At 70.5% G+C, this 42,077-nt stretch carries 37 protein-coding genes, 1 tRNA gene, 2 pseudogenes and 1 riboswitch; of the genes and pseudogenes, 18 read left to right on the forward strand and 22 right to left on the reverse strand.

Translation table 11 applies throughout. The annotated features are described in order from the left end of the window. Positions 1 to 271: 271 nt before the first annotated feature. Entirely contained in the window at positions 272 to 2,011 is a 1,740-nt protein-coding gene (locus J7I97_RS27255) for an amidohydrolase family protein (RefSeq protein WP_214939708.1), read from the forward strand. Continuing rightward, on the forward strand, positions 2,008 to 3,480 hold the full coding sequence (locus J7I97_RS27260; protein WP_214939711.1) for an aldehyde dehydrogenase family protein: 1,473 nt from the start codon (positions 2,008 to 2,010) through the stop codon (positions 3,478 to 3,480). Before J7I97_RS27255 ends, J7I97_RS27260 begins: the two co-directional genes overlap by 4 nt. A gap of 64 nt (positions 3,481 to 3,544) precedes the next feature. Here the strand turns inward: J7I97_RS27260 and J7I97_RS27265 are convergent, their stop codons facing one another. Next, positions 3,545 to 4,291, reverse strand: a complete 747-nt coding sequence (locus tag J7I97_RS27265) for a hypothetical protein (protein ID WP_214939714.1) — start codon at positions 4,289 to 4,291, stop codon at positions 3,545 to 3,547. Positions 4,292 to 4,433: 142 nt separating this feature from the next. On the opposite strand from J7I97_RS27265, the pseudogene J7I97_RS27270 reads away from it, so the two are divergent. After that, positions 4,434 to 4,619: pseudogene (locus tag J7I97_RS27270) on the forward strand (amino acid transporter); the annotation flags it as partial. A 50-nt stretch (positions 4,620 to 4,669) separates the two neighbouring features. Further along, a complete protein-coding gene (locus J7I97_RS27275) occupies positions 4,670 to 4,951 on the forward strand; it encodes a hypothetical protein (RefSeq protein WP_251049655.1) in 282 nt (93 codons plus the stop codon). 15 nt (positions 4,952 to 4,966) lie between these two features. Here J7I97_RS27275 and J7I97_RS27280 read toward each other — a convergent pair whose 3' ends face one another. Further along, entirely contained in the window at positions 4,967 to 5,584 is a 618-nt protein-coding gene (locus tag J7I97_RS27280) for a nitroreductase family deazaflavin-dependent oxidoreductase (protein WP_251059218.1), read from the reverse strand. Beyond that, positions 5,581 to 6,189 carry an NAD(P)-dependent oxidoreductase gene (locus tag J7I97_RS27285; protein WP_214939719.1) on the reverse strand — a complete coding sequence of 203 codons (609 nt, stop codon included), beginning with the start codon at positions 6,187 to 6,189 and terminating at the stop codon, positions 5,581 to 5,583. Before J7I97_RS27285 ends, J7I97_RS27280 begins: the two co-directional genes overlap by 4 nt. 59 nt (positions 6,190 to 6,248) lie before the next feature. Here J7I97_RS27285 and J7I97_RS27290 point away from each other — a divergent pair, with 59 nt between their 5' ends. Continuing rightward, positions 6,249 to 6,641: a helix-turn-helix domain-containing protein gene (locus J7I97_RS27290; protein WP_214939722.1), complete on the forward strand. Its 393-nt coding sequence runs from the start codon at positions 6,249 to 6,251 to the stop codon at positions 6,639 to 6,641. A gap of 165 nt (positions 6,642 to 6,806) precedes the next feature. Here the strand turns inward: J7I97_RS27290 and J7I97_RS27295 are convergent, their stop codons facing one another. Further along, on the reverse strand, positions 6,807 to 7,205 hold the full coding sequence (locus tag J7I97_RS27295; RefSeq protein ID WP_214939725.1) for a VOC family protein: 399 nt from the start codon (positions 7,203 to 7,205) through the stop codon (positions 6,807 to 6,809). A gap of 175 nt (positions 7,206 to 7,380) precedes the next feature. Here J7I97_RS27295 and J7I97_RS27300 point away from each other — a divergent pair, with 175 nt between their 5' ends. Next, entirely contained in the window at positions 7,381 to 7,950 is a 570-nt protein-coding gene (locus J7I97_RS27300; protein ID WP_214939729.1) for a hypothetical protein, read from the forward strand. Positions 7,951 to 8,010: 60 nt separating this feature from the next. Then, on the forward strand, positions 8,011 to 8,346 hold the full coding sequence (locus J7I97_RS27305) for a hypothetical protein (RefSeq protein ID WP_214939732.1): 336 nt from the start codon (positions 8,011 to 8,013) through the stop codon (positions 8,344 to 8,346). Positions 8,347 to 8,486: 140 nt separating this feature from the next. Here the strand turns inward: J7I97_RS27305 and J7I97_RS27310 are convergent, their stop codons facing one another. The 6 genes and pseudogenes from J7I97_RS27310 to J7I97_RS27335 all read right to left on the reverse strand — a co-directional run. After that, positions 8,487 to 8,945 (reverse strand): hypothetical protein, encoded by a 459-nt coding sequence (locus J7I97_RS27310; protein ID WP_308369148.1) that lies wholly within the window; start codon positions 8,943 to 8,945, stop codon positions 8,487 to 8,489. A gap of 79 nt (positions 8,946 to 9,024) precedes the next feature. Continuing rightward, a complete protein-coding gene (locus J7I97_RS27315; protein WP_214939735.1) occupies positions 9,025 to 9,885 on the reverse strand; it encodes a TIGR03619 family F420-dependent LLM class oxidoreductase in 861 nt (286 codons plus the stop codon). Positions 9,886 to 9,957: 72 nt separating this feature from the next. Then, positions 9,958 to 11,139 (reverse strand): ADP-ribosylglycohydrolase family protein, encoded by a 1,182-nt coding sequence (locus tag J7I97_RS27320; protein ID WP_214939738.1) that lies wholly within the window; start codon positions 11,137 to 11,139, stop codon positions 9,958 to 9,960. 578 nt (positions 11,140 to 11,717) lie between these two features. Further along, positions 11,718 to 14,297: a bifunctional FO biosynthesis protein CofGH gene (locus J7I97_RS27325; protein ID WP_214939741.1), complete on the reverse strand. Its 2,580-nt coding sequence runs from the start codon at positions 14,295 to 14,297 to the stop codon at positions 11,718 to 11,720. 40 nt (positions 14,298 to 14,337) lie between these two features. Further along, positions 14,338 to 15,123, reverse strand: coding sequence for an SDR family oxidoreductase (locus J7I97_RS27330; protein WP_214939744.1), 786 nt, complete (start codon positions 15,121 to 15,123; stop codon positions 14,338 to 14,340). A gap of 159 nt (positions 15,124 to 15,282) precedes the next feature. Then, positions 15,283 to 16,131 (reverse strand): annotated as a pseudogene (locus J7I97_RS27335) (PLP-dependent aminotransferase family protein); the annotation flags it as partial. A gap of 130 nt (positions 16,132 to 16,261) precedes the next feature. On the opposite strand from J7I97_RS27335, the gene J7I97_RS27340 reads away from it, so the two are divergent. After that, on the forward strand, positions 16,262 to 17,125 hold the full coding sequence (locus tag J7I97_RS27340; protein ID WP_214939747.1) for a hypothetical protein: 864 nt from the start codon (positions 16,262 to 16,264) through the stop codon (positions 17,123 to 17,125). Between the two features lie 228 nt (positions 17,126 to 17,353). On the opposite strand, the gene J7I97_RS27345 is transcribed toward J7I97_RS27340, so the two are convergent. From J7I97_RS27345 to J7I97_RS27355, 3 genes are all read right to left on the reverse strand, one after another. Then, on the reverse strand, positions 17,354 to 17,563 hold the full coding sequence (locus J7I97_RS27345) for a DUF397 domain-containing protein (RefSeq protein ID WP_214939750.1): 210 nt from the start codon (positions 17,561 to 17,563) through the stop codon (positions 17,354 to 17,356). A gap of 203 nt (positions 17,564 to 17,766) precedes the next feature. Further along, on the reverse strand, positions 17,767 to 18,651 hold the full coding sequence (locus tag J7I97_RS27350; protein ID WP_214939753.1) for a helix-turn-helix transcriptional regulator: 885 nt from the start codon (positions 18,649 to 18,651) through the stop codon (positions 17,767 to 17,769). 340 nt (positions 18,652 to 18,991) lie between these two features. Then, positions 18,992 to 19,726: a GPP34 family phosphoprotein gene (locus J7I97_RS27355; RefSeq protein WP_214939756.1), complete on the reverse strand. Its 735-nt coding sequence runs from the start codon at positions 19,724 to 19,726 to the stop codon at positions 18,992 to 18,994. Between the two features lie 163 nt (positions 19,727 to 19,889). Between J7I97_RS27355 and J7I97_RS38950 the strand changes: the two genes are divergently transcribed. The 3 genes from J7I97_RS38950 to J7I97_RS27370 all read left to right on the forward strand — a co-directional run bounded on the left by J7I97_RS38950 (position 19,890) and on the right by J7I97_RS27370 (position 25,258). Then, the gene (locus J7I97_RS38950) at positions 19,890 to 22,928 is read left to right on the forward strand and encodes a hypothetical protein (protein ID WP_308369147.1); all 3,039 of its coding nucleotides are present in this window, start codon (positions 19,890 to 19,892) and stop codon (positions 22,926 to 22,928) included. Positions 22,929 to 23,057: 129 nt separating this feature from the next. Continuing rightward, entirely contained in the window at positions 23,058 to 24,956 is a 1,899-nt protein-coding gene (locus J7I97_RS27365) for an MFS transporter (RefSeq protein WP_374195518.1), read from the forward strand. 98 nt (positions 24,957 to 25,054) lie between these two features. Then, entirely contained in the window at positions 25,055 to 25,258 is a 204-nt protein-coding gene (locus J7I97_RS27370) for a hypothetical protein (RefSeq protein ID WP_251051012.1), read from the forward strand. 782 nt (positions 25,259 to 26,040) lie between these two features. On the opposite strand, the gene J7I97_RS27375 is transcribed toward J7I97_RS27370, so the two are convergent. Then, on the reverse strand, positions 26,041 to 27,492 hold the full coding sequence (locus J7I97_RS27375) for an ATP-binding protein (protein WP_214939819.1): 1,452 nt from the start codon (positions 27,490 to 27,492) through the stop codon (positions 26,041 to 26,043). 505 nt (positions 27,493 to 27,997) lie between these two features. On the opposite strand from J7I97_RS27375, the gene J7I97_RS27380 reads away from it, so the two are divergent. Beyond that, positions 27,998 to 28,819 carry a hypothetical protein gene (locus tag J7I97_RS27380; RefSeq protein WP_214939763.1) on the forward strand — a complete coding sequence of 274 codons (822 nt, stop codon included), beginning with the start codon at positions 27,998 to 28,000 and terminating at the stop codon, positions 28,817 to 28,819. A 55-nt stretch (positions 28,820 to 28,874) separates the two neighbouring features. Beyond that, a riboswitch (cobalamin riboswitch) is annotated at positions 28,875 to 29,054 on the forward strand. Positions 29,055 to 29,919: 865 nt separating this feature from the next. Further along, positions 29,920 to 30,552: a hypothetical protein gene (locus J7I97_RS27385; RefSeq protein ID WP_214939766.1), complete on the forward strand. Its 633-nt coding sequence runs from the start codon at positions 29,920 to 29,922 to the stop codon at positions 30,550 to 30,552. A 399-nt stretch (positions 30,553 to 30,951) separates the two neighbouring features. Here J7I97_RS27385 and J7I97_RS27390 read toward each other — a convergent pair whose 3' ends face one another. From J7I97_RS27390 to J7I97_RS27420, 7 genes are all read right to left on the reverse strand, one after another. Next, positions 30,952 to 33,081 (reverse strand): AAA family ATPase, encoded by a 2,130-nt coding sequence (locus J7I97_RS27390; protein WP_214939769.1) that lies wholly within the window; start codon positions 33,079 to 33,081, stop codon positions 30,952 to 30,954. 582 nt (positions 33,082 to 33,663) lie between these two features. Next, a tRNA-Arg gene (locus J7I97_RS27395) sits at positions 33,664 to 33,736 on the reverse strand. A 399-nt stretch (positions 33,737 to 34,135) separates the two neighbouring features. After that, a complete protein-coding gene (locus J7I97_RS27400; protein WP_214939772.1) occupies positions 34,136 to 34,951 on the reverse strand; it encodes a hypothetical protein in 816 nt (271 codons plus the stop codon). A 75-nt stretch (positions 34,952 to 35,026) separates the two neighbouring features. Next, the gene (locus tag J7I97_RS27405) at positions 35,027 to 36,163 is read right to left on the reverse strand and encodes an adenosylhomocysteinase (RefSeq protein WP_214939775.1); all 1,137 of its coding nucleotides are present in this window, start codon (positions 36,161 to 36,163) and stop codon (positions 35,027 to 35,029) included. A gap of 51 nt (positions 36,164 to 36,214) precedes the next feature. After that, positions 36,215 to 36,685, reverse strand: coding sequence for a DUF5949 family protein (locus J7I97_RS27410; protein WP_214939778.1), 471 nt, complete (start codon positions 36,683 to 36,685; stop codon positions 36,215 to 36,217). Beyond that, positions 36,679 to 37,101 (reverse strand): ATP-binding protein, encoded by a 423-nt coding sequence (locus J7I97_RS27415; RefSeq protein WP_214939781.1) that lies wholly within the window; start codon positions 37,099 to 37,101, stop codon positions 36,679 to 36,681. Before J7I97_RS27415 ends, J7I97_RS27410 begins: the two co-directional genes overlap by 7 nt. A 7-nt stretch (positions 37,102 to 37,108) precedes the next feature. Beyond that, positions 37,109 to 37,564, reverse strand: a complete 456-nt coding sequence (locus J7I97_RS27420; RefSeq protein WP_214939784.1) for a hypothetical protein — start codon at positions 37,562 to 37,564, stop codon at positions 37,109 to 37,111. A 143-nt stretch (positions 37,565 to 37,707) separates the two neighbouring features. Between J7I97_RS27420 and J7I97_RS27425 the strand changes: the two genes are divergently transcribed. The 3 genes from J7I97_RS27425 to J7I97_RS27435 are packed head-to-tail and all read left to right on the forward strand — an operon-like array spanning position 37,708 to position 40,229. Further along, on the forward strand, positions 37,708 to 38,811 hold the full coding sequence (locus J7I97_RS27425; RefSeq protein ID WP_214939787.1) for a DNA-binding transcriptional regulator: 1,104 nt from the start codon (positions 37,708 to 37,710) through the stop codon (positions 38,809 to 38,811). Between the two features lie 16 nt (positions 38,812 to 38,827). Further along, complete coding sequence (locus J7I97_RS27430; protein ID WP_214939790.1) at positions 38,828 to 39,493, forward strand: YdcF family protein; 666 nt, start codon at positions 38,828 to 38,830, stop codon at positions 39,491 to 39,493. Beyond that, on the forward strand, positions 39,438 to 40,229 hold the full coding sequence (locus J7I97_RS27435) for a WbqC family protein (RefSeq protein WP_214939793.1): 792 nt from the start codon (positions 39,438 to 39,440) through the stop codon (positions 40,227 to 40,229). The genes J7I97_RS27430 and J7I97_RS27435 overlap by 56 nt, the downstream gene beginning before the upstream one ends. Before the next feature lie 56 nt (positions 40,230 to 40,285). Here J7I97_RS27435 and J7I97_RS27440 read toward each other — a convergent pair whose 3' ends face one another. Then, positions 40,286 to 41,056, reverse strand: a complete 771-nt coding sequence (locus J7I97_RS27440; RefSeq protein ID WP_214939796.1) for a transposase — start codon at positions 41,054 to 41,056, stop codon at positions 40,286 to 40,288. A gap of 99 nt (positions 41,057 to 41,155) precedes the next feature. On the opposite strand from J7I97_RS27440, the gene J7I97_RS39670 reads away from it, so the two are divergent. Both J7I97_RS39670 and J7I97_RS27445 read left to right on the forward strand, forming a co-directional pair. Next, positions 41,156 to 41,287 (forward strand): hypothetical protein, encoded by a 132-nt coding sequence (locus tag J7I97_RS39670; RefSeq protein WP_267824546.1) that lies wholly within the window; start codon positions 41,156 to 41,158, stop codon positions 41,285 to 41,287. Between the two features lie 74 nt (positions 41,288 to 41,361). Then, a complete protein-coding gene (locus tag J7I97_RS27445) occupies positions 41,362 to 41,997 on the forward strand; it encodes a VOC family protein (RefSeq protein ID WP_214939799.1) in 636 nt (211 codons plus the stop codon). Positions 41,998 to 42,077: the final 80 nt, after the last annotated feature.

A 42,077-nucleotide genomic window follows, 5' to 3' on the forward strand; every position in this document is an offset into this window, starting at 1 on the left:
AACCTTTCCGGCCACGGCACTGCCGGCGGAGGAACCCGGGGCGGCGTCTTCCCGGACCGCCGCCCCCGCGGGGCCGGCCGGAGCGCGCAAGGCAGCGGCTGCCACCCGCCTCCGACCGCCCCCGCACCACCCGCCCGGCCGGCCCCGCGGGCCGTTCGCTGGGGCTCCGCCCCAGACCCCGCGCCTCAAACGCCGGCGGGGCTGGATCTGCCGGCCCACGACCCGGGCTCCGCGACGGCGACCGACCACCGCAACGCGAAGAAGGGACGTCATGCTCGACCACCTGATCAAGGGAGCCACCGTCGTGGACGGGACCGGCGCCCCCGCGTACGTCGCCGACGTCGGGATACGCGACGCCCGCATCGCCGTCATCGGCGCGCCCGGAACCGTCACCGAGCCCGCACGCACCAGCGAGGACGCCGCCGGGCTCGTCCTGACACCGGGGTTCATCGACCCACACACGCACTACGACGCCCAGCTGTTCTGGGACCCCTACGCGACCCCCTCCATGAACCACGGCGTCACCACCGTCGCCGGCGGCAACTGCGGTTTCACCCTCGCCCCCCTCAACCCGGCCCGTCCGCAGGACGCCGACTACACGCGCCGCATGATGAGCAAGGTCGAGGGCATGGCGCTCGCCGCCCTCGAAGAGGGTGTCGACTGGACCTGGTCGACCTTCGGCGAGTACCTCGACGCGCTCGAAGGCCGGATCGCCGTCAACGCCGGGTTCATGGTCGGCCACTGCGCCCTGCGCCGGTACGTGATGGGTGAGGAGGCCGTGGGCGGCCGGCCCAGCGAGACGCAACTCCGGCAGATGCTCGACCTCTTCCACGACGCCATGAACGCCGGCGCCTGGGGCCTGTCCACCACCCAGTCCTCCACCCACTCCGACGGTGCGGGCGACCCCGTCGCCTCCCGCCACGCCGAGCCGGCCGAACTCCTCGCCCTCTCCCGAGCCGTCGGCGAACACGAGGGTACCCAGCTCGAAGCCATCGTCGCCGGCTGCCTCGACCAGTTCTCCGACGAGGAGATCGACCTCTTCGTCGAGATGAGCGCGACCGCCGGGCGCCCCCTGAACTGGAACGTCCTCACCATCGACGCCTCCGTCCCGGAACGGGTACCGCGCCAGCTCGTACCGAGCGAACGCGCCCGCAAGGCCGGCGGCCGCATCGTCGCGCTGACCATGCCGATCCTGACCCCCATGAACATGTCCCTCGGCACCTTCTGCGCCCTCAACCTCATCCCCGGCTGGGGCGAGATCCTCGGCCTGCCCGTCCCCGAGCGGATCGCGAAGCTGCGCGACCCCGTCGTACGGGCGGAGATGCTGCGCCGCGCCGACAGCAAGGAGGCCGGGGTCTTCCGGCGCCTCGCCAACTTCGGCCGGTACGTCATCGGTGACACGTACAGCAAGGAGAACGAGGGGCTCTCAGGGCGGGTCGTCAACGACATCGCCGCCGAGCGCGGCCAGGACGCCTTCCACTGCCTGGTGGAGATCTGCGCCAACGACGACCTGCGTACGGTGCTGTGGCCCATGCCGACGGACAACGACCCGGCCAGCTGGACCCTGCGCGCCGAGACCTGGCAGCACGAGGACGTCATGCTCGGCGGCTCCGACGCGGGCGCGCACCTGGACCGCATGTGCGGGGCCCCGTACACGACGCGGTTCCTCGGGGACTGCCTTCGCGGTCGCCGGCTGGTGCCGCTGGAGCAGGCGGTACGGATGCTCACCGACGACCCGGCCCAGTTGTTCGGGCTGCGCGAGCGCGGGCGGATCGCCGAGGGCTGGCACGCGGACCTGGTGCTCTTCGACCCGGAGCGGATCGAGGCGGGCCCCGCGACGCTCGTGCACGACCTGCCCGGGGACAGCCCCCGGCTGGACGCGCGGGCCGTCGGCATCGTCTCGGTACGGGTCAACGGCGTGGAGACGATCCGCGACGACGAGGTGACGGGCGCGATCCCGGGGATCGTGCTCCGGTCGGGCCGGGACACGAGGACGGTGAGCACCCGATGAGTGAGCGGGAACCGCAACGGCTGTACATCGGCGGCGAGTGGGTGGAGCCCGCCGGCGGCCACTACGAGGTGGTCGACCCCGCGGACGAATCGGTGGTCGGACTCGCACCGCAGGCCACCCGCGGGCAGGTCGAGGAGGCGGCGCGGGCCGCGGCGGAGGCCTTCGAGGGCTGGTCCCGGACGGCGCCCGAGGAGCGGGCGGCCATCCTGGACCGGGCCGCGGACATCATCCAGCGCGAGTTCGAGCCATGGGCGGCCCTGGCGCAGGCGGAGACGGGCGCGCCGACCGGGATCGCGCGGGGCATGCAGGTCGGGGTCGGGGTCTCCCGCTTCCGGCGGTACGCGAAGGGTGCCTTGGAACCGGTGGAGCGGGGTCTTCCGCCGCAGGTGACCGAGGCCGGCCCGATGGGGAAGGCGAGCATCCTGGGCGCGCTGGAGGTGCGCCAGCCGGTCGGGGTGGTCACCTGCATCACCTCGTACAACAACCCGTGGGCGAACCCGGCGGGCAAGGTGGCCCCGGCCCTGGCCATGGGCAACACGGTGGTGGTGAAGCCGGCCCCGCAGGACCCGCTGTCGGTGTTCAAGATGGCCGGGGCGCTCCACGAGGCCGGAGTCCCGGCGGGCGTGGTGAACGTGGTCTGCGGCACCTCGGCCGAGGTGGGCGAGGCCGCCGTGGACTCCCCGTACGTGGACATGGTGTCCTTCACCGGCTCCACGGGGGTCGGGCAGCGCATCGCCGAGGTCTGCGGCCGGACGATGAAGCGGCAGCTGATGGAGCTGGGCGGCAAGGGCGCGGCGATCGTGTTCGACGACGCCGACCTGGACGCGGCGGTGATGGGGATCGGCACCACCTTCTCGTTCTACTCCGGCCAGATCTGCACGGCGCCGACCCGGGTGATCGCGCACCGGGCGGTGTACGAGCAGCTGGTCGAGAAGCTGACCGGGTACCTGGCCTTCATGCGGGTCGGCGATCCGGCGGTGCCCGGCACGGTGGTCGGCCCGGTGATCTCGGCGGCGCACCGGGACCGCGTGGAGTCGTACATCGAGCTGGGGAGGAAGGAGGGCGCGCGCATCGCGCACGGCGGCGAGCGCCCGGTGGTCGGGGACGGCCGCGGCTTCTATGTGGCCCCGACCCTCCTCGTGGACTGCACGAACGACATGCGGGTGGTCCGGGAGGAGATCTTCGGGCCGGTCGTCGTGGTGGTCCCCTTCGACGGCGGGGAGGAGGAGGCGGTGGCCCTCGCCAACGACAGCGATTTCGGGCTGCTGAGTTACGTCTGGTCCGGGGACTCGGCGCGCGCCTTCCGCGTGGCGCGGCGGCTGCGGGCCGGCGGGGTCGGCGTCAACACCATCGGGCGGAACATGGAGGCACCGTTCGGCGGTTTCAAGCGGTCCGGGGTCGGGCGGGACGTGGGCTCGTACGCGCTGCACGCGTACAGCGAGACGCAGTCGATCGTCTGGACGGCCTGAATCGTCTGGACGGACTGAGGGGAAGGGGAAGGGCTCGCCCCGGCCCTGCCCTTCCCCGGCCGCCTCAGTTGTCGTTGAAGTAGTCGGTGAGAACGCAGCCCTTCACCTGGGCGTTGGCCTTCACGTAGCCGCTGGGCGCGGTGAACTTCGGGTGGCAGTTCAGGATGAGCAGGCCGCCCGGCTTGCTCATCGAGGCGATGGCGGACCCGCTGTCGGTCAGGACGGCGAAGTCCTGGCCGATGAGGAACCCGCCCCTGAGGCCTCGGTTGGGGCTCTCCTTCATCTTCTGCTCCAGGTCGGCCTTGTAGGCGGCCTGGAACTTCTTGGCGTCCTTGTACATGAGGATGCGGGTGCCGTGGCCGCAGAAGCCCTGCTCGGTGACGGACCACTTGCCGTCGTACTTCGTCTCGGTGTCGGGGGACTCGTCGTCCGTGGGCTCCATGGAGAGGGACGAGCACCTCGTGTAGCCGTTGATGAAGCGGGCGGCCGCGGCCATGGTGCCCGCCTTGGGCAGCCGCTGGAAGGGGGTCCCGTCCTTGGGTGCGCCACCGTTGACCCCGCCGTTCTTGGTGGGGTTCTCCAGGGTGCCTTCCATGGGGCCGCCGTCACCCCCGCCACCGGCGGCGCCGCCGCTGAGGCCGCCGATCTGCCCGATGTTGCCGGCCGCTCCGCTGTCGCCGCTGCCGCAGGCCGTGAGGACGAGCAGGGCCGTGACGGCCGTGGCAGTGGTGAGCAATGGCGTGATGCGCATGGTTTCGTGTGTCCCCGCGTAGATGACCTTGAACGGCCGCGACTTTAGGCCGGTGGTCATGTCCGCGGCAAACGGCTCGGACCAGGGGCGAGGGGCGGGATGGCGGCACAAGTCACACGGGAAAGTGTCGAAACGCCCAAAGCGGACAAGGCTGCGGTTTCCGCATGCCGGAACACGCTGTCCGCCCTCTGTCAAATTTATCGACATGTGGAACCCGTCGTACGGCTCCGGCTCCACCGTCCTCGGCGTCGGCAGCGTGTTCGTCATCGGCGTCGGCCTGCTGGCCCTCGGCCTGGTGATCATGCTGGTCGCCGAGCGCCGCAGCCCCGCCTTCTTCCGCGGCGAGATCCTGACGAAGTCCACCCCGGCCCTGGTGGTCGAGGGCTGACCTCACCGTGACCGGGGCCCGGCCGGGTCGTTCAGCACGGCATGAACGCCATGAAGCGCAGCCTTGCCGCCCTGGTTCTCTCGGGAGGCGTCGCCCTCGCCCTGAGCCCCGCCATCGCGCACGCCGGCGAGTCCGCCAACCCGGGGCCTCCGATCGCCAAGCGCCTCGGCGACATCGTCGACCACCCCGGGCATGCCGTGCACGACACGAAGACGGCGGTGGGCGTGACCGCGTCGGCGGCCGGCTCAGCCGCCAAGGCGACGGACGGCTCCCTCTCGGGGACCGGGTCGGCCCTGACGGGCGGACTGCCGAAGACCCCGAAGGTCGGCTGAGCGCGGCTGGGCCCCCTAGGGGGTGAGCAGGACCAGCGGGATCTCCCGGTCCGTCGCCTCCCGGTAGGACGCGTACGAGGGCATCGCCGCCACCACCACCGGCCACAGGCGGTCCACCTCGGCCGGGGTGGCGGGGCGGGCCGTCGCCCGGAAGGTCTCGGCCCCGACCTGGAGGGTGACGGCCGGCTCGGCCACCAGGTTCAGGTACCACGCCGGGTGCCGGTCGGCGCCCGCGTTCGACGCCGTCAGGACGTACGCCTCCCCGTCGCGTACGTAGGCCAGCGCCGTGCGGCGCAGCAGCCCGGACCGCCGCCCCCGCGTGGTCAGCAGCAGGTCCGAGATCCCGGGGCGCGGCTGCCCGGCCGTCTCCTCGAAGCGGCGGATGTGCTCGGCGACCCAGGGGTTCGGGCTGTCGCTCACCTCGGCGCTCACCTCGGCGGTGACCTCGGCGCTCACCTCGGCGGTGACCTCGGCGCTCACCTCGGCGGTGACCTCGGCGCTCACCTCGGCGGTGACCTCGGCGCTCACCTCGGCGGTGACCTCGGCGCTCACCTCGGCGGTGACCCCGTCGGTCACTCCCGCGGTCACTCCCGCGGCCACTCCGGCGGTCATCTCGTCAGTCACCACCGTCATGCCGCCGTCACCCCCGCGTGCGCGCCGTGCACGGTCGGTGTCCGCACCTCGTCCAGGACCGCCCGGGCGAAGTCGGCAGGGGTGATCCGGCTGCCGGCGTCGGCCGGGGCGAAGACGTACCCGCCGCCCGGCACGCCGTCGTGGTCGAAGTCCCCGGCCGGACTCAGCACCGCCCAGTCCAGACCCGTCGGCGCGGCCGCCTCCAGTGCATCGGTCCCGGCGCCGTGGCCGACGTAGAACTCCCGCCACTCCTGCGGATACCCGGGCGTGTCCATCAGCGCTGCCCCCGACGCCGTGGGCAGTACGGACGCCAGCCCGACGGACACGAGCCGCCCGACCCCGGCCCGCCCGAGGCCCGCCGCCAGCCCCCGGGCCGCCGCGGGGAAGAACACCCCGGGGGCCGCCTGCGCGTCGTACACCGCGACGACCGCCGCGTGGTGGCCCGCCGCCAGCCGCGTCACATCGTCCGCCGAGGTCACGTCCGCGTCGGCGCGCCCCGCCTCCGTGACCTCGTACCCGCGCGCCCGCGCCTCGGCGACGACGGCCCGGCCTACCCGCCCGCGGGCCCCGAACACGATGAGCTTGTTTTCGTTTCGCTGCGTCATGGCAAGGACCTTAGGAGGAGGCCTGGTTACCGACCGGATACCGGCCTAACGTATGGATCATGAGCGCACCCGAACCAGAGCCGCTGGACCTGGAGATGTTCGATCCCGTCTGCCCGTCCCCGCTGGTCCCGTTCCGGATCGGCGACAAGTGGGCGACGCTGATCCTGCGTTGTCTGGAGGGCGGTCCGCGCCGCTTCTCGGAGCTCAAGGTCCCGCTGCGCGGCATCACGTCCAAGTCCCTGACGCAGTCGCTGCGTTCCCTTGAACGCGACGGCTTCGTGGCCCGCACCGAGCAGGCGCCCCCGGAGCGCCGCGTCGAGTACGCCCTCACTCCGCTCGGCCGCGGCCTGCTGGGCCCGCTGGACGCGGCGTGCGAGTGGACGAGGGAGCACTGGGACGAGCTCATCGACGCCCAGGAGGCGGGAGCCGAAAGGGACTTCGCGGGAGCCTGATCGTTGATCAGCGCATGATCCTGTGGCTACTCCGTCGTCGACGTCCAGTGGCCGCTGATGCGCAAGGGCGAGCCGAGCTACGAGGTGACCAGCGAGCAGACGCACGCCATGTACACGGCCCTCCAGGCGTACGAGCCCGTCGGCGCCCGCAGCGAGACCTTCTACTCAGCCCCAGGTCCGGGAGCACAGCACCAGCCGGTACCCGTCGGGGTCGGCGATGGTGACGCCGTGCTCGTCCCAGTACGGGTTGTGGGACTCGACCCGGGTCCCGCCGTGCTCGACGAGGCGCTGGACGAGTGCCTCGTCGGGGGTCTGGCCGAGGTAGACCACGAACAGGTCGTCCACGGTGGGGGCGGGGGCCACCGGGTTCTCCGGGTCATGGGTGAGCTCGAAGTGCCAGCCGCCCCCGGCCGGCCCGACCATGACGAGGTCGTGCTCCCCGGACACCCGCTCGGGGGTCCGCCACAGGATGTCCAGCCCGAGCCCGTACACGTAGAACCGCTCGGCGGCGCGGAGGTCGAGCGAGGGGCGGGCGACCCGGATGTGGGTACGTGAATCGATCATGCGGCGATCCTACGGCGAGCCGCACTCTCGGAAGAGTGCCGAAACTCCATCGGGCGGGGGACGGATCTTGGGCTGTGGACCTGCGTTGACGCGGGGTGAATTTTAGGTAAGCCTTACCTCGCTTTCGTGTGGGCCGCCCGTGGCCCACGTCCACGCACCATCGGAGCCCACACCCATGTCGTCCCCCGCCGTCTCCGCCCCCCACGGCGTGCCCGCCCGTCCGCTGCGCCTCTACGACTCGTGGTGGACCGTGGCGGCAGCCGGGCTGGTGGCGGTGCTCGTGCTGACGGCGGGGCTGTGGTTCTCCCTCCACGTGCGCACCGACGAGACGCTGCACACCGCCGCGCTCTTCGTGCACCTCGCCTCACTCGTGCTCGGCTTCGGCGCGGTGCTGTCCGCCGACTACCACGGCCTGCTGTGGGCCACCGGGCGCTGCACGCTCACCGAGGCACTCGGCGCCACGACCCGGCTCCATGTGCCGATCTGGGCCGGACTGGGCGGGCTCGTCGCGAGCGGCATGATGCTGCACCCCGATCTCGGATCCCCGCTGACCCTCGCCAAGGTCGGACTCGTCCTCCTGCTCACCCTCAACGGCCTCCAGGCCGGTCTCCTATGCCGCCGGCTCGCCGCGGCCGCCGGACCGGTCGGGCGCGGCGTGACGGCCTGGGGCGGGGTCACCGCGCTGCTGTCCCAGCTCTGCTGGTGGGGCGCGGTCGTCATCGGCTTCCTCAACACCAACCGCTGACCGGCGCACCCGGGCGAAAAGCAGGTGCGGGGCGGCTCGGGGGCGGCCTAGCTTGGCCCCGTGAGCAGCGACTATCCATTCGCCGACGGGTACAACCTCGTCTGGGATCTGACCGGCTTCCGCGCGGACGAGGAGATAGCGCACTCCGTCTCGCTTTCGAGGGACCAGTTCCTGGAGGTCAGGCACCTGTTCGTGCTGGGTGACGATCCCTGGATGGTGGCCGGCGAGTACCACGTGGCGCCGAGCCTCTGGCCGCGCCTGTGCCAGGCCGTTCCGGGCCTCGGATTCCAGCGTGATGTGGACTACTTCCTCGGCGCCCGTCAGGCCTTGCCCGACGGGCGTTTCTGGCGCCCGGCGGCGGGCGCGGTCCCACCGGGGCCGGTTCCGCCTCCGTGAGAGCCGCTTGAGGGCCGCCCGCGCTGCTTGAGGGCCGCCCGCGCACCTTGGGAGCCGGCCGGCCGGACCGGTCGGGGCCCCGCCGCCGCGCCTGTACGTGCGGCCGCGCGGGGCGTACGTACAGGCGGGCGCACGCGGATTCAGCGCTTCGGCATGCCCGTCGGGAGCTTGCCGGCCTCGCTCTTCTCGAAGGTGTCGGTGCCGGCGCCGTCCCAGGTGACCTTCAGGCTGGTGGCGTCGACCGAGTCGACGTGGCCCTTGGTGCGGGTGCCGCCCTTCGGGCACGTCGTCTCGATCGTCTTGCCGTCGGTGGTGCCCTGGCAGGTCTCACCCGTGGCCGCCTCGATCACGATGGCGATCTTGCCGTTGACGGTGAGGATGACGGCCTTGCCCGGGTTGGCCATGGAGACCCAGCCGCCCTCCAGGCTGCCGCCCTTGGTGTCCCCACCGGTGCTGCCGGTGGTGCCGGCGGCGGCCCCGGCCGCCGGGCTGCCGGCGGCCTTCTTGTCCGTCGTGGAGCTGTCGCTGCTGCAGCCGGTGACGGCGAGGGCGGCCGCGAGTCCGGCGGCAGCGGCGCAGATACGCAGGTTCTTGTGCACGAGAAGTCCCCCATGGAACACGAGTTGATCGACAGAACGTGCCAACGTACCAGGGGGTCCGGCGCGTCGGCGGATCGGATCAGAGGTACTGGGCGAAGTCGTCCAGGACCCGCAGGAGCTCCGGCTCGGCCTCCGAGGGGAGTTGGAGGACGACCTCCTCGATGCCGAGCTCGGCGTAGTGGGCGAGCTTGCCCGGGTTGGGCTTGACCGCGTAAGGGACGACCTGGAGGGACTTCGGGTCGCGGCCGGCGGTCTCCCAGACCTGATGCAGCACCGGGAGGGTCTCGGTCAGGCCGCGGCCGCCGATCGGGAGCCAGCCGTCGGCGTGGTCGGCGATCGCGGCGAAGAGCTTCGGGCCGGCCGCGCCGCCGATCAGCGTGCGGGGGCCGTACAGGGGGTGGCCGGGGCCGAGTTCGCGCGGGGGCTGGACCGGCTTGGGGTACGCCGTGCTCGCGTGGGCGGAGGAGTACTGGCCGACGTACGCCGTGGGCTCCGGGGCCCACAGGGCGCGCATCAACGCCATCCGGTCCCGGACCAGTTCGCGGCGGGTGGGCCACTCGACGCCGTGGTCGGCGGCCTCCTCGACGTTCCAGCCGTAGCCGATGCCGAGGGTGAAGCGGCCGCCGGAGAGGTGGTCCAGCGTGGCGACCTGCTTGGCGAGCCCGATCGGGTCGTGCTGGGCCACCAGGGTGATGCCGGTGCCGAGGTGCAGGCGCTCGGTCACGGCGGCGGCCTGGCCGAGGGCCACGAAGGGGTCGAGGGTGCGCCCGTACATGTCCGGGAGTTCACCGCCCTGGGGTGCGGCGGTGTCGCGGGCGACGGGGATGTGGGTGTGCTCCGGGAGGTAGAGCCCGGAGAACCCGCGCTGTTCGAGCTCGTGGGCGAGACGGGTGGGGGAGATGGTGCGGTCGGTGAGGAAGATGGTCGTGGCGATCCGCATGCTGATGGCACCTCCGAGACGTGGGACGGCCAACGTACGGCGTTCCACGTCCCGGTGGCAGGCCCTGCTCGGTCAGCCGCGCGGGTAGCGGGCCAGCCAGCCCGGGGCCGAGACCGCGGGGCCGTGGAGGGCCGGGCCCTGGGTCATCTCCAGGGCGAAGTCGTCGGCGAGTTCCAGCATCGTGGCGCGGCCTTCGAGGTCGGTCAGCCAGGCGGGTGGGAGGGCCGTCTCGCCGTGGAGGGCGCCGAGGAGGGCTCCGCAGAGGGCGCCGGTGACGGTGGAGTCGCCGCCGTGGTTGACGGCGAGACGCAGCCCGTGCGGGACGTCCTCGGCGATCAGGGCGCAGTAGACGGCGACAGCCAGGGCGTCCTCGGCGTCGCGGCCGTCGCCCGGGGAGAGGGACTCGACGATCCTGGGGCTGGGCGTGCCCGCGGTGACGGCGGAGACCGCGCGCTGGAGGGCGTCCGTGACGGGCTGGTGGGCGGGGCGGGAGCCCAGCAGGCCGAGGGCGCGCTGGACCGCGGAGTCCAGGGAGTCGCCGCGGGTCAGGCCGTGGACGATCACGGCGAAGGCTCCGGCCGAGAGGTACGCGGTGGGGTGGCCGTGGCTCTGGGCGGCGCATTCCACGGCGAGTTGGAGCACCAGGGCGGGCTGCCATCCGACCAGCAGGCCGAAGGGGGACGAGCGGACGGTGGCCGCGGCGTCTCGGGCCGTGGGGTTCTTGGGCTGTTCGAGGGTGCCCAGGATCTCGTCGGCGAAGCCGGTCATGCAGGCCCGGTCGGGGCCGCGGCGGGCGTACAGCCACTCCTCCTGGGCCAGCCAGCCGTTGTCCTTGCGGCGTTCGTCCGGGCCCCAGTCGTGCTGGGTCGCCGTCCAGCGGAGGTAGGCGCGGTGGACGTCGGTGGGCGGGTGCCAGGCGCCGGTGTCCCGGCGTACGTGGGCCCGTATCAGGCCATCGACGGTGAAGAGGGTGAGCTGGGTGGAGGCGGTGACGGTGCCTCGGCGTCCGTAGGCAGGGGCGAGTTCGGTCAGGCCCTCCAGGCCGTGGGCCTTGCGGATCCCGTCGAGGGAGAGGCCGGCGACGGGCGCGCCGAGGGCGTCGCCGATGGCGGTGCCGAGCAGGGTGCCGCGGACCCGGCTGCGGAAGTCCTGCTGCTCGGTCCGGCCCCACAGGGCGGTGGCGGTGGCGCCCGTCGCCGTTGCGGCCTTTGCCGCCGTGGCTGCCTTTGGCGATGCCGTCGCCGTCGTGTCCATGCCGTTTCCCCCCGCTGGCTCTGGCGCGCACTGTAGTGGACAGGTTCGGTCGAAATCGGAAGGGGAGAGACTGCCCGCCCGTAAGTGACCGGAGAACGGCCGGAATGCGAATACTTCCGGCCCCGCCCGATCGTGTGGCACGTTTTGCCACTGTCCGTCGAGCCGGTTGTTATCAGCCACACCTCGTACATGCGGCGTTTCCCCCGGCCGCCCAGCCTCGGAGGCATGAAGAAGGCACTCCTCGCCGCGACCGTCGTCGCCTCCGCACTCACCGCTTCCCTGGTCGCGGCCCCGGCCGCCACCGCCTCCGGCCTGGACCTCCCCTGGGCCGGCCGGCACCACGGCCAGTCCGCCATCCCCTTCACCGGAGCCGTCGTCACCGCCGGCGCCGACGGTTCGTACACCCTGAAGTGGAGTGCCAGGGGCACCGAGCGTCGAGATCAAGGCGAACGGCAAGGTCGTCGCCAAGGGCTGATGTGCCCGAGCCCGGCCGGACCGCCCCCGGCCGGACCGCCCCCGGCCGGACCGCCCCCGGCCGGACCGCCCCCGGCCGGGCTCGGGCCCGTCCCGGGCCGAGTTCAGTCCAGTACGGGGAGCAGCTCCGGCAGGTGTCCGTCCGAGGCCGCGGCCGCCCGCTGCCGCTCCTGCGGCACCTCCCCGTACAGCGTCGTGCGGGCCTTCGCGGGCCGGCCGGCCGCCTCGGCGACGGCGATCAGGTCCTGCACCGACTTGTACGAGCCGTAACTCGACCCCGCCATCCGGGAGATGGTCTCCTCCATCAGCGTCCCGCCCAGGTCGTTCGCCCCCGAGCGCAGCATCTCCGCCGCGCCCTCCGCGCCCAGCTTCACCCAGCTCGTCTGGATGTTGGTGATGTGCGGGTGGAGCAGGATCCGGGCCATCGCCGTCACCGCCCTGTTGTCGCGGACCGTCGGGCCGGGACGGGCGATGCCCGCCAGGTACACGGGCGCGTTGGTGTGGATGAACGGGAGCGTCACGAACTCCGTGAAACCGCCGGTCCGCTGCTGGATCCGGGCCAGGGTGCGGAAGTGGCCGAGCCAGTGCCGGGGCTGGTCCACGTGCCCGTACATCATCGTGGACGAGGAGCGGATCCCGAGCTCGTGCGCGGTGGTGACGGCATCGATCCAGTCCGCCGTCGGAAGCTTGCCCTTGGTCAGCACCCAGCGGACCTCGTCGTCCAGGATCTCCGCCGCCGTGCCCGGGATGGAGTCCAGGCCGGCCTCCTTGGCCGCCGTCAGCCAGTCCCGTACGGACATCCCCGTGCGCGTCGCGCCGTTGACGACCTCCATCGGGGAGAAGGCGTGCACGTGCATGCCCGGCACCCGCTGCTTCACCGCCCGCGCGATGTCGAAGTACGCCGTCCCGGGCAGGTCCGGGTGGATGCCGCCCTGCATGCAGACCTCGACCGCGCCCACGTCCCAGGCCTGGGCCGCCCGGTCGGCGACCTGGTCGAGGGAGAGGGTGTACGCGTCGGCGTCCGTGCGGCGCTGCGCGAAGGCGCAGAACCGGCAGCCGGTGTAGCAGACGTTGGTGAAGTTGATGTTCCGCGTGACGATGTACGTGACGTCCTCGCCCACCACCGACTTGCGCAGGTCGTCCGCGATCCGGCACAGCGCGTCCAGGGCCGGGCCGTCCGCGTGGAGCAGGGCGAGTGCCTGCTCGTCATCGAGCCGCGTCGGGTCGTCGGCGGCCTGCGCGAGGGCCGCCCGTACGTCCGTGTCGATGCGCTCGGGCACCATGCCGGGGGCCGCGGCCTCCCGCAGCGCCTCCCAGTCGCCGTAGACGTGGTCGAAGTCCTCGCGCCGGTCGCCGGTGCGGCCCTCGGTGTCGATGGCGGTGTGCAGGTCGGTGCGCCCGTACGCGGCGAAGCCCTCCTCGGGCTCCTGCCACGGATGGCCCGTAACCTCGGCGTCCGGGTTCGCGAGGCCGGTCTCCGGGTCGGCGAGGGCCCGGACGTGCGGCAGCAGCCGCGGGTCCAGCCACGGCTCGCCGCGCCGCACGAACTCCGGGTACACGCAGAGGCGTTCGCGCAGCTCGAAGCCGGCCGCCGCGGACCGCTCGGCCAGCAGCTCGATCTGGGGCCAGGGGCGCTCGGGGTTGACGTGGTCGGGGGTCAGCGGCGAGACCCCGCCCCAGTCGTCGATGCCGGCGCCGATGAGGCGTGCGTACTCCCCGTCCACGAGGTTGGGCGGGGCCTGGAGGCAGCCGGACGGGCCCATGATGTGCCGGGCGACGGCGATCGTGGCGACGAGATCGTCCAGCTCGGCGTCCGGCATGCCGCGCATCGCCGTGTCCGGCTTGGCGCGGAAGTTCTGGATGATCAGCTCTTGGACGCCGTGGTACGAGCGCGCGACGCGGCGCAGCGCGAAGAGGGAGTCGGCGCGCTCCTCGTACGTCTCCCCGATGCCGATGAGAAGGCCCGAGGTGAAGGGGACGGAGGAGCGCCCCGCGTCCTCCAGCACGCGCAGCCGTACGGCCGGTTCCTTGTCGGGGGAGCCGTGGTGCGGGCCGCCGGGCTCGGACCACAGGCGGGTGGCGGTGGTCTCCAGCATCATGCCCATGGAGGGTGCGACCGGCTTGAGCCGCTGGAAGTCGGACCAGGACATGACGCCCGGGTTGAGGTGCGGGAGGAGGCCGGTCTCCTCCAGGATGCGGATCGCCATGGCCCGTACGTACGCGAGCGTGTCGTCGTACCCGTGCGCGTCGAGCCACTCGCGGGCCTCGGGCCAGCGGTCCTCGGGCTTGTCCCCGAGGGTGATCAGCGCTTCCTTGCAGCCCAGTTCGGCGCCGCGGCGCGCGATGTCGAGCACCTCGTCCGGGGACATGTACATCCCGTGCCCGGCGCGGCGGAGCTTGCCGGGCACGGTCGCGAAGGTGCAGTAGTGGCATTTGTCGCGGCACAGGCGGGTGAGGGGGATGAAGACGCTCTTCGAGTACGTGATGACACCCGGCCGTCCGGCCGCCGCCAGCCCCGCGTCGCGGACCCGGGCGGCGGAGGCGGCGAGGCCGTCGAGATCGGCGCCGCGGGCCTGGAGGAGCACCGCGGCCTCGGCCACGTCGAGCGCGACGCCGTCGCGGGCCCGGCGCAGAGCACGGCGCATCGCGTTGTCGGTCGGAGCAGGGGTGCTCGGAGTCGTCATGAGGCGAGCATACGATCCGGTGATACGGGCGCGGAGTGGGTCATCGCATGAGCTCACCGGCGTTGACCAGCAGGGACTGGCCGGTTATCGCCCTGGCCCGGTCGGAGGCGAGGAAGGCGGCGGCGTCGGCGACGTCCCCGTCGGTGGCGAGGTCGGGCAGGGCCATGCGGTCGGCGAGGCGGGCGTGCACCTCGGTCTCCGGCACCCCTTCGCTGTGCGCGGAGAAGGTGACGAACGCCTGCACGGGCGGCCCCCACATCCAGCCGGGGAGCACGGTGTTGACGCGGATCCGGTGCGGGCCGAGTTCGCGGGCCATGGAGTACATGGCGGAGGTCAGCGCGCCTTTGGAGGCGGCGTAGGCGGCCTGCTGCACCTCGTTGGGGGCGGCGACGGCGGACTGGGTGCCGATGATGACGACGGCCCCGCCGTTGGCCTTGAGGGCGGGGAGGCAGGCGCGGGTCATGCGCAGGGTCCCGAGCAGGTTCACGTCGATGATCTGCTGCCAGGTGCCGAAATCGGCGTCTTCGAGCCCGCCGAAGTAGGAGTCCCAGGCGGCGACGTGCACGACGGCGTCCACGCCCCCGAACCGCTGCCGCGCGAGCGCGACCAGGGCGTCGCACTGGGCCTCGTCAGTGATGTCGGTGGGCAGGTAGGCGGTGTGGACGCCGACGGGGTCGATCTCGGCGGCGGTCTTGGCCAGATTCGCCTCGGTACGCGCCCCGAGCACGGCGTTCCCGCCGTCGCGCACCACGGTGGCGGCGACCTGATGGCCGAGCCCGGCACCGACGCCGGAGACGATGACGGTCTTCCCTTGCAGCAACAGCATGCGGTGCCTCCTGGCGGGGCCGGAGCCAAGGAACCTGACGGGTCGTCAGGGTAGGGCGTGCGGGCGCGGGAGGGAAGGCGCGGGCGGTCCGGGGCGGAGCCCCGGGGAACGGTGGAAGGGCGGGTGGGGACAGGCACCGCCCAGCCCCCTGCGGCCTAGTGCCGTGGCCGGCTGGTCCACCGTCGAGGTGTGCAGGTCGGCCGCCTGCTTGACGACCACCGCGGCCCGGAGCAGCGCCGCCGGCGCCCGCAGCCAGCCCAGCCGCAGGCCGGGCGCCATCACCTTCGAGAAGCTGCCGAGCAGGGCCGTGCGGTCCTCCGCCCCCGGGTGCGCGGCGAGCCAGGCCACGTCGGGCCCTTCGTAGCGGAGTTCGCCGTACGGGTCGTCCTCCACCAGCCACAGCCCGAGCCGCTCCGCGGTCCGCGCGACCGCCGCCCGCCGGGCACCCGGCAGGGTGCGGCCCGTCGGGTTCTGGAACGTGGGCACCGTGTAGAGCAACTTGGGCCGCTCCCGCGCGACGAGCTCCGCCAGCGCGTCCGGCAGGATCCCGTTCTCGTCGCAGGGGACGGGTATCACGCGCGCCCCCGCCAGGCCGAAGCACTGGAGGGCCGCCAGGTAGGTCGGGTTCTCGACCAGTACGGTGTCGCCCGGCTCGATCAGGGTCGTGGCGAGGAGCCCGAGTGCCTGCTGCGAGCCCGTGGTGACGACCACCTCGTCCGCCGTGGTCGGCAGCCCCCGGGCCGTCAGCCGCGCCGCGATCGCCTCGCGGAGCTCCGGCACGCCCTCGGTGGTGGAGTACTGGAGCGCCCGGCCCGCGGAGTGCGCGAAGGCGGCGTCGTACGCGGTCCGCAGCCCCTCGGTGTCGAACAGCTCCGGTGCCGGGAGGCCTCCGGCGAAGGAGATCGCCCCGGGGCGCTGGGTGACCGCGAGGATCTCCCGTACCGGCGAACCCCCCACCGAGGCGGCACGGGCGGCGAACGCGGGCGGCGGCTGGGCGGCGGCGAGCATGGGGACTCCTTCGGGGGAGGCGGCTGGGCGCAGCCTAGCCAGGAAAGGTGCAGGCAGCACCTACCTGTCCAGTACGTGAACTCCTCCCCGCACCCTCCCGAACTGACGCGGCATCAGCTAGACCGGTCCCATGACGACAGACGAGACGGAAGCAGCCCAGGACCATCGTGTGGACGACTACGCCGAGCTCGCGGCCGTCGGGCCGTACGGCGTCCGGCCCGGCCATGCGCTGATCACCATGGTCGAACCGCACCCGGGCCACGAGTACGCGTACAACCGCTGGTACGAGGACGACCACTACTACGCCGGCGCCATGGCCATGCCCTGGATGTACGCCGGCCGACGCTGGGTGGCCACACGGGAGCTCCAGGAGCTGCGCTACCCCGAGAAGTCGGCGGTCGCCCAGCCGGTCACCACCGGGTGCTACATCTCGACGTACTGGGTGACCGAGGGCCGCTACGACGAGCACATGAAGTGGACCGTCGGCATCAACAAGCGGCTGAACCGCGACGGCCGCGTCTACCAGGACCGCACCCACGTCTTCACGGCCTTCCAGGACCACGCCGCCACGGTCTACCGCGACGGGGCCGCCGGCCCGCGGGACTTCCACGCCCTCGACCACCCGTACGCGGGGCTCGTGGTGCAGGTCATCGACGCCGACGGGCCGGAGCGGCGGGCGGAGCTGCTGGACTGGCTGCGCTCGCGCGCCCTGCCGAAGCGGCTCGCCGGGTCCCCCGTGGCGATGGTGACGGTGTTCCGGCCGACGCCGCTGCCCGGGGACCGGATGACCTACGTGAAGCAGGTCGAGGGGGTCGGCACCCGGCTGACGCTGCTGTGGTTCCTGGAGGCGGATCCGCGTGAGTGCTGGGACCGCTTCGAGGGGCTGGACGTAGAGGTCGCGGAGGCGGGGCACGGGCGGGTGGAGCTGGTGGCGCCGTTCATTCCGACGGTTCCGGGGACGGACCGCTACGTCGACCAGCTGCGGCGGCGGTAAACGGCCCTCGGGGGTCCGTCCCTGTCCGTCGTCCCTGTCCGTCGTCCCTGTCCGTCGTCCCCGTTCGTCGTCCCTGTCCGTCCGTCCGGACATGGCCGAGCCCCCTCGGCCAGGACGGCGGGCCGGACGAGAGGGCTCCAGTCAGTACTGCTGGTCGTGCGTTTAGTGCGTGTCGTGCGTGTCGTGCGTGTCGTGCGTGGCGGGCGGCTGGGGCGTGCGCCTTGCTGTTCAGGCGAGGTGCCCCAGCCGGCCTTCGGTGACGTCTGTGACGAACGAGGTCCAGGAGCCCGGCGCGAAGGTGAGGGACGGACCGTCCTGCACCTTCGAGTCGCGGACGGCGATGGCCGTCATGACGGGGGACTTGACCTCGACGCAGGCGCCGTTGGCGGAGTAAGAGGACTTGGTCCAGATTTCCGTCGCACCCTGACGAATAGCCATGTTTTTTCTCCGGTTCAGCGAGTAGTTCCGGTGTCGTGTCGGCCATTACTCCGGCTGACTTGAGCGACGCTACCCGCAGCTCTCGATGGGTGAAGGGGGCGTTCACCCGACCGAGTGGCATATTCCATTCAGGCCTTCTGTGGCTGGGGAGTGACGGTGTACGGTGCCGGCCTCCTCCGCCGCCTGCCCCGATTGCTCCAGGTTTAGTTCCCTTTGCCTGCAAAGTGGTCGATGATCTCCGTGATGAACTGCCTGGTCTGGTCGACATTCAGGGCCTGCGCGCGCAGATGCTCGTACATCACGCTGTATTTCTGAACGTCGTTGGCCTTCTCCAGGTACAAATCGCTCGTCACGCCCTCGATGTAGACGACCGTCGAGTCCGACGCGTCCGGGAATTCCAGAATGGCGTACTGGCCGTTGACCCCCGGATGGGCACCCATCGAGAAGGGCATCACCTGCACGGTGACGTGCGGCTGCTCGGACTGCTCTATCAAGTACTCCAGCTGCCGGATCATCAGCTGGACGTCGCCCACGTGCCGGCGGAGCGCCGCTTCGTCGATGACCGCCCACAGGCGCAGCGGTCCGAGCTCCGGATTGTTGTTGTCGGTTTCGGAGAGCCGCTTCTGGCGGTGCATCCGAACCTGCACGCGTTTGTCCACATCCGCCGGAGAAGTCTCCGGCCATGCGCCGCGAACCAGCGACTGCGCGTACTCCGGCGTCTGGAGCAGCCCGGGGATCACCAGGGGCTCGTACGTGCGCAGGCTGGCGGCGTCCGTCTCCAGGCCGATGTAGACGCTGTACGGGATGTCGCCGAAGGCGTGCCACCAGCCCTGCTGGCGGGAGTCCTTGGCCATCTGCATGAGGGAGTCGACGAGCCGGCGGTCCTCGACCTCGTACACGTCGCACAGGTCGCGGACGTCGCGCTGGCTGATGGACCGGCGGCCGTTCTCCAGTCGGCTGATCTTGGACTGGGAAACGAGCAGGCGTTCGGCGACCTGCTCGGCCGTCATGCCCTTGTCCTCGCGGAGCTTGCGCAACTCCATGCCCAGTCGGCGGCGTCGGACGGTGGGATTGACATTGGACGCCACGGGAACGGCACCTCCGCCTTCTTCTGTCTCTCTGCGTGTCTGATGTTGAGCAGACTGCCACCGAAGGGCGTGACGGCGCTGGGGAACGGGCGGGAAAAGCAGACGCGCGGGGTGGCGGGGCCGGAGGACCGGCCCCGCCACCCCGCGCGCCGGGGCTTCCCGAACCGGGTCTTGGGGGACGTCGGTTGCGGCGATGGCGTTTCGGTGGAGCTGGGCGCCTGCCGGTGCTTCAAGGGGTGTGGCAGGCGGTGAAACCGCTGGTACTGGTCCTGCTGGTACTGATCCTGCTCGTAACTAGTCCTGCTCGTACTGGTCCTGCTGTACGGGTCCTGCCGGTGGATCAGTGCGCGGCCGCGCGGGCCATCGCACCAGTCCGGCGCGGCTGCAGCGGAATGCCGCTCGCCGTGGCCCGGGCGGGCGGTGCCGGTGCGCGGTCACGGCGTGGCTGTGCCGCCACACCGTTCTGGACGTCCATCACGGCGTGCGCCACGAGACCGCCCATCGGGTCGTGCCGGATCAGATCCCGCAGCCGGGATCTGGACGACCGCCCCTCGTTGCCGGGGTACAGGTGCTTGCCGAGTCCGACCGCGTGGGCCAGTGCGGCGAGCGCCGCGGTCCGCGGGTCCGGCGGTACGCCGGTGCGGATCGCTGTGTCCAGCCGGGCACGGATCTCCCGGCTGATCGCCGTGTCCGTCGCCTGGTAGCGAGTCGTCGGCAGCACCCCGCACATCTGTCCCGCCACGGCATGGACCATGCCGCAACGCTCCAGGTGAGCGAGGTAAATCTGACGGAGCCCCAGCCGGGGTCCGCCGATCCAGTGGACGGCCCGTACCGGGCTGCCGCGCCTGCGCAGCAGTTCCAGTGCGGAGTCCAGAGTCGGATCTCCTGTCGGCCGTGGCATCACCACGGCGATACGATCCCCGTCAGGGGCTATCCGTCCTGCCAGAGCCAGCTCTACTAGCTGTGCCCCGGCCAGGCCGAGGTCGAGCGACTGCGGCTGCGCCGTGGTTCCCGTTGTCGGGTCCAAGGCGAGCAGCAGAAGCTCCTCCGGAATTGTTCTGCGGCTCCTGCCCATCCATGCCTCCCCGCGTGGATGAGTGACAGGGTGACGCCTCTCACATTCATCTGTCGAGAGCGCCTGGACGCTTTGTGGGGGAACCGTCAGCTATGTCGTTCTCGTCTAGCACGGGGGCGATGCCCCCGAGACGGGACACTGTTAGACATTCGGACAGCCGGACGTGGTGGCGATCGAGGAGGAACTGGTGGCGGGCGAGTCCCCCGACAAGTCGGTAGATGAAGGTGCGGCGGGGGAGGGACGCGGAAGCGACCCGAGGCTGTCGGTGTTCCGGCCGCGGGATCCCGAGCCGGAGCCGGACGCGGACCCGCTGCGGGAAGCGGTGGCTGCCTGGGTCGCCACCGCCGACCCCTCCGGGGAGGAGCCGGAACCCGAACCGGAGCCGGAACCCGAACCGGAGCCGGAACCGGAGCCGGAACCGGCCACCGCGGACGCCTCGGCGGGTTCCCCCGGTCGGGTGGACCCGCCGAAGCCTGCCGACACGGACACGGACTCGGCGAAGCCCGAGCCCGTGTCGGCCACCTCCGCCCCCGCATCGGGCTCGGCCCCGTCGGACGCCGCCAAGCCGGCCGCGGGCTCTGCCGTGTCTGGGTCGGGTTCCGCTTCCACTTCCGCGAAGGCCGGTTCGGCTGCCGCCGAGGAGCCGGCCGACAGTGAGCGCACCGCGGTGTTCCGTGCGCTGAAGCCGAGCTCCGCCCAGGCGCCGAGGAGCAAGCCGGCCGACGAGCCCCGGAAGCCCAGCTCTGCCCCGGCCGGTTCGGGTTCCGCTTCGGCCTCGGCGCCGTCGGGCGCGGGCAAGCCGGACGCCGCTGCCAAGCCGGCCGCGGATCAGCGGTCGGGTTCTGTCGCCGCCGGGTCGGGTTCCGGTTCCGCGAAGGCGGGTTCGGCTGGCGCCGGGGAGCCGAGCGATAGTGAGCGCACGGCGGTGTTCCGTGCCTTCAAGGCGGACTCTGCCCCGGCCGGTTCGGGTTCCGGTTCGGCCTCGGCGCCGTCGGGCGCGGGCAAGCCGGATGCCGCTGCCAAGCCGGCCGCGGATCAGCGGTCGGGTTCTGTCGCCGCCGGGTCGGGTTCCGGTTCCGCGAAGGCGGGTTCGGCTGGCGCCGGGGAGCCGAGCGACAGTGAGCGCACGGCGGTGTTCCGTGCCTTCAAGGCGGACTCTGCCCCGGCCGGTTCGGGTTCCGGTTCGGCCTCGGCCCCGTCGGGCGCGGGCAAGCTGGACGCCGCTGCCAAGCCGGCCGCGGATCAGCGGTCGGGTTCTGTCGCCGCCGGGTCGGGTTCCGGTTCCGCGAAGGCCGGTTCGGTTGCCGCCGGGGAGCCGAGCGACAGTGAGCGCACCGCGGTGTTCCGTGCGCTGAAGCCGGGCTCCGCCCAGGCGCCCGCGGGCAAGCCGGTCACCAACCCCCGGCCCGGCTCCACCCCGGCCGGGTCGGGTTCCGGTTCGGGTGTGGCCCCGTCGGGTGCCGAGCAGCGGTCGGGCTCTGCCCCGGCCGGGTCGGGTTCCCCGTCCGGTGCGCGTACGCCGGATGCCGGTGCCAAGCCGGGTGCTGGCAAGCCGGACGCCGACCAGCGGACCACGGCCTTCGGTGTCGTTCGGCCGGGCTCCGCCCCCGCCGGGCCGGGCTCCGCCAAGCCGGCGGACGGGCAGCGGTCGGGTTCCGCCCCCGCCGGGCCGGGTTCCGCCAAGCCGGCGGGGTCCTCGTCCGTGGGGGGCGGTAAGCCGGTCGGTGGTGGTGACGAGAAGACCACCGCGTTCCGGGCCGTGCCGCCCAAGGCGGTCGGTGAGGACCGGTCCAGCACCTTCGTACCGCTGCGCGGCAGTGACGCACCCGCCCCCGCCCCCGCCCCCGCACCCAAGCCGGAGGGACCGACGCGCCCCTCCCTCGCGCCCAGCGAGCGGACCACCCAGCAGCCGCTGCCGCCCAAGCCGCCGCTCGACATGCTGGCGGACCTGACGAACAACCCGCCCCCGCCGCCGAGCCCCCTCCGCACGGCGGTGCGCAGGTTCAAGATCTACGCCCCGGTCGTCGCCCTCCTGGCGATCATCCTCGCCGTCGTCCAGCTGGTCCGCCCGCTGCCCGAGCCCAAGCTCGTGTCGACCGCGAAGACCTCGTACACCTTCGACGGCGCCGCCCCGGCCCTGCCCTGGCCCAAGGAGGGCCAGGCCTACATGGCGGCCGCCGGCCTCGGCACCGTCGGCACCTTCGGCGACCAGAAGCCCGTAGCGGTCGGCAGTGTCGCCAAGGCCATGACGGCCTACGTGATCCTCAAGGGCCACCCCCTCAAGAAGGGGGAAAAGGGTTCGATGATCGACGTGGACAAGACCGCCGTCGACGACGGCCGCAAGGACTCCGAGGGCGAGTCCACCGTCAACACGCTGAAGGAGGGCGGCAAGATCTCCGAGTACGACGCCCTCGCCGCGATCATGATCCCCTCCGCCAACAACGTCGCGCGGCTGCTCGCCCGCTGGGACACCGGCGGTGACCAGGAGGCGTTCGTCAAGAAGATGAACGACACCGCCAAGGAACTCGGCATGACCAACACCACGTACACGGACCCCTCGGGTCTGGACGCGACCACGGTCAGCACAGCCGAGGACCAGGTCAAGCTCGGCCTCAAGCTCGTCGAGATGCCGGAGCTGATCGCGATCACCAGGCTGCCGAACTGGACCGACCCGTCGGGCAAGGTGCACCGCAACTGGAACACCCTCATCCCGTACGACGGCTCGCTCGGCATCAAGACCGGATCCACCACCAAGGCCGGCGGCAACCTGCTCTTCGCCGCCGAGAAGAAGGTCGGCAAGACCAATCAGCTGATCGTCGGCGCGGTCCTCGGCCAGCACGGCGTGCCGATCCTCGACACCGCCATCGGAGCCAGCAGGGACATTCTGCGTGCCACGCAGAAGATGCTGACGAACGCGGCCGTGGTCAAGAAGGGCGATGTCGTCGGGTACGTGGACGACGGCCTCGGCGGCCGCACCCCGGTCGTGGCCACCGCCGATGTGGATGCGGTCGGCTGGCCGACCCTCACCGTGACCGTCAAGCTGGGGAACGGCGACGGCAAGCTCCCGCAGACCGCCACGGCCGGCACCGAGGTCGGCGTACTGACCGTCGGCGAGGGCGCCAGCCAGGTGAAGGTGCCGGTGGCTCTGCAGAGCGACCTCACCGCGCCGGGCCTCGGCAGCAAGCTGACCCGCGTCGGCTGACACCAGGCGACTGCAGCTGCGGCTGCGACTGCGAATGCGCACTCCGGCGCCCCGGGCAACCCCGGGGCGCCGGGGTGCGTCTAGGGAGCCGGAACTCATGGGTCATGTGTTGGGGAGTGTGCGTCGGCAGTGAGCACCGCTGAGCAGCAGAGGCAGGGCCCTGGGCCCGCCGCGGGGGCCGGCGCGTCCGGTGAGCCGGGTGTGCCCGGCGCCACCGGCGTACGGGCCCGCGCGCGCGGTGTCCTCGGCTGGGCCCACCGGCATCCGGTGGCCGTCGCCTCCGCCGTCGCCGCCGCCCTGCACATCGCCTGGTTCTTCAGCTTCGCCAACAGCGGCGGCGACCTCGCCGCGCAGGACGCCTGGGCCGAGTTCGTGGGCCGCCATCCCGATTCGGCGTACAACCTCGCCTGGTACGGCGGCATGCACCCGGTCTCGTACAGCGTGGTCTCGCCGTACGTGATGCACATGATCGGCGTCCGGACCACGATGATGATCGCCGGCACCCTTTCGGCGGGGCTGCTCGCGCTGATCCTGACCCGCTGCCGCGGTGTCGTCCGGCAGCCGCTGTGGCCCGCCCTGGCCGGGGTCTACGGGCTGCTGTGCAACGCGCTGTCCGGCCGGGTGACCTTCGGCCTCGGCGTGGTGTTCGCGCTCGGTGCCGTCGCCGCCGTCTTCTGCTGGCCCCGGAAATGGGCCTACCGGCGCTGGGCCAAGGCCGCCGTGGCCGCCCCGCTCGCCGGGCTTGCCACCGCCTCCAGCCCGGTCGCCGGGCTGTTCCTCGGGGTGATCGCGGCCGCGCTGTTCCTGAGCGGGCGGCGCCCAGGCGCGTACGCGCTGGGGCTGGCCCCCGCGGCGGTGGTCGGGCTGTCGTCCTGGCTGTTCCCCTTCTCCGGCACCCAGCCCATGAAGCTGGGCTCGGCCGCGCCGCCGTTCGTGTTCGCCCTGCTGATCCTTTTCCTCGTGCCGAAGGGCTGGAAGACGGTCCGGATCGCCTCGGGCGTCTACGCCTTCGGGGTGTACCTGACCTGGCAGATCGACTCCCAGGTCGGCTCGAACGTCACCCGGATGGTCATGCTGTTCGGCGGGGCCGTGCTGCTCGCGGCGCTCCCGTACGCCGTCCCCCGCTCGCGCCACTGGTACGCGGTGGCGCTCGCCTTCGCCGGGCTGAACGCCTGGATCACCGCGAACAGCGTCACGGACATCGTCCGCACCACCCCGGTGGCCGCCTGGAACCGGGAGCTGGCCCCGCTCGTCGACCAGCTCCAGAAGGCCGGCGCCGACCGCGGCCGGGTCGAGGTCGTCCCGGCCAGCAGTCACCGCGAGTCCTCGGCCTTCCCCTCGTACGTGAACCTGGCGCGCGGCTGGAACCGGCAGGCCGACCTGGAGCGGAACCCGCTCTTCTACGACGACACCCTCAGCGCCGACAGCTACCGGGCCTGGCTGGAGCGCTGGGCCGTGCACTACGTGGTGCTGCCCGCCGACAAGCCCGACTCGGGCGGGGTGGACGAGGCGAAACTGGTGCGCGAGGGGCTGCCGTACCTCCAGCAGGTGTGGGGGGACGTGAACTGGCAGCTGTTCAAGGTGTACGAGCCGACGGACCTGGTGTCCGGACCCGCGACGGTGGTCCGGGCCGGCGCCGACCAGCTGGTCATCGACGTGAAGCAGGCCGGGCGGGTGCTGGTGCGGATCCCGCATTCGCCGTGGCTGGGGCTGGTGGACGGCGCCGGGAAGGCGGTGCCGCCGCCGCAGGAGAAGCCGGCGGCGAAGGCGACCCCGGGGGCGGGGAAAGTGCCGGGGCTGCCGGCGCTCCCGACCCCGCCCGAGAAGCAGTACGAGAACACGGCCGGGTGCCTGTTCAAGGCGGCCCCGGACGCCGCCGGGGACGTGTGGACGGAGCTGCTGGCACCGGCTCCGGGGGAGTACCGGGTCGCGGCGAAATACCAGCTCCCGCGGGGTACGCCCTGCCCGGAGGAGCTGATCTACCAGACCGTGGGTCCGCAGCGGCGGCCTGCTCCGCCGCAGCCGTGATCCGAATTCTTTACGTCCGGTCCGGGTGCGTTGGTCCTTATATCTGCATACGATCCCAGTAGTCCGATTGGGTGCTTTCCGAGGGAGTTGACGACGGGATGACCAAAGAGCAGAAGCAGGACTTCCGGGCGGCTGTCGCGAAGGCGATGGAGCCGGGCCAGGCGCGGCGCGCGCAGGGGCACGGCTTCGAGGGTCCGGTGCGGAGCAAGGTCAAGGGAGGCGCCCACACGAAGGCGGAGCTCAAGCGGTCCGGAACCCCGCAGGGCGACCGCATCGGCGAGCGCAGCAGGGGCCTGAGCTGACCCCCTGGCGTGACCAGACCAGACCAGACCAGACCAGACCAGACCAGACCAGACCAGACCTGTGCCTGCCCTGCCCTTATCCCCCATTCCCGCGTCGTCGTGACGCAGCCCTTCCGGCTTCGGCCGGGAGGGCTTTTTGCTGCCACTGCCCGGGCGTCCCCTCCCGCGTAGATCACACAACAGGCCGCAGTGCTCCCCACCCTTGACGGTGTGAAGCCCTGCGGCCTGTGTCGATCACGGTGCCCCCGGCAGGATTCGAACCTGCGACACCCGCTTTAGGAGCATGATCATACGTTTACTGATCAGTCCTCCGCAGGCTTGATGTTTTGCTGTTTTTGCAGGTCGGTCGCCTGATGAGGACAGTTGGGGTAGTGATCTTTCGCGATCCTTCGCGGGGCTTCTTGGTCCTGCTGTTCCCATCAGGTTCCCAACTGAGGTCGTGGGGACTGGGCTTCGAGGGTCGGCAAAAGCGTCTACGCAGGTCCGTTGCCCAGCCGGGTTCCATTGAGCACCGCAGATACTTTGGGAGGCACGACCAGGCTCGCTCCCTCGGCCCGGGAGTTGAGCCAGTGGCCGTTTCCGCAGGTCAGCTGCCTGACTGCAGGCTAGCTCGTTCTTGCTCCGTTCGGGAACTGCTCAGCCTGGGTCGCCTCCCGGCGCGCTTCCTGGATGATCTGTTCGAACTCGGCGGGCGGCGAGGAGACGGCTGCCGGACGGCGGTTTCCGGCGCGCTTCCATCCGGATGCCATGTTCCCCGTACAGGGGCGGTGACTGCGACCGGGTCAGTCGCCGTAGTAGAGGCGAACTGGATCGATCAGCTGGATGGCGGGGTCGTTCTCGGCGAGGTGGCGCAGTTCGTCGGTGAAGCCGGTGCCGCTGTAGCACTGCAGCCGGGTGACGTCGGTGGCGGTGCCGCGCGCGGTGAGGAGAGCACGGATGTGCTGGAGACGTTCGAGGTGGCCCTTTCCCATGACGTCGTTCCATTTGGCTTCGCCGATGGCGAGTAGTGTTTCGCGGCCGCTGTCGGTCTCGCCATGGACCGCGACGTCGACTTCGTGGCTGGTCTTCGCGGCAGGATCGTTGACGGTCCCGCTGGCGACCCTTGTGACCTGCCCGCCGTGGGTTGCGGGGGACGCGTGCCAGCGGGCCCATTCGCGGCAGACCTGTTCGAAGTGCGGGCCGACGACCTTGCTGCGGAAGGTGGACTGGGTGCGGCGCCAGACGGCGGGGGCGCGTCCGGGGCGTTCCAGATCGCCCCAGGCGGGGCGCATGACCGCGTGGTAGAAGGCGATGAGAGGTTCGGCGATGCGGTAGGCGGAGCGGTTGCGGCGGAAGGCGTCGGCCTCGTGGGTGATCATGCCGACGTCTTGGAGGACGCTGAGCGGGTGGGCGAGGTCGGTGGACTTGCGGCCGAGGTAGTCGGCGATGCCGCCGCGTGCGGCGTTTCCGGCGGCGATGGCGGCCAGGACGGAGTGGTAGAGCGCGGTGTCGTGGAGTTCGGGTTCCTCTGCGAGCAGGTAGCGGGCCTCGCGGAAGAGCGGACGGGCGGGATTGAGGACGGCGCGGGTGACCCAGGCGTCGAAGTCGTGGGGCCCGGCGGGGGCGTCGCCCTGGGTGAACTCGCGGCGGTAGGCGGGGGTGCCGCCGACGATGGCGTGGGTGAGCAGTGCGGTGCGCGGGTCGGTGATCTCCCAGAACTCGGCGGCGAGGCGGAAGTCCAGGGTGGGGACGACAAGTTCCAGGCCGGCGCGGCCGCGCAGCGGGGCGTTGCCGGCGAGGAGTCCGCCCATGAAGGACAGTGCGGAGCCGCACAGCAGGAGCCGTACGGGGGTGTTGGTGTGCTGGGCGGCGGGGTCGAGGGCGCGCTGGATGATCGAGGGGAGGGCGGGGGAGGCCTTGGCGAGGAAGGGGAATTCGTCGATGACCGCGACGGTGGGGCCGCCCCTGTCGGCGATGCGCATGAGCTCGGTGACTGCCTCGTCCCAGTGGGCGAAGCGGAACGGGGTGGGCTGGCTGCGGTGGCGGGCGAGGGCTTCGCCGAACTGGCGCAGGGCGTCGGTTTCGGTGGTCTCGGTGGCGGTGAACATGAAGCCGCCGCTTGCCCGTGTGACGGCGTCCAGGAGGAAGGTCTTGCCCTGGCGGCGGCGGCCGGAGACCACGCCGAGGGTGGCGCGCGGGCCGGGCAGGGCGGCGAAGCGGGTCAGCTCGGCCCACTCGAAGTCGCGGTCGAACATCTCGGCGGGTTTATCCACTGCACACCCCTGTATGGATAGGTGCGCTTATTATATCTGGACTTATTCGAGAGTGTTTTCTATGCGGGCGCGCCCGGCGTTGTCCAGGGGGCGCGCGCCGCATCGGCGGGCTGCCAGCCGCGGTGTCACACCGCGTGCAGTACCTCATTGCCTGCCGCCAGTACCGCGCGACCCATGCCCGCCTTGGTGAACGGGCGGCGGCCCGCCCCAGAGCGGCTTCGCGACGCGCCGTGTCGGCGGGCGGGATGGCACACACCTTGTCCATGGCCTCGTCGAGCAGGTCGGCGACGGTCCGCGGGCCGCGCGGACGCGGTACGGACGCCCTGCTGCCCACCCCCAGAAGGGGTCGCCGCAGTCGCAGCCGCCGAACTCGAACGCGGCACCGAAGGCCCATTCCTACTCCGCCCGGGCACGTTGCCGTGCATCGCGCTGCCGAGCGTAGTGGCCAGGGCCGCATGCTCTCCCGGGGGTGCGCTTGAATGACCGCATGGCTGTGGTCATGGACGAGGAGACGGTCTACGCGTTCGCCGACGACACCGAGGTCACTGAGGGACGGACCTTGCTCGCCGACGGTGCGGTGATCGAGGCGGAGAGCGAGCCCCGCGGTATCTGCGGCCTGGTGCGGGACGGTTCGGGCGCCGCCTGTGGTGTCTGGGTGCGGGTCGTGGGGCGGGAGCTGACGGCGGAGTGCGACGGCTCGTGCAACCCGGCATCAGGACGCTTGTGCCGACATGCCGTCGCACTCTCCCTGCACGCCATCGAACGGGGCATGTCCTGGCAGGCCGTGCCTGTCGACGACACTCGCCGTACCCCCGGCGAAGCCCTGGACGCACTCACCGCCGTGGAGAAGGCCGCGGTGCTGGACCGGCTGCTGGATGCTCGCCCCGAACTGTTCGCGGAAGCCGATCAGTTGGCCGTACACGTGCTGGCCCCGCGGGCCCGCGCCGAACTGACCGCCCTTCAGGAGAAGACGGCGAGCGAGGTTGAGCAGGCCCTGCGTACCCTGGACATCACCCATCTGAGCACCGGCTATCGCGCGGGCTTCGGGTACACCGATGTGTACGAGGCCGCGAGCCGTCTAATCGAGCCGGTCATTGAACGGTACGAGGCCGATGTCCGTCGCCGACTGGCGCTCGGCATGCCCGACGCGGCTGAGGCCGTGGCCCTCGGCGTACTCGACGGCCTGGACGCCTGCGAAGGCGACTACGACGGCGACGAGGTGCTGTGCTACGCCGGGGAGGGCCTCGCCGAGACCTACGGGTACAAAATCCGCGAACTGATGCTCACCGCAGGCCGAGCCGTGGATTAGGCCCGCCCTGCCCTTCATGTGTCTCACCGCACAGCCGAGGGCTTCGCGCGGTCGCGCGTTGTTTTGGGATGCTTTCGGCCGACAAGCGACGGCGGAACGAGCAACCTGGTGAGATTCCCGGACGGTGCCGCCTCTGTGCAGCGGAGCGGTTCCGTCATGGCCACGGCCCCGTTCGGGGCGGGATCGGGGAAGCGTGGATCCCGAGTCTGGACACTCGCGCCGTCGTAGATGTAGCTGCCCATCGGCTTCTTCTCGCTGTCCAGCGTCCAGCGGACGGCGTGCTCGTGGTCAGCGAGCCCGGTGCGCTGTTGATCGTGAAGGAGTCCGTGTGCGCGGGCGTACTCGTCGAGGTCATCGATCGCGAACAGGTCGCTTCGCCAGGAGCCCGGCCATACGGCGAACAGCTGGGACTCCCCGCTGCGAGCCCGCTCGTAAGTACCGGTATCAACGCCGTGGGACACCGTTCCGTCCTTGGCTACTTCGATGTAGCACAGCGTCTTCGCGGTGTATGGGAAGTCCCTGCCGACAGCAGCCGCGCTGCGGGGTTCCATGCTGCTCCTTCGGGCTGGCGGTGTCAGGCCCACTGGCGCCACAGACCAGGGCCTCAAGGTGATCCTGGCATGAGACGGAACTCGGCGAGGGGGCTTTGCGAACTGTTATCGCGGAGCGAGGAGGAGCGCGTGTGACAGTGGCTCATTGGCGCTGCCGCATTCCTGTGTGGCGCCGGCGGTTTGTGCTACTTGATCCGCCGACCGTTCAAGCCGCCCTAGCACTGTCTACGCCCGGCTCACGTCTTTGTGCGCCATTGTCACCGGGCTTGCGCCCGGGTAACCTGCCGCTAGCCATGCGGACCCGGGCTGAAGTGCTGGGTCTGACAGCAACCCACCTTTGACCATGCGAACGAGCATGTAGCTCAGACGACACGTCGATTGGCATGGTTTCCCCATTACTTGTGGCGGTATCGGCGCGTGCTTGTGCTGGTGCTGCTTCTGAGACGTGATGTGAGACAGGAAATGATTCATTCGTTCATTGCGCACACGAGTCCGGGGCGGAGCAGAGTATTCGCCCTTGTCAAAGGTCCTCGCGACGAGTTGGAGGCGGTGACCACACTGGGAGCGGGCGATCTCCATCTGACCGAGGAACTGGTCGATGCGCTCAACTGCTTCCTGGCCGACCGGGACGAGACTGCTCTCGGAGTGGTGCTGGATCGAGTCCCGAAGCCTGTGCGCATGGCCGCGCAACAATATCTCAAGGACAAGTGCGCACCGATGCTTGGAGCCTTCACCGGGTTCGGGCCGATCGACGTGGTTCGCCCTGCTGTCTACTTCAGCGATATCGATGATGAACTCGAGGAGTACCTTGAGGGCGCGTACATGATCGGGCTCGGCATTCGCATGTCGAACGAGCGCGGCAGCGATGGAGACGTCGACTGGGTTATGCAATTGCTCAGCGACGAGGTCTCCGTGCCAGCCAGCGCCGAGCCTCGCACGTGGGCGCTTCCCGCGGAAGCGAAGCTCCTGCAAACCTGGACGAGTAAGCGGCCGACTGGCGGTATCGGCCCCGTTCGTAGCGCGCTCAATGTGGCGGAGGATGCGAGCGCCGAGGGGCGTTGGGTAAGGATCCATACGTTGCTTCACAGCGACCGCGATGTCGACTTCGAGGGCAACGGATCCTCGGAGTTCGTCGTCGACGTCTTCGATGCGCCCATCCCACTGCAGCACTTGGATGAGTAGGCCGGCCGTACTGCCGCACCCAACGGCCGTTGCCGCTGGGTGCGGCAGTACGGCCGGCACAGTCGCTGGAAGCCGCCGCGGTTCAGCGAGCAGGTCCTGCGGGCTGCCATCGGGCGACTGCGCATAGGCCCTGACAGCGAGAACTCCCCCTGCGCTCAGCGGGGAACTTCGGCCAGACGCGAGATCGGCGGCAGCGACCAGGTGTCTGCTGGTGCCCAGCGCCAGCCCCCATCAAGATCAGTAGTCGGTGAGGACAGTGCTGCAGCCCATGGGCGCTCCGAGTTGGGGCGCAAACCCTGGCCTGCCCTGTGGTTCGCGCACGGCGACTCTGATTCACCCGGCTGGGGCGCCCCGGTGCGCCGTGGGCCAGCACCGCTGACGGTTTCCTGGGGGGCTTGGTCACCTGTCAGTTCGGACGAAGCGGCAGAAGGAAGCCTCGAAGTTCAGCGAGACGGATTCCTTGCACTGCTTACCTCCGACCTTCAAAGCCCGCACAGTGGCTGAGTCGGCATCGGGCAGGCTGGTCCAGTAGACCCCGTCGCGGTGTAGTTCAACGATGGTGTCGGCGCCGCGTGCGATAGGCGTCGGGACGTGGTGCAGTTCGAGCGGCTCGTCAGGCCCTTCGCTCAACGCTCGAGCTGTGATCAGAACCGCGAGGTTGTGTTCCTCCGCAATGCGGCGTGCCACGTCCATGCTCAATGCCAGGCCCTCCTCGTCCAGCTGGCTGTAGCTCTGGATCGTGTCGACCACCCACAGGGCAAGGCGACCACGCTGCGGTGGGATGACCGTAGTTGCGGCTTCCCGGAAGACCTGTTCAAGCGGGAGCCCGATGGTCGGGGTGTGCCAGCCTGGCACCCTGACTGAGGACTCTGATGCGCGGCGACGCACGGAGTCGAAGTCCACCGTGTCGGCGGGGTATCGCAGATCTGCTCCGCATGTGGCGCTGACGAGCTTCCGCTCGATCGCGGACGAGTTGATCTCGCAGGTGCTGAAGACGGTGAGTCGTTCGGCTGTGGCATTGTGCAGCGCGATGTTCAGCGCCATCGTCGAGCGGCCGGCAGTCGGCACGGACACGATCGCGGTGACCGTCCCAGGCTCCAGCTTCAGGAGGTCGTTGACGTCCGGCCACGGAGTGGCACCGGGAATCTTGCCGAGGTCGATCCAGGTGCCTTCCTCATCGATGCCAGGCACCGGGTGCGGTACTTCCTCGGAGCCCTCGTCCTCTGTGCCCTCGGCGGCGTTTTCAGCGGGCCAGGCGTGCAAGGGGACCTGCGCGTCGCGGGATGCCACCTGCATCATGTCTGGCTGCCACATCACCTTGCTGAAGAACGTCTCCCCGATGGCCGAGAGAGGGAGATTCCAGGGACGACCGAAGGGCTTGACGTCCCAGCCGTTGGCGCGGGCCCTGTCGGCGCTGGCGCTGATGCGCCCGATGGTGCTGTTGGCGGCTTGCCGCTTGTTCACTCCGCCACGCTGGTAGTAGGCGGCGGAGTCCTTGGCCGCCCGGTAGATGAAGTTGAAGACCTGGCCGAGGCTGAAGGTGCTCAGGGCGTCCTGGAGGGCGGTGCGGGTCCCCTCGCCCTGGTTCATCTCAAGGTGGTGCTCGCCGAGCTTCATCGCGAGGTAGTCCTGTGCGTCCGCCAGCACCAGCTCGTCCCATAGGTCGCGCCACTGGCCCGCCCAGGAGGTCGGCCACGGGCCTTCCCGGAAGGTGCGGTTCAGAGCCTGGAGGAGGCGGGGGTGCCGATCAGTGAGCTCGTTGGCCTGGCCCATGAGGTAGTAGCTGACGCGGCCGAGGTAGAAGGAATCGCTCAGTTCCCCTTCGTCGTCCAGGGCGAAGGCATCGAGGTGCGAGTCCGGGTGCACTTTGAGCCGGCGCGGCACAGCCTTCAGAAGCCCACGCTCGAAGTTGTACCGAAGCTGCTCGGGACCCCAACGGCGCTCCTTCGGCCAGATGTCGGTGGGAGACGTCAGCCCGGCGTCTTCGACTGCCGGGTCGCTGAAGAGGACATGCAGCGCGATGGCCTCGAAAAGGGTGAGGTCGGTGGGCTCCAAGTCGGGGCCGTTCAGGATGGGGTACTGCTCGTAGACCTCGGAGCGGCGCCGTGCCTTCTGTTCCATGACCCGCGCGGCGCGCTCCTCCACTTCGCGTTCGTGGCAGCTCGGGCACTTCCAGCTCGGGAAACGGAGGGCTTGGGTGAGGTCGCTGCGGCTGGACACGGCGTAGGGGTTCTCGCAAGACTCGCACAACAAGTCGGCCAGGTAGGCCGTGCCGGCCTGCTGGGCGATGCGGGTCATCTGCTGCGGCTTCAGCCCGTACTCCGCGCGGATGGCGGTGACGGTCTGGGCCCACGTCTCACCGTCTTCGTTGAGTCGCCAATACGCCTCGAAGGCCGCCGCCTCAACGGCATCGTCCGTGAGCACTTCGAGTTCGAGCTGGGCCACGTTCCCCCCTGGGTGTTGTCGGCAGGCGTCAAGTATTTCGGGTCTGCCCACAGCTGAGGGGCGTTTTAGCCGCGCGGACTGCACTGACCTGCACCGGAGAGTGATGTTCCGTTCTCCGGTAGGAAGGCCGTGATGGCGGTGCGCCGTGGCAGACCGTCTCCGTTTCGGAGGTCATCACCCAGGACGGCCTGCGCCGGGCGGCTTGTGAAGTCGTCGAGGCTGCGGAAGGCGTTCTCGGCATCTCGAACGGGGGATCGTCGCACTATCCCACCCCAGGGCGGCCACGTCCGAACTGCGCCACCTCGGCATCGGTCTGCGAGCCGTGACGCGCGGAGCGGGGCTTGGCTACGCCGTCGAAGACAAGGCCGGTTCATGTGCCAAGGCCGGAAAGACGGCAGTTTGTGTAGCCCGCGGCGGGACGACGGTCCGCGAATCGCCCTGCCGCTGACTACGACGTCGCTCAACATCGCCCCAAAAGGAGTCTGCCAGGACAGTAGTACCTCACAGGGCATGGCAAAACTGCTCAAAGTTCCCGCGGCTTGATAGGCGCAAAGTTACCCTGAGTCACTCCTCGTGTCGTTCCCACCTCGTTCCCAGTAGGTACAAAAACGACCCTCCGTGGCACTCACGGAGGGTCGATATGTCCTATTATCTGGTACTTTCTTGTGCCCCCGGCAGGATTCGAACCTGCGACACCCGCTTTAGGAGAGCGGTGCTCTATCCCCTGAGCTACGAAGGCGGGGGCTTGACGGAAACCTTGCGGGAAACCCCAGAGGGGTAGCTCGGCCCGGCTCGACAAGCGTGCTGGTCAGGTGGCGTGCGCATGCCGTGCGGGTGATGTCCTCGCGGACACTGTCCCGGGCACACGCCTGGTAGCCGACTGACCGCTGACAGCCTAGCGGATCGTGCTGGGGCTGGTCGCCTGGATTGCCGTGGCGGAGGGGCGGCGGTCAAGGCGTGGCCGTGACCAGTGGGTTCTGTGCGTCTGGGGTCGGGGGCGCGGAGGCCTGGGGTGTCGCGGGGGTGCTGTGGGGCGGCTGCGGAGTCCGTTCTGTTCCGCTTGCCCTCGCAGGGGCGCAAATGGACGGCGGCCGCACCCCCAGGTGGGGTACGGCCGCCGTGATCGGTAGAAGGGGTGTCAGGCGATGCGGAGTGGCTGCTGGGCGCTGCTGCGGGCTTCGAGGTGGATCTGGTGACTGGTGGCGTTCTGCGAGAGGGCGAAGCCGAGGACGAAGATCTTCTGGCGTTCGACGCCGTAGGCGATCATGCGGCGGTTCCAGAGGCTGAGGTCGAACTGACTGTGCACGGACTCGGAGTCGGCCCGGTAGGGGTAGAGGAGTTGGTGGGTGAGGCTGGCCTGGGGGATCTGCTGGAGGTACTCGGCGCGGTGGAAGCCGCGCTCGGTGTCGCTTTTGAGGCGCTGGCCGGTGTCGGCGGAGCGCAGGGTGCGGTCGTCGGGGGTGGTGGTGATGCCGACGGGGACGCGGTAGTCGTGGTCACCGTGCCGACAGGGGATCTTGAGGAGGTGGTACCAGCGGCTCTTGGTGGTTCCGGCCCGGTGTTCGAGTTTGGTGATCGGGACGGGTTCGAGGACGCGGGTGCCGTCGTCGATGCGGATGCTTTCGGCGATGCGGCCTTGATCGCACCAGAGTTCGTGACCGCTTCGGCAGGGGCTGATGTGTTCGTAGAAGACGGGGGCGACGGATCCGTGCTGCTTGTTGATTGCCAGTAGGCCAGTCCGCGCGAGGGCATCACGGTGGACGCCGCGGAAGGCCCCGTCGTAGACGACACCCATGCAGTGCGGTAGGGCGTCCTTGAGCATCCGGAATTGCCTTACGGCGATGGCTGCTTCGTCCTCGTACTCGCCCCCAGGTACGTGGGCGAAGCTGAGGATGACGCGGGTCCAGTAGCCAGTGTCGCGTCCAGAGGCGAAGAACCACTTGGTGCCGCGCACCCTTCCGCCTCTCAGTCACCTGCGATCGGCCAGGGCTCGGCAAGGCTGATCTGGCCAGTCATCGTGGCGTCGCTATCAGCGTTGAGGAAGACTTTGGCGATGTGCTTTCGCAGGTTCGGGTCGGTGATGGTGTCGAGGCCCCGCGGGGACCTCGTGGATGCCTGGGGCGAGGTCGCCGCGGGTGAGCATCCTGATCGCGGCGAGGATCTCGGCCTGGACCAGGAAGATGAACGGCCCAACGCTGGCGCCGTGGATGAAGTTGACGGCGTTGCCGCCGTTCGCCAGATAGAAGTAGTGGCCGGTGGTCTGGTAGCGGGTGACGTGCTCGCCGACGTTGGTGCGGGTGTAGACGTCCGGGAGGCTGTTCAGCTCCAGCTCGTCCTCGCTGCTGGTGACGGTGGCGACATAGGTGCCGTTGCGGAGGTGGGCGAAGTCTTCGCCCCGCAGGGAGATCGCACCGGTCGCGCAGAGCACCAGGCCAGCGCCGGTCAGCGCGGACTCGCGGTCGCGGGCGACGGTGAAGCCTTGGGAGAGGGCCTGGGTGCGGCGGACGGGGTCGATGTCGAAGACGGTGACCTGGACTCCCTTGGCGTGCAGGAGCCGGGCGATGGAGGAGCCGAGCTTGCCGAAGCCGATCACGAGGGCGGGCCGGCCGTGGAGGATGTCGCCGCGACCGCGCATGACGGCTTCGGTGGAGAAGACGACGGACTGGCCGACGAGGAAGTCCTCCGGATCCTTCAGCGGTGACCGGGCGACGGAGATGACGGGGCAGGGCAGCTTGTCGAGGTCCTCGTAGCGGCGGTGGCCGTTCTCGGTGTCCTCGATCACCCCGGCGAGCCGGCCAGTGAAGCGACTGTGCACTGTCTCGAGGGTGGGGGCGAAGTAGCCGCCGACGTCCAGCAGGGTGAGGGCCTCGCCTCCGGCCCGGGACTCAAGGTAGTCCAGGGCGGTGTCGGGGTCGGTGAACAGCTCGCGGGTCAGGGCGTCGACCGGGACGGTGTGTTCGACCTCGCGCTGGGCGGCCGCAGTGATGGACTTCGGCTTGGGCAGCACCGCCTTCAGCGCGGTCATCTGGGCGACCGCGCGGACGAAGGCGGGCCGCTCGGGCAGCAGGTGCGTGACCAGGAACGATGCGGTCGGCTCGTCCGGGGCGAACTGTGCTGCGACCTTGGCGAAGTAGGCGTCCAGCCGTGCGCGTTCGTGGGTTTCCATGGCAGTGACCTCTCGTGGCGAGATGGGGGCCGTGCATGGGGGCTGGGTGGTTCAGGCGGTGCGGGAGGTGCGGGCGAAGCCGAACAGCAGCCGGTCGGCGGCCAGGGCAGCTTCGAGGTAGGAGTCAACGCGGACGGCGTCAGCCCACTGGGCGAGCGGGTCCAGGCCGACCACGAGGGCAGCGCGTCCGCTGTCCCGGACCAAGCCGGTCCACTGGGGATGGGCAGGCAGTCTCAGGCCCCAGCGGGCGCCGGGGAACTTCAGCAGGGCCCGGGGGCCGATGGTCACGAGGGTGCCCTGAGTGTCGGGGACGGTGTCCTGGGCCTGCGCGAGGCCACCGAGGATCTCGGCGAGGTGCCGCATCCGGGCCTCAATCGCGCCGGGGGTGTCGTGGCTGCTCCGGCCGAGCCGGTGGGCTAGGAGTATGTGAGCGACCTGCTTGCCGTCGGGGGCGGTGCCGGGCCAGGTCCAGGCGCCGAGTGAGGACAGGAGCCCGGTGTCCGGGCCGGTGCGGGTCAGCATGCCTGTGCCTGCCCGTTTGGCTGGCCAGTCTTGAACGTTGTCCAGACGATCTTGCCGCTGGGCCTGCGGTCCTCGACGCCCCAGCCGTCGGCGAGTGAAGCCACGATCTCCAGGCCCCGGCCGGCGGTGTCGTTCCCGTCCGCGTGCGCGATCTCGGGTTCGAGGCGGTGACGGGGGCGGCTGTCGTGCACTTCCACGCGTACGAAGTCCTCGCCGACGTCCAGTCTGACCAGGAAGCCGTGCTCGGTGTCGCTTCCGTGGATCAGGGCGTTCGAGGCCAGCTCTGAGACGCAGAGCCGGATGTCCTCGGCAGGGCTGTGCAGGCCCCAAGAGGTCAGGGTCGTGACGGCGAAGGCTCGGGCGAGGCCGACCGACTCGGGCCGCGGGTCGAAGAACCTCTGCTTCGGATCAGGCATCAGTGCCTCACCTCTCGGTGTCCAGGGCTGGGGTGGGGGCAGGGCCGAAGCGGCGGCGGACCGGCGCCGGGCCCGGTCCGGTCGAGCCGTGGCCTGCCGGGCGGCGCCTGCCGGGGCCTCGGACCAGCAGCAGCCGGGCCCCGGCCGCCGCGATCTGGGCCTGCCTCGGGGTGGCTATGTCCTTGGGGCCCAGGTGGGAGGCGGCGGGCAGGACGACGCCGTAAGTGCCGGGCAGTTCCAGTACGTCGATCAGGCCGGTAAACGCCGCCGACGGCCCGCTGCCGGTGTGCCGTTCGGTGAACACCCCCGAGAGCGTCAGCTCATGCTGGCGGCAGTACGCGGCCAGAGCCTCGTTCAGGGCCATCTGACGGGCCGGGGAGACCCGGACCAGCCGCAGGTAGCCGTAAACGACCGGACCGCTGACGCCGCGATGCTCGGTGAGGGGTTCCATGCTGATGTCCATCCAAAGGTCTGTCGGCTGGTGTCACCTCTCAGCCTGGACCTGCTCCAACGCTGCGGAAATGACCGCCTGTTGTACTTCCGTTGCACTTGTGTCCCCCCGCCCGTGCGGGCCGTGCTTCGATGACGGCAGGAAGGGAGCGACGTGTGGCGACCGTGCACCACTGGACCGGCCTGGAGGCCAAGGCCCTGCGCCTCGCGCTGAGGCTGAGCGTCCGAGCATTCGCCGGCCACCTCGGCGTCGGCATCAGGACGATCTCCAAGTGGGAGAAGCTCCTGGCCGCGACCGAGCCCCGCCAGGACACCCAGGCGATCTTGGATACCGCTCTGGCCCGCGCGGATGCCGCCGCCCACCTCCGCTTCGAAACGTTCCTGTCCGAAGCCAGCCGAACCACCTCTGCGGCCGGCGCCCGAAGGGTGACCACCAGCGGGCCGCTGGCCTGGGAGTACGAGTCGTGGACCGACGACATCGACCGGGCAGTGGTGGCACTGTCGAGGCAGGACTTCACCTTCGCCGACAGCCTCATCCGCCGCTGGCTCGCCCGGTTCAAGCCCACCGCCCTCGATGACAAGGGCCTGTATCTGTTCGCCCGCTCCACCGCACTGCTGGGCGATCTCCAACGCGACCGAGGGGCCGTGATCGGCCCACTGTCGGCCCAGCACTCCTATGCCTCGGCGAAGTCCCTGTTCGGGCACCTGGACATTCCCCGCCGCGTCGCCCAGCTCGACCTGTCTCTCGCGGTCGTCGAGGAGATGTCAGGACGGCTGGAGATCGCCGCCCAGCAGTACGAGTCACTGGCCGTCGACGACCGGCTTTCGCGGCGTGACCGGGCCAGGGCCCGATTGTGGGTGGGGACGGCCTTAAGCAAGGACGGAGACCACAGCTATGCCTCCCGCGTCATGCTCGCCGCAACCCGGGAGTTCGAAGACCTCGCCGAGCCCGAGGACTGGTCGGTCGCCCACCAGAAACTCGCCTTGGCCCACCGCGGCGCCGGCGACCTGACCTCGGCCCTGCACTTCATCTCCATCGCCCGCAGCACGGCCGCCACCGACGCGCCGATGCAGCGGGTCCGCCTGGAAACCGCCCACGGCCACATCCTGCTGTCCGATCCCGCCACCCGCGATGATGGCCTTCACGTCCTCGACAAAGCCGCGAGACTGGCCGGGCAGTTCGGCCTCCGCCACCAGCTGACCAGCATCGAGGGCATCAGGGCCATGAGCGAGGGGGCCAGCGGCCCCCGACGACGGTGACCAGGGAGAAGATCGCGTGACGGACATCCAGCAGACGATCACCGAGGACCAGTGGCGCAAGGCCAAGCTGATCTGGGACTACCACCAGATGGGCCACGACCTGGCGCCGGTCGACGTCGCGATCGGCCTGGGCAGCCACGACCTCGGCGTCGCCGCCGCCGCCGCTGACCTCTATCGCGCCGGCCTCTTCCCGACCCTGGTGTTCACCGGCGGCAACAGTCCCACCACCCGGGCCCGCTTCCCCCGCGGAGAGGCTGTCCACTTCCGCGAGCATGCCCTCGAACTCGGCGTCCCCGACGAAGCGATCCTCGTCGAACCGAACGCCGCCAACACCGGCCAGAACATCACCCTCAGCCGCGATCTCCTGGCCGCGAACGGCATCACCCCGCAGACCGTCCTGCTGGTCTCCAAGCCCTATATGGAACGGCGGTCGTTCGCCACCGCCCGCAAGCTGTGGCCCGAAGTCGACATCATCTGTGCCTCGGAGCCGCTCGAGCTGGACGACTACCTCAAGAGCATCGGCGACGAGAAGCTCGTCCTCGACATGCTCGTCGGTGATCTCCAGCGGGTGATCGAGTATCCGAGGAACGGGTTCGCCATCGCCCAGGATGTCCCGGAGGACGTGCATGACGCGTACGAATCCCTCATCCAAGACGGCTTCACCAGCCGCCTCATCTCCTGACCTGCCCGCCTCCAGCGGGCTGTGTGCGATCCACCAGCCGAACCTGTTTCCCCGGCTGACGACGCTGGCCAAGCTGTTCGCGGCGGACACCTGGATCGTCCTCGACGATGTTCAGTTCACCCGCCGCGACTACCAGCACCGCACCCGCCTGGCCGCCCTTGGGGAGCCGGGCCGGACGCAGTGGCTGTCTATCCCCACCCACCTGCCCCAAGGGCGCCAGACAGCCGTTCGAGACGCTCTGATAGCCGACCCTGACCTTGCCCGGCGCCGCAGCATGGCCATGCTGCGGCAGTACTACGGGGCCAGCCCACACTGGGCTGGCACAGCCCAGGCCCTGGACCCGGTGGGGGCCGCGTTCGGCAGAGGCCGCACCGCAGCCGTCGCCGAGACGTCCACTCGGATCCTGCTGCACCTCCTCGGGTGGCAGGGCCAGATTCTCCGCAGCGGGGACCTGTCCGCCCGGTCCAGCCGATCCCAGCGGCTCGCCGACCTCACCGCCGCAGTCGGTGCCGGCGCGTACCTGTGCGGGACCGGCGGCATGAAATACCTAGACGAGGCCCCTTTCGCGGCCCAGAAGCTTGCGGTCGTCCCGTTCCTGACTCCGCCTGCCGGAATCTGGGCCTCCGGTCGGCAGGTCAGTGCTCTGTGGTCTCTGACGACACTCGGTCCCGTCGCCCTGGCCGGGCATCTGCGCGTCGTCGCGGCGGCCCAGACTCCGCGGTGCCCCGAGGCCTAAAGGGTGTTGCAGAAGGCCCGCGTCGGGCAGGTCGAAGTAGTGCTTGACCGGGTGTTTCACCTGGCGAGGGTGAGGTTGTGCATGGTGGCAACGGCCTGGACGGCGTGGTGGAGGCCGTCGACTTTCTGGCGGCAGTCGCGGAGCATCTTCCAGTTCTTCATGCGGGCGAAGGTGTGCTCGACGCGGGCCCTCACCCGGCGGTGTTCGGCGTTGTTCTCCTCCTGGCCGCGCAGGAGAGGCCGTCCGGCTCTTCTGCGGTGCGGGACGATCAGACCGGTGCCGAGGTAGGCGCCGTCCGCGATCACCGTCGTCCCGGCCGCCGCGGTCGGCAGGTCCGCGTCCCGCCAGACGTGGGCATCGGCCTTGTTCCCCGGTGCCGGTCGGGCCGAGGCGATGACCAGGCGGGTGTCGGCGTCGATGATGACCTGCACGTTTGCCGAGAACCGGTAGTTGCGCGAGGAGGCGCCGACGGTGCGGTCGCGGACCGGGATCAGGGTGCCGTCCACGATCCACAACCGCTCGAGTTCCGCGACCGGCTTCGGGGCCGGCTCGAGAGCCAGCAGCGGCCGGAGCCACTGGATGACGCGGCAGACGGTGGCCGGGGAGATCCCGAAGAGCAAGGCGAGCTGTCGCATCGTGAGGTTCGTGCGGTAGTACACGGCCACCAGCAGGACCCGGTCCGCCAACGCCAGGCACCACGGCCTGCCGCCACCGGGCCCGTTCCCACCCCGCTCCTGGACCACCTTCACCAGCTTCGCGAACCGGTCCATCCGCAACCCGGTGAACGCCTCCACCCACACCGACTCAGCCCGCAACACCCCACCCATACAGGCAAAATGCCCAAACCTGAGCCTTCTGCAACACCCTTTAGAGCCTGTCTCTTGGAAGTGCGGTGCGCATGGTGCTGCATGCCGGATCGAAATCCTGTGGCAGCAGCGCTCGCCCCGCAGCGGCTGATCGAGCGGGTCGTGGGCCTCGACGAGGCGGCAGCGCTGCTGCCTGGCTTCGACCGGGCCTCCCCCGCCGGGATGACGATGATCGATCCGCTCCACGGCTGAATCCACGGCGGACGCGGCCGGGGCGGCGGGCGTGGCGTCGGGATTTGTGCGGGTTGTCGGGTGATGATGGCGCAGTGCGACTTGATCACGTGTCCTATGCGGTGGCCCGCGACAGCTTCGTCTCGACCGTCCAGTGGATCGGATCGGCCCTCGGCGCCGGGTTCGTCGACGGGGGCGTGCACCCGCGATTCGGCACCCGCAATTTCATTCTCCCGCTGAGCGGCGGCACCTACGTCGAGGTCGTCACCACACTCGACCACCCCGCCGCCGACCGCGCACCCTTCGGCCAGGCGGTCGCGCGCCGCGCCGCCGAGGGCGGCGGCTGGCTCGGTTGGGTGGTCTCCGTCGACGACATCGCCCCGGTCGAGGCCCGCCTCGGCCGCACCTCGGCCGAGGGCCACCGTGTCCGCCCCGACGGGTTCGACCTGAGGTGGAAGCAGATCGGCCTGCTGGAACTGCTGGAGGACCCGCAACTGCCCTACTTCCTTCAGTGGTTGGTCCCCATCGAGGAGCGCCCGAGCGCCGACCCGCGCACCTCCACCACCATCCACGGGGTCTCCATCGCCGGCGACGCCGCCTCCATCGCCGAGTTCCTCGGCGAACCGGCCGACCACCCCCTCGATCAGATCGACGTCACCTGGGTCGAGGATGAGGAACCGGGCCTGGTCTCGGTTGAGTTCGCCACCGCGCACGGCCCGGTCACGATCTGACCAGGGCCCGACTGCCCCGCGGGAGCAGCCGGCTGGGGTCTCCTGGCTAGTACTCCAGTTGTAGATCGTGATCTTGCTGG

The organism is Streptomyces sp. ISL-87 (assembly GCF_018614095.1).
In the GTDB taxonomy this organism is placed as follows: domain Bacteria; phylum Actinomycetota; class Actinomycetes; order Streptomycetales; family Streptomycetaceae; genus Streptomyces.

Coding starts and splice junctions, on each gene's coding strand:
- J7I97_RS27255 (WP_214939708.1), top strand. CDS start 272: ATGCTCGACCACCTGATCAAGGGAGCCACCGTCGTGGACGGGACCGGC.
- J7I97_RS27260 (WP_214939711.1), top strand. CDS start 2,008: ATGAGTGAGCGGGAACCGCAACGGCTGTACATCGGCGGCGAGTGGGTG.
- J7I97_RS27265 (WP_214939714.1), bottom strand. CDS start 4,291: ATGACCACCGGCCTAAAGTCGCGGCCGTTCAAGGTCATCTACGCGGGG.
- J7I97_RS27275 (WP_251049655.1), top strand. CDS start 4,670: ATGAAGCGCAGCCTTGCCGCCCTGGTTCTCTCGGGAGGCGTCGCCCTC.
- J7I97_RS27280 (WP_251059218.1), bottom strand. CDS start 5,584: ATGACGGTGGTGACTGACGAGATGACCGCCGGAGTGGCCGCGGGAGTG.
- J7I97_RS27285 (WP_214939719.1), bottom strand. CDS start 6,189: ATGACGCAGCGAAACGAAAACAAGCTCATCGTGTTCGGGGCCCGCGGG.
- J7I97_RS27290 (WP_214939722.1), top strand. CDS start 6,249: ATGAGCGCACCCGAACCAGAGCCGCTGGACCTGGAGATGTTCGATCCC.
- J7I97_RS27295 (WP_214939725.1), bottom strand. CDS start 7,205: ATGATCGATTCACGTACCCACATCCGGGTCGCCCGCCCCTCGCTCGAC.
- J7I97_RS27300 (WP_214939729.1), top strand. CDS start 7,381: ATGTCGTCCCCCGCCGTCTCCGCCCCCCACGGCGTGCCCGCCCGTCCG.
- J7I97_RS27315 (WP_214939735.1), bottom strand. CDS start 9,885: ATGCGGATCGCCACGACCATCTTCCTCACCGACCGCACCATCTCCCCC.
- J7I97_RS27320 (WP_214939738.1), bottom strand. CDS start 11,139: ATGGACACGACGGCGACGGCATCGCCAAAGGCAGCCACGGCGGCAAAG.
- J7I97_RS27325 (WP_214939741.1), bottom strand. CDS start 14,297: ATGACGACTCCGAGCACCCCTGCTCCGACCGACAACGCGATGCGCCGT.
- J7I97_RS27330 (WP_214939744.1), bottom strand. CDS start 15,123: ATGCTGTTGCTGCAAGGGAAGACCGTCATCGTCTCCGGCGTCGGTGCC.
- J7I97_RS27340 (WP_214939747.1), top strand. CDS start 16,262: ATGACGACAGACGAGACGGAAGCAGCCCAGGACCATCGTGTGGACGAC.
- J7I97_RS27345 (WP_214939750.1), bottom strand. CDS start 17,563: ATGGCTATTCGTCAGGGTGCGACGGAAATCTGGACCAAGTCCTCTTAC.
- J7I97_RS27355 (WP_214939756.1), bottom strand. CDS start 19,726: ATGGGCAGGAGCCGCAGAACAATTCCGGAGGAGCTTCTGCTGCTCGCC.
- J7I97_RS27370 (WP_251051012.1), top strand. CDS start 25,055: ATGACCAAAGAGCAGAAGCAGGACTTCCGGGCGGCTGTCGCGAAGGCG.
- J7I97_RS27375 (WP_214939819.1), bottom strand. CDS start 27,492: ATGTTCGACCGCGACTTCGAGTGGGCCGAGCTGACCCGCTTCGCCGCC.
- J7I97_RS27380 (WP_214939763.1), top strand. CDS start 27,998: ATGGCTGTGGTCATGGACGAGGAGACGGTCTACGCGTTCGCCGACGAC.
- J7I97_RS27405 (WP_214939775.1), bottom strand. CDS start 36,163: ATGGAAACCCACGAACGCGCACGGCTGGACGCCTACTTCGCCAAGGTC.
- J7I97_RS27410 (WP_214939778.1), bottom strand. CDS start 36,685: ATGCTGACCCGCACCGGCCCGGACACCGGGCTCCTGTCCTCACTCGGC.
- J7I97_RS27415 (WP_214939781.1), bottom strand. CDS start 37,101: ATGCCTGATCCGAAGCAGAGGTTCTTCGACCCGCGGCCCGAGTCGGTC.
- J7I97_RS27420 (WP_214939784.1), bottom strand. CDS start 37,564: ATGGACATCAGCATGGAACCCCTCACCGAGCATCGCGGCGTCAGCGGT.
- J7I97_RS27435 (WP_214939793.1), top strand. CDS start 39,438: ATGACGCGTACGAATCCCTCATCCAAGACGGCTTCACCAGCCGCCTCA.
- J7I97_RS27440 (WP_214939796.1), bottom strand. CDS start 41,056: ATGGGTGGGGTGTTGCGGGCTGAGTCGGTGTGGGTGGAGGCGTTCACC.